At 41.0% G+C, this 57,671-nt stretch carries 48 protein-coding genes, 1 tRNA gene and 2 pseudogenes (1 of these 51 only partly in view); 45 read left to right on the top strand and 6 right to left on the bottom strand.

What is annotated here, in order from left to right; genetic code table 11:
* The first annotated feature begins 379 nt into the window (after positions 1–379).
* Positions 380–2,182 (top strand): threonine--tRNA ligase, encoded by a 1,803-nt coding sequence (gene thrS / locus WDC_RS00515; RefSeq protein WP_044009845.1) that lies wholly within the window; start codon positions 380–382, stop codon positions 2,180–2,182.
* A gap of 268 nt (positions 2,183–2,450) precedes the next feature.
* On the opposite strand, the gene WDC_RS00510 is transcribed toward thrS, so the two are convergent.
* The gene (locus WDC_RS00510) at positions 2,451–3,515 is read right to left on the bottom strand and encodes an NADH-dependent flavin oxidoreductase (protein ID WP_225349598.1); all 1,065 of its coding nucleotides are present in this window, start codon (positions 3,513–3,515) and stop codon (positions 2,451–2,453) included.
* Between the two features lie 666 nt (positions 3,516–4,181).
* On the opposite strand from WDC_RS00510, the gene WDC_RS09340 reads away from it, so the two are divergent.
* From WDC_RS09340 to WDC_RS00430, 18 genes and pseudogenes are all read left to right on the top strand, one after another.
* Complete coding sequence (locus tag WDC_RS09340) at positions 4,182–7,283, top strand: leucine-rich repeat protein (RefSeq protein ID WP_191978627.1); 3,102 nt, start codon at positions 4,182–4,184, stop codon at positions 7,281–7,283.
* Between the two features lie 972 nt (positions 7,284–8,255).
* The gene (locus tag WDC_RS00500) at positions 8,256–9,512 is read left to right on the top strand and encodes a NupC/NupG family nucleoside CNT transporter (protein WP_044009844.1); all 1,257 of its coding nucleotides are present in this window, start codon (positions 8,256–8,258) and stop codon (positions 9,510–9,512) included.
* Between the two features lie 111 nt (positions 9,513–9,623).
* A complete protein-coding gene (rihC, locus tag WDC_RS00495; protein ID WP_044009843.1) occupies positions 9,624–10,544 on the top strand; it encodes a ribonucleoside hydrolase RihC in 921 nt (306 codons plus the stop codon).
* Positions 10,545–10,912: 368 nt separating this feature from the next.
* The gene (gene rsmG / locus WDC_RS00490) at positions 10,913–11,635 is read left to right on the top strand and encodes a 16S rRNA (guanine(527)-N(7))-methyltransferase RsmG (protein WP_044009842.1); all 723 of its coding nucleotides are present in this window, start codon (positions 10,913–10,915) and stop codon (positions 11,633–11,635) included.
* 301 nt (positions 11,636–11,936) lie between these two features.
* Entirely contained in the window at positions 11,937–12,797 is an 861-nt protein-coding gene (gene noc, locus WDC_RS00485; RefSeq protein WP_044009841.1) for a nucleoid occlusion protein, read from the top strand.
* A 17-nt stretch (positions 12,798–12,814) separates the two neighbouring features.
* Positions 12,815–13,582 (top strand): ParA family protein, encoded by a 768-nt coding sequence (locus WDC_RS00480; protein WP_044009840.1) that lies wholly within the window; start codon positions 12,815–12,817, stop codon positions 13,580–13,582.
* Positions 13,572–14,453, top strand: a complete 882-nt coding sequence (locus WDC_RS00475; RefSeq protein WP_044009839.1) for a ParB/RepB/Spo0J family partition protein — start codon at positions 13,572–13,574, stop codon at positions 14,451–14,453. The genes WDC_RS00480 and WDC_RS00475 overlap by 11 nt, the downstream gene beginning before the upstream one ends.
* Positions 14,454–14,533: 80 nt before the next feature.
* Entirely contained in the window at positions 14,534–14,731 is a 198-nt protein-coding gene (locus tag WDC_RS00470) for a DUF951 domain-containing protein (RefSeq protein WP_044009838.1), read from the top strand.
* A 293-nt stretch (positions 14,732–15,024) separates the two neighbouring features.
* Positions 15,025–16,125 carry a redox-regulated ATPase YchF gene (gene ychF, locus WDC_RS00465; RefSeq protein WP_044009837.1) on the top strand — a complete coding sequence of 367 codons (1,101 nt, stop codon included), beginning with the start codon at positions 15,025–15,027 and terminating at the stop codon, positions 16,123–16,125.
* 32 nt (positions 16,126–16,157) lie between these two features.
* Positions 16,158–16,922: a DUF1129 domain-containing protein gene (locus tag WDC_RS00460; protein ID WP_044009836.1), complete on the top strand. Its 765-nt coding sequence runs from the start codon at positions 16,158–16,160 to the stop codon at positions 16,920–16,922.
* 205 nt (positions 16,923–17,127) lie between these two features.
* On the top strand, positions 17,128–18,480 hold the full coding sequence (locus WDC_RS00455) for an NCS2 family permease (RefSeq protein ID WP_044009835.1): 1,353 nt from the start codon (positions 17,128–17,130) through the stop codon (positions 18,478–18,480).
* Positions 18,481–18,490: 10 nt separating this feature from the next.
* Positions 18,491–18,844, top strand: coding sequence for an amidohydrolase family protein (locus WDC_RS09965; protein ID WP_263640383.1), 354 nt, complete (start codon positions 18,491–18,493; stop codon positions 18,842–18,844).
* Positions 18,841–20,229 (top strand): adenine deaminase C-terminal domain-containing protein, encoded by a 1,389-nt coding sequence (locus WDC_RS09960; protein ID WP_263640382.1) that lies wholly within the window; start codon positions 18,841–18,843, stop codon positions 20,227–20,229. Before WDC_RS09965 ends, WDC_RS09960 begins: the two co-directional genes overlap by 4 nt.
* Before the next feature lie 144 nt (positions 20,230–20,373).
* Complete coding sequence (gene guaB / locus WDC_RS00445) at positions 20,374–21,516, top strand: IMP dehydrogenase (RefSeq protein WP_044009834.1); 1,143 nt, start codon at positions 20,374–20,376, stop codon at positions 21,514–21,516.
* Between the two features lie 283 nt (positions 21,517–21,799).
* Positions 21,800–21,952 (top strand): annotated as a pseudogene (locus WDC_RS09775) (KxYKxGKxW signal peptide domain-containing protein); the annotation flags it as partial.
* 560 nt (positions 21,953–22,512) lie between these two features.
* Positions 22,513–22,764: a glycosyltransferase gene (locus tag WDC_RS09770; RefSeq protein ID WP_082040874.1), complete on the top strand. Its 252-nt coding sequence runs from the start codon at positions 22,513–22,515 to the stop codon at positions 22,762–22,764.
* 60 nt (positions 22,765–22,824) lie between these two features.
* Positions 22,825–25,194 (top strand): annotated as a pseudogene (gene secA / locus WDC_RS00435) (preprotein translocase subunit SecA).
* Between the two features lie 103 nt (positions 25,195–25,297).
* Positions 25,298–25,369 (top strand) — tRNA-Asn (locus WDC_RS00430).
* A gap of 141 nt (positions 25,370–25,510) precedes the next feature.
* On the opposite strand, the gene WDC_RS00425 is transcribed toward WDC_RS00430, so the two are convergent.
* On the bottom strand, positions 25,511–26,077 hold the full coding sequence (locus WDC_RS00425) for a sigma-70 family RNA polymerase sigma factor (RefSeq protein WP_044009832.1): 567 nt from the start codon (positions 26,075–26,077) through the stop codon (positions 25,511–25,513).
* A 252-nt stretch (positions 26,078–26,329) separates the two neighbouring features.
* Here WDC_RS00425 and WDC_RS00420 point away from each other — a divergent pair, with 252 nt between their 5' ends.
* Positions 26,330–27,076, top strand: coding sequence for a competence protein ComK (locus WDC_RS00420; protein WP_156126971.1), 747 nt, complete (start codon positions 26,330–26,332; stop codon positions 27,074–27,076).
* Between the two features lie 1,002 nt (positions 27,077–28,078).
* Here WDC_RS00420 and WDC_RS09615 read toward each other — a convergent pair.
* Complete coding sequence (locus tag WDC_RS09615; RefSeq protein WP_156126970.1) at positions 28,079–28,225, bottom strand: hypothetical protein; 147 nt, start codon at positions 28,223–28,225, stop codon at positions 28,079–28,081.
* Between the two features lie 602 nt (positions 28,226–28,827).
* Complete coding sequence (locus tag WDC_RS00415) at positions 28,828–29,355, bottom strand: type 1 glutamine amidotransferase domain-containing protein (RefSeq protein WP_044009830.1); 528 nt, start codon at positions 29,353–29,355, stop codon at positions 28,828–28,830.
* Between the two features lie 168 nt (positions 29,356–29,523).
* Between WDC_RS00415 and WDC_RS00410 the strand changes: the two genes are divergently transcribed.
* The 19 genes from WDC_RS00410 to WDC_RS00320 all read left to right on the top strand — a co-directional run bounded on the left by WDC_RS00410 (position 29,524) and on the right by WDC_RS00320 (position 48,779).
* Positions 29,524–30,744: a hypothetical protein gene (locus WDC_RS00410; RefSeq protein ID WP_044009829.1), complete on the top strand. Its 1,221-nt coding sequence runs from the start codon at positions 29,524–29,526 to the stop codon at positions 30,742–30,744.
* 517 nt (positions 30,745–31,261) lie between these two features.
* Positions 31,262–32,272 carry an LCP family glycopolymer transferase gene (locus WDC_RS00405; RefSeq protein WP_044009828.1) on the top strand — a complete coding sequence of 337 codons (1,011 nt, stop codon included), beginning with the start codon at positions 31,262–31,264 and terminating at the stop codon, positions 32,270–32,272.
* Between the two features lie 588 nt (positions 32,273–32,860).
* On the top strand, positions 32,861–33,718 hold the full coding sequence (locus WDC_RS00400; protein ID WP_044009827.1) for a YveK family protein: 858 nt from the start codon (positions 32,861–32,863) through the stop codon (positions 33,716–33,718).
* A gap of 9 nt (positions 33,719–33,727) precedes the next feature.
* Positions 33,728–34,450 (top strand): CpsD/CapB family tyrosine-protein kinase, encoded by a 723-nt coding sequence (locus WDC_RS00395; protein ID WP_044009826.1) that lies wholly within the window; start codon positions 33,728–33,730, stop codon positions 34,448–34,450.
* Positions 34,451–34,494: 44 nt separating this feature from the next.
* Positions 34,495–35,271: a tyrosine-protein phosphatase gene (locus WDC_RS00390; protein WP_044009825.1), complete on the top strand. Its 777-nt coding sequence runs from the start codon at positions 34,495–34,497 to the stop codon at positions 35,269–35,271.
* Positions 35,272–35,339: 68 nt separating this feature from the next.
* Complete coding sequence (locus WDC_RS00385; RefSeq protein ID WP_044009824.1) at positions 35,340–36,020, top strand: sugar transferase; 681 nt, start codon at positions 35,340–35,342, stop codon at positions 36,018–36,020.
* 24 nt (positions 36,021–36,044) lie between these two features.
* Positions 36,045–37,151 carry a glycosyltransferase family 4 protein gene (locus WDC_RS00380; protein WP_044009823.1) on the top strand — a complete coding sequence of 369 codons (1,107 nt, stop codon included), beginning with the start codon at positions 36,045–36,047 and terminating at the stop codon, positions 37,149–37,151.
* A gap of 21 nt (positions 37,152–37,172) precedes the next feature.
* On the top strand, positions 37,173–38,402 hold the full coding sequence (locus tag WDC_RS00375; protein WP_044009822.1) for a hypothetical protein: 1,230 nt from the start codon (positions 37,173–37,175) through the stop codon (positions 38,400–38,402).
* On the top strand, positions 38,392–39,123 hold the full coding sequence (locus WDC_RS00370) for a CDP-alcohol phosphatidyltransferase family protein (RefSeq protein WP_044009821.1): 732 nt from the start codon (positions 38,392–38,394) through the stop codon (positions 39,121–39,123). The genes WDC_RS00375 and WDC_RS00370 overlap by 11 nt, the downstream gene beginning before the upstream one ends.
* On the top strand, positions 39,123–40,508 hold the full coding sequence (locus WDC_RS00365; RefSeq protein WP_044009820.1) for an oligosaccharide flippase family protein: 1,386 nt from the start codon (positions 39,123–39,125) through the stop codon (positions 40,506–40,508). The genes WDC_RS00370 and WDC_RS00365 overlap by 1 nt, the downstream gene beginning before the upstream one ends.
* 102 nt (positions 40,509–40,610) lie before the next feature.
* Positions 40,611–41,000 (top strand): glycerol-3-phosphate cytidylyltransferase, encoded by a 390-nt coding sequence (gene tagD / locus WDC_RS00360; RefSeq protein WP_044009819.1) that lies wholly within the window; start codon positions 40,611–40,613, stop codon positions 40,998–41,000.
* Between the two features lie 35 nt (positions 41,001–41,035).
* Entirely contained in the window at positions 41,036–42,010 is a 975-nt protein-coding gene (rfbB, locus tag WDC_RS00355) for a dTDP-glucose 4,6-dehydratase (RefSeq protein WP_044009818.1), read from the top strand.
* 242 nt (positions 42,011–42,252) lie between these two features.
* Positions 42,253–42,858 (top strand): hypothetical protein, encoded by a 606-nt coding sequence (locus WDC_RS09700; protein ID WP_052497755.1) that lies wholly within the window; start codon positions 42,253–42,255, stop codon positions 42,856–42,858.
* A 181-nt stretch (positions 42,859–43,039) separates the two neighbouring features.
* Positions 43,040–43,729 carry a response regulator transcription factor gene (locus tag WDC_RS00345; RefSeq protein ID WP_044009817.1) on the top strand — a complete coding sequence of 230 codons (690 nt, stop codon included), beginning with the start codon at positions 43,040–43,042 and terminating at the stop codon, positions 43,727–43,729.
* A gap of 814 nt (positions 43,730–44,543) precedes the next feature.
* On the top strand, positions 44,544–45,689 hold the full coding sequence (locus WDC_RS00340) for a sensor histidine kinase (RefSeq protein ID WP_044009816.1): 1,146 nt from the start codon (positions 44,544–44,546) through the stop codon (positions 45,687–45,689).
* Positions 45,686–46,951 (top strand): D-alanyl-D-alanine carboxypeptidase family protein, encoded by a 1,266-nt coding sequence (locus WDC_RS00335; protein WP_044009815.1) that lies wholly within the window; start codon positions 45,686–45,688, stop codon positions 46,949–46,951. The genes WDC_RS00340 and WDC_RS00335 overlap by 4 nt, the downstream gene beginning before the upstream one ends.
* A 24-nt stretch (positions 46,952–46,975) precedes the next feature.
* A complete protein-coding gene (locus WDC_RS00330; protein ID WP_044009866.1) occupies positions 46,976–47,467 on the top strand; it encodes a GNAT family N-acetyltransferase in 492 nt (163 codons plus the stop codon).
* Between the two features lie 95 nt (positions 47,468–47,562).
* Entirely contained in the window at positions 47,563–48,384 is an 822-nt protein-coding gene (locus WDC_RS00325; RefSeq protein ID WP_044009814.1) for an AzlC family ABC transporter permease, read from the top strand.
* 65 nt (positions 48,385–48,449) lie between these two features.
* Complete coding sequence (locus WDC_RS00320; protein ID WP_225349599.1) at positions 48,450–48,779, top strand: AzlD domain-containing protein; 330 nt, start codon at positions 48,450–48,452, stop codon at positions 48,777–48,779.
* Positions 48,780–48,856: 77 nt separating this feature from the next.
* Here WDC_RS00320 and WDC_RS00315 read toward each other — a convergent pair whose 3' ends face one another.
* Entirely contained in the window at positions 48,857–50,038 is a 1,182-nt protein-coding gene (locus WDC_RS00315; protein WP_044009812.1) for an SAM-dependent methyltransferase, read from the bottom strand.
* A 142-nt stretch (positions 50,039–50,180) separates the two neighbouring features.
* On the opposite strand from WDC_RS00315, the gene WDC_RS00310 reads away from it, so the two are divergent.
* From WDC_RS00310 to WDC_RS00295, 4 genes are all read left to right on the top strand, one after another.
* On the top strand, positions 50,181–51,242 hold the full coding sequence (locus WDC_RS00310) for an AI-2E family transporter (RefSeq protein ID WP_044009811.1): 1,062 nt from the start codon (positions 50,181–50,183) through the stop codon (positions 51,240–51,242).
* 76 nt (positions 51,243–51,318) lie between these two features.
* The gene (locus tag WDC_RS00305) at positions 51,319–52,005 is read left to right on the top strand and encodes a 2,3-diphosphoglycerate-dependent phosphoglycerate mutase (RefSeq protein ID WP_044009810.1); all 687 of its coding nucleotides are present in this window, start codon (positions 51,319–51,321) and stop codon (positions 52,003–52,005) included.
* Positions 52,006–52,821: 816 nt separating this feature from the next.
* Positions 52,822–53,781, top strand: coding sequence for a DUF4767 domain-containing protein (locus WDC_RS09335; RefSeq protein ID WP_052497753.1), 960 nt, complete (start codon positions 52,822–52,824; stop codon positions 53,779–53,781).
* Between the two features lie 224 nt (positions 53,782–54,005).
* A complete protein-coding gene (locus WDC_RS00295) occupies positions 54,006–54,710 on the top strand; it encodes a dihydrofolate reductase family protein (RefSeq protein ID WP_044009809.1) in 705 nt (234 codons plus the stop codon).
* 91 nt (positions 54,711–54,801) lie between these two features.
* Here WDC_RS00295 and WDC_RS00290 read toward each other — a convergent pair whose 3' ends face one another.
* Positions 54,802–55,743, bottom strand: coding sequence for a LacI family DNA-binding transcriptional regulator (locus WDC_RS00290; protein ID WP_263640384.1), 942 nt, complete (start codon positions 55,741–55,743; stop codon positions 54,802–54,804).
* Positions 55,744–56,017: 274 nt separating this feature from the next.
* Here WDC_RS00290 and WDC_RS00285 point away from each other — a divergent pair, with 274 nt between their 5' ends.
* Both WDC_RS00285 and WDC_RS00280 read left to right on the top strand, forming a co-directional pair.
* Entirely contained in the window at positions 56,018–57,406 is a 1,389-nt protein-coding gene (locus tag WDC_RS00285; protein ID WP_044009808.1) for an SLC45 family MFS transporter, read from the top strand.
* 19 nt (positions 57,407–57,425) lie between these two features.
* Positions 57,426–57,671 carry the start of a glycoside hydrolase family 31 protein gene (locus WDC_RS00280; protein WP_044009807.1) on the top strand. 2,064 nt of this gene lie beyond the right edge of the window, so only the first 246 of its 2,310 coding nucleotides appear in the window; it begins with the start codon at positions 57,426–57,428; the stop codon falls past the right edge of the window.

Below are 57,671 nucleotides of genomic sequence, written 5' to 3'. Positions count from 1 at the left end.
AGTTTTTTATTGGATTATGATATAGCAATATAATTGTTAAATCTAAATAAATCACTATTGCTATTTAAAATATTGGTGCTATAATTATTCTCAGATTGAAGGACGAGCTACTTGGTTAACCGTCAGAGATGTTAAGACATAGGCTGAAATCTTAACAGTGAGGGGCGCTGATGTGGTACTACCTTTGAGCATCTATTTCCGAAATAAGGAAATCCGGGTTGGTTCCCGCTAGCAGCCAATGGAGGCAAGACTTCTGTGTTTATTGTGAAAACACACGTCTTGTGAACATGGGTGGAACCACGTTAATAATGTTAATAACGTCCCTAGTATCAGTTGATACTAGGGGCTTTTTTATTTATAAAAAGGAGAGTGGAGTTAGATGGCAGAAGTTCAAGTTTTAGCATCAGACGGTTCGGTCAAAAAAATTGACCGCGATTCCAAAGAAGGATTACAGGCACTGCGCCAAACAACAGCGCTCTTATTAGCTGCAGCATTGCACCAACAATTTGATGGTATTCGTTTAGGTGCCGATGTGGCCAGTGATGATGGCTTTTACGTTGACTCAGACAAAGACGACGTTCAGGTTTCAGCTGATGAATTAGGTCAATTAGAAGATGGCATCAAAAAATTTGCCAAGGACGACGCCAAAATTGAGCGCGTTGAAGTTCCATTGGCTGATGCATTAGCAGAAGTTAAAAATGACCCATATCAAAGTGAATTATTAAAGACAGCTGCTGACAATGATAAAGTTGCATTGTTCAAAGTTGGTGACTTTGCGACTGTCGCAACTGAAGATGTCCTTTGTTACGTGGATGTTGTTAAGAACTTTAAAGTATTGTCGGTTGCCGGTGCTTACTGGCAAGGCAAGTCATCCAACCCAATGCTCCAACGGATTTATGGTACGGTCTTTTATAAGAAAGATGCACTGGAAGATGATTTGAAGGCCCGTCAAGAAGCACGTGAACGTGACCACCGTGTTATCGGAAATGACTTAGATTTATTCTTCGTTGATCCTAAAGTTGGTGCTGGTTTACCATACTGGATGCCAAAGGGTGCCACAATTCGTCGGGTGATCGAACGCTACATCATCGACAAGGAAGTTGCTAATGGTTACAAGCATGTTTACACACCAATCTTGATGAACTTGGACGTGTACAAGACTTCTGGTCACTGGCAGCATTATCGTGAAGACATGTTTCCCCCAATGGACATGGGAGACGGCGAACAACTTGAATTACGACCAATGAACTGCCCTAGCCATATTCAAATTTACAAACATCACATTCGTTCATATCGTGAATTGCCATTGCGAATTGCTGAATTAGGAATGATGCACCGTTACGAAAAATCAGGCGCGTTGTCAGGATTACAACGAGTTCGTGAAATGACATTAAATGATGGCCACACGTTCGTTGCACCAAGTCAAATTTTGGATGAGTTTAAGAGCATCCTTCAATTGATGATTGAAGTTTATCATGACTTTGATATCAACGATTATAGCTTCCGATTAAGCTATCGTGATCCTAAGAATACAGACAAGTATTTTGACGATGACGAGATGTGGAACAATGCCCAAACAATGTTGAAGCAAGCGATGGACGATATGGGTCTCGATTATTACGAAGCAGAAGGCGAAGCTGCATTCTACGGTCCTAAGTTGGACGTTCAAACTAAGACCGCTTTAGGAAATGACGAAACACTTTCTACTATTCAATTAGACTTCATGTTGCCAAAACAATTCGACTTGCACTACATTGGCGAAGATGGCCAGGAACATCGTCCAATCATGATTCACCGTGGACTAGTTTCAACCATGGAACGATTCACAGCCTATCTAACAGAAATGTACAAGGGTGCTTTCCCAACATGGTTATCACCAGAACAAGTTAAAATTATTCCAGTCCGTGAAGATTTGCATGCCGACTATGCTGAGGATTTACGTAAGGAATTAGCAGCTGCCGGAATCCGAGTTTCAGTGGACCACAGAAATGAAAAAATGGGTTACAAGATTCGTGAAGCCCAAACCCAAAAAGTACCATATACTTTGGTTGTTGGAGACAATGAAGTTAAAGACAGCGGTGTAACGGTACGTAAGTATGGTGAAGAAAAACAAGTAAGCAAATCAAAACAAGATTTCTTAGATGAAATTTTGGGAGATTTGAGTAGCTATTCAAGAGAATAGTGTGCGAACAGCCACGGGTTGACGTCGTGGTATAACACAGAAGGGACAATTACTTCGGGGTGTGAAGTGGTTGTCCCTTCTGTGTTATACATCAGACGTCAGTGGCTGTGAGCACAATTCAGCAAGTGAGATAAAAAACTGCAGCGCACCACAAAAATAACCTAATCATGATTTGAAATTTCGAATCATAATTAGGTTATTTTTTGTGTTAAACGAAAGCCGTTACGGTAAGAGAGCACCACGCGGCAACATAGATTGAAGGTGAACTCTAGTCTCCGCCTTCAACTCCACCAAGCCGTTCTTCAAATTCATCTTTTCCTTGACTGGAATTAACAATATGCAAATCAGCGTTTAACAAGCCAAGAAAATCAGCGAATGCCGAATTAATTCCCAACTCCTCAAAGTCAGATTGTGCCATTGTGTAGCGAATTGCTTGTTCCTGATCGGCCATCACTTTTTGAACCCAGTGTGGTTCACGCAAACTTTCACGCCCGAGTGCCACAAAGTCAATTCCGGCATCCATTAATTTTTCAGCGTCAGCTGGAGTTTCGTTTGAGCCCACTGAAATCAGTGGCAAGCGGTTATTAACTTGCTGTTTGATTTTTAGAATAATTGGTTCAGTATCATTCTTGTCATTTAATGATGTACGCCAAGCATAGCCCATTGAAACGTGGAGGTAATCAATCGGTTGGTCAGCTAAAACATCAATAAATTTGAGTGTGTCATCGAGACGAATGCCAGGTTCTTCGATTTCCTCTGGCGAGATTCGGTAGCCAACGATAAATGGAGCTTTAGCGTACTGTGTCACAGCCGCATGGACGCTCTTGATAATCTCTAATGCAAAGTTCATGCGCTTTTCTAGCGAACCGCCCCATTTGTCCGTTCGTCGGTTAGAGTGTGGGGAGAAAAATTGTTGCATCAAATAGGTATTGGCGCCATGCAGCTCAACACCATCGAAACCAGCCTGGATGGCGCGGCGAGTGGCGTCACCAAACGCAGTGATAATTTCTTCAATCTCTGCGTCAGAAAGTTCACGTGGTGTTTCTGCGCCTGGTCGCAACGCTGCCACGGCACTAGCGCTTTCGGGTTGGGCTCCTCTTAAGATAGAAGAATTAGACATTCGGCCAGCATGAAAAATTTGTAAAATAGCCTTAGTACCATTATGTTTTATTGTTTCAGCTAACTTAGTCAAGCCTGGTAGAAAGCGGTCGTCAGTTACGGATAGCTCGCCCTCAAATCCTTTACCATGAGGAGTGACATTGGCGACGGGGGTAATGAACATGCCAGCCCCACCAGCGTGCAGGCTAAAATAGTTCAATTCGTCGCTCGACACAGCGCCATTTTAAAGCGCTGAAGCTTCGGTCATTGGTGGAATGACGATTTGATTCTTGATTTCAGCGCCATTTTTGAAGTGGTAAGGTGTTAAAAATTGATATGTTTTATTCATTACAGTGCGCTCCTTTAAGATGTTAATTTACCCGTAAATTGAGTTTAGTCTGCTTACTTACAAATTACAAGTAGGTACTTTTATGTTTGTTAGGTACATGAAAGTAACTATCGGATAATAGTGTGTTATGCCAGTGAAGAAAGCGGTACCAAAAAGTCAGTTTTTGGTTGTGGCTCGGGGTGGTACATGGTACGATAGAGCCAAAGGAAGAAGTTATATTAGCATTAATAGCTGGCTATAAAATTTATTAGGTCAATTAATGAATTTGGCGGGTAATCGGGTGCTTGTCTTGGTAGCTAGAGGGTGATTGCGGTTCTTCCTGTTTTGTTCGACGAAAAATGGCTAGGTTTGAGTTTGCAAGCAAAAATTAAATCACAGAAGGGGGAACTGATAATAGTGATTGAAGTTCTATTGGGGTATTTTGACTAAAAAGTTAACAGTATTAATAGTTAATCGATATTTACTTTTGTGGTAGGGATTATCAAATGGACACATTTATGAATGGGGGGAGTTTATTACAAATTATGTAGGATGATTTGTAATAAGAATAAAATGAAAAATGATCAGATGGAAGAAATCAAGACGCATTACAAGTTGCATAAAAAGGGCAAGCAATGGTTAGTGATTGGGGTCGCAAGTTTCGCTGCAATAATTGGTATGGTGGGGATGAGTTCCAGTGCGCAAGCAGATCAAGCAGTCGTTGAACCAGCGACAGCAGTTCAGACTGTTACTACTGACCCAGCAAATAAAGTCGATACGGATGAAACTGAAACTCGAGCAGACGTTCCAACTACACCAATCAACACGGTTGCAAAGCAGGCTGATGAAACTGCTCAAACTACGACTGTTGAAACAAATGCCACTGAAAATAATGACGATGAACTAGTCAATGCGTCGAGTCCAACTAAAGTAGCGGTGACACCAGCAAGTACAACCGCAGATACGCCTGTGGCTGCCGTCGAGGCTACCCCAGCTAGTGATTTTGAGTATGCTGAAGTTGCTAATCAGCCAGATCAAAGGGCCATTACTAAGTACACTGGGACTGCAACAGACGTCGTGATTCCGAGTGAAGTTACTATCGGTGGGATTACGAGCACGATTACAGGTATTGCCCAGGATGCATTTTTGGGTAACGAGAATATTACGAGTGTGGTCATACCCGATACCGTCATATGGATCGGGGCCGGGGCATTCGCACGAACTACTAATCTAACTTCTGTCACATTATCTAATAATTTGACCTTGATTAGAGAAAATGCGTTTCTGCAAAGTGGACTAACTAATATTGTTATTCCTAATAGTGTGACGCAGATTGGCGCCTACGCATTTGCAATGAATAAATTGACTAGCGCAACAATTTCCACTGGATTAACAACGCTTGCCGAAGGGGTCTTTTATAATAACTTACTAACTAGTGTTGTAATTCCGGATGGTATTACCACCATTGACATGGGAGCATTTTCAACCAATAAGTTAACTGATATAACAATTCCTAATAGTGTGACACAAATTGGCACCTATGCATTTTCAACCAACAAGCTAACCAATGTGACCATACCGACTGGATTGATAACACTTGCCGAAGGAGTTTTTTACGATAATCTGCTGACGAGCGTTGTAATTCCAGCTGGTGTCACTGATATTGGTAATGGAGCATTTTCAACTAATAAATTAACTAATATATCGATCCCTAATGGTGTTACTAACATTGGCGCAGAGGCCTTTGCTGGTAATTTATTAACCATGCTGACTAATCTGCCAACTTCGCTAACGACCATTGGCGATTTAGCTTTTGCCGGTAATAATATCGATGTGGCGGTTCTACCAAGTTCGTTGACCACCGCAGGAACTGGTATTTTAATGAGTAATCATTTAGTTAAGGTTGAGACGCCAATACAACTGAACGGTAACACAAATCAAACCGGTCAATTTTATGGGACACCGCAAACTGATCGGGTTGATTTACTTGGGCCAACACTGGGCGGACTATTCAGCTTGGCAGATTTAGATTTGTTCGGAACACCAACGGTTCAAATTGTGGCTAACTATAATACACAGGGAGCTAGTCAAGCTGTGACGTTTGATGAAACTAATAATCAATTTGTCATTCCATACACTGATGTTGCTCCAACTGCTGAATTAGGTTTTGCCTTTTCAGTGCTATTTAAAGATGCTGCGGGCAATATTACTTTCCAAGGCCTGTATCATTTAGCATTCAGCTTTTTAGGTGTTAACGATACAACGATTAGCACCGGCGATCAGTGGAATAGCAATGATAATTTTGACTATTTTTACATTATTAGTCCCCAACTTGACGCCAATGGTAATCCAGCTACTACAGTGATTAATGGGCAGACAGTTTTGGCTTCGCTGATACCGTTTGACTATACTCCATATGTTACAAGTGGTTTGCTTAAATTAAACAATACAAACGATGTTAATACTAGTAAAGCTGGTGTTTATCATGTTACCTACAGTTTGCAGATGCCGGGAACGCCATATACGTATACAAACACTGCTACAGTCACAGTAGTTGATACAGTATTAAGTGGAACGCAGCATTATGAAGTGACGACGACTGCAGCTAATTTGGCGGCAACGAAGGCTAAACTTGAGGCAATCAAAGCTGTCAATGAAGCCAAGGGAATTGCAACAACGATTAAGATAAATATTGTGCCAGATGACGCACCATATCAAGTAGAACATAAGGTAAGTAATGGAACACAGCATTATGAAGTGACCACTACCGAGGCCAACTTAGCGACAACACAAGCTAAGTTGCTTGCGATTAAGGCTGAAAATGAGGCCAATGGGATTGCGACAACGATCAAGATAAACATTGTGCCAAATGATGCACTATACCAGGTTCAACATGAGCTGAGTAATGGAACGCAGCATTATGAAGTGACGACGACTGCAGCTAATTTGGCGGCAACGAAGGCTAAACTTGAGGCAATCAAAGCTGCCAATGAGGCCAAGGGGATTGCAACAACGATCAAGATAAATATTGTGCCGGATGACGCACCGTACCAGGTAGAACATAAGTTGAGTAATGGAACACAGCATTATGAAGTGACCACTACCGAGGCCAACTTAGCGGCAACACAAGGTAAGTTGCTGACAATCAAAGCTGCCAATGAGGCCAAGGGAATTGCAACAACGATTAAAATAAATATCGTTCCAGATGAAGCACCGAGTGTAAAACACGAGTTGGGTGACGGTACTAAGCATTACGAAATTACAACCAATGAATCCAATGCGGAAGTTGCCAGACAGGAGTTACTAGCAATCAAAGCCGAGAATGAGGCTAATGGCATTGCAACATCCATTAAATTAAACATTGTGCCAGATGAAGCGCCAAATGTAGTTGAACAGCCAGATACGCCAACTACGCCAGGCAACCCAGGTACAACAACACAACCAGATGAGCAAAAGCCAACTAATATTGCCGATCAGACGGATGACCTGGTACCTGTAACGGTTGATCAAACAAAAGCTAATAGCGTCAGTGTGGCGACAACGACTAAGGGCAAAGCCAAAACGCTACCACGAACAGACGAACAATCTTCGGCAATCTTGGGATTACTGGGCAGCGTATTACTGAGCAGTGTCGGAGTTGCGGCATTGCGACGTAAAGAAAAAAATGATGCGTAATTTGAATAAATTAGGGCTAACAATCTTGTCAATTTAGCGGTGACAAGAGAGCTAAAAGCTACATCTTTAACACCGTTAACGAAGTGATGCTAGCTTTACTGCCACACGGCTGGAATCGCTGTCAAAAAAAGTTGAAAAATGTAAGCTTTTTGGTTGTACTTTTAGGGTGATCATGCTAATATACAGTTACAGGAAGGAAACGTCTTGTGATTACCGCCTTCTCAAACACAAGTTCCTTGCAACAAGTATTAAATGTATTAGATGTTAAGCTCCATGCATTACCAAAGTAATATCTAAAAGTAATACCATTAATTAAGTGAGAGTTAGCCACCGTATTTAAAAAGTTAGACTTGGTGGTGGTCAGGTTAGAGTTAGACCGATATAAGATTAAAAGCTACAACAGATGTTGTTTCAAAGCTCCAACGATTCACATTCAGTAGTTAAGTTTTGAGGCGAGATATATAAAAACAAAGTTGAAACAATTAGGTAGTTGCAAGTCACCTTCCTGATGTTCAAGCAAACCGGAGAAGAGAAGGCTCCGGTTTTTGTTTTCGCTAAATTCACTATATTTGGTTGAATAATCGATTGATGTATTAGATAATAAGGGTCCTTGGCAGGGGCAATACAGCTTGTGATCATCTCAGATCATGAGCTTTTTTATTTTAATAATTGAATTTAATCCTGAATTAATACATAAAATAAATTTCAAATTAGTAAAATCTAATTTTTGTGGATATTCAATGTCTGGTTTGAAAAGAGTTGAATACATAACTAAAGTAATCGTCTTATTTTTAGATAATAATTATCAAATAAACTTATATATCACCTCTAAAAATACAATTCACTTTTCCCTTTTAAGTTTACAGCCCCATATGAAAGCGGTATATTAGTATAGTGGCGTTAACCTATTTGCAATAATTCAATTCAGTTTTGGTATGACGACACAAATACAGATAGAGGGGTTTGTAGTCCATGTATGTTTTTATTAATATTCTTGGTTTGATCGTGTTCCTTGGAATTGCGTTCTTATTTTCCAAGAAAAAGAAAGAAGTTAACTGGCGCTCAATTATCATTATGGTGGTCATTAACCTTGTGTTAGCCTGGTTCTTCACTAGTTTCTCAGGTGGACGTGCAGCTGTTAAGGGTGCTGCCGACGGATTTAATTGGTTAGTTGAGATTTCGTATCAAGGGATTCTCTTTGCGTTGCCTAACTGGGTCGCAAAGGGTTATGGGGGAACCTTTACTGGAACTTCAATGAACTTTGTTACCAGTGCTTTACTACCAATTTTAATGATTGTCCCACTGTTCGATATTTTGACTTACATCGGCGTTTTGCCATGGATCATCAAATGGATCGGACGTGGATTGTCATTCATTACTGGCCAACCTAAGTTTGAGTCGTTCTTCGCTGTTGAAATGATGTTTTTAGGTAACACTGAAGTGCTTGCCATTTCTGGATTACAACTACGTCAAATGAAGGCAGAACGTAACTTAACCTTGGCCATGATGTCAATGAGTTGTGTGACGGCTTCTATTTTAGGAGCTTATACGCAAATGGTTCCAGGTCAATTTGTTTTGACTGCCGTGCCAATTAACATTATCAACTCGATTATCGTTACAAGTATGTTGAACCCTGTCAGAGTGCCAAAAGAAGAAGATACAGTTGCTAAAGTTGGCCAAGTTGGCGAAGAAGACGGTGGTGCTGAAGATGGTAACGGCAAACGTGAACCATTCTTCTCATTCTTAGGTGATTCGATCTTAGGCGCCGGCCGTCTAATCTTGATTATTACTGCTAACGTTATCGCCTTTGTTGCTTTAGCTGCATTGATTGACAAGATCTTGGGTCTCTTCTGGAAACCTTTATCACTTGAAAGTATTTTGGGTGTGATTATGTTCCCATTTGCCTGGTTATTGGGTCTACCTGTTGACCAAGCATGGACACTTTCACAAGATATGGGACTTAAGTTAGTGACAAATGAATTCGTCGTTATGGGACGTGTTGCTGGGGATGTAATCAATGGATACGCACCTCACTTGCGTGCTATCTTGACAGTATTCTTAACTTCATTTGCTAACTTTGGTACTGTCGGTATGATCATTGGGGCCTTCAAGGGCTTAGTTGACAAGAACAAGAACGATTTGATTGCTAAAAACGTGGGCTACATGCTTCTATCAGGTATTCTTGTATCGCTATTATCAGCAGGATTTGTTGGATTATTCGTTTGGTAATCAGTCCTACTGATCATTGATTATTAAGACAATTAAATGGGACAGCCATCGTGCTGTCCTTTCTAATCTAATTAATGTAAACCGCTTACTATTTAGGGAGGAAATTAAATTATGGCATTAAAAATTATTATGGATACAGATCCCGGTATTGACGACGCTGCTGCACTAACAATGGCGATTAATGATCCAGCAATTGATTTAAAATTAGTTACGGCAGTTGCCGGTAATGTGACGGTAGATAAAACTACTGCCAACGCACTTAAGATTGTCCATTTTTTTGGTAAGGAAAATGAAATTCCAGTGGCAGCTGGTGCCAAGCAGCCATTGATCAAGCCATTTGAAGATGCTGCACGGATCCATGGTGCTTCGGGGATGCCTGGTTATGATTTTGGTGATGACTATGGTCACGCAATCGAAAAATCAGCGGTTGAAGCACTGCATGATGAAATTATGGCCGCCGACGAACCAATCACTTTGGTACCAACTGGCTCATATACGAACATCGCGATCTTGTTCTCACAGTATCCAGAAGTTAAGAACAATATCAAAGAAATTGTTGCAATGGGTGGGACCTTACAAGAAGGTAACATGACTAGTGCTGCAGAATTCAACTGCTTCACAGACCCCCATGCGGCTAAGGTATTATATGATTCTGGTGTTCCCATCGTTATGGTGGGTTTGGATATCACGTTAAAAGCGCTACTAACTGCAGATACATTGGACAAACTAGCCGGATTAAACAAAACTGGCGAAATGCTCCATGCCTTAATTACACACTACGGTGACGGCGGGGCTGAAGGTATTCCAATGCATGATGTTAATACAATCTTTTATTTGTTACATCCAGAGGCAATCACCACTAAAGAGATGTGGGTGGATGTCCAAACTGAGGGACCTGCAATGGGTGAAACTGTTGGCGATATTCGTGGTGCCTATCACGATGGTAAAACCAATGCTAAAGTTTGTGTTGATATTGATGCAGCTGCCTTTAACAAATGGTTCTTAGAAGAAATTGGTAGTATTAAAGATTAATCTATAAAGTTATCAAGCCTTATCACGTGGATCAGCGAGTGGAAACCGCTGGTCTTTTTTTGTGCGGTGAGGGCTAATTTGCAACGTGCAATACGGCACAGATGTCCAGGGTCAAGTAAAAAAAACAGCTATCAATAAATCTAAGGATAATTAATTCCTGCATTGTCTTAGCCTACAGCATCCACTCGTGACCTAGTTCATTCAATTTTTACGTTGCATTCCGACATCAGAACGCGGGTTAGTGCACTCTGTATGTTATAATAGATCTTATTATATTTACTTTACGACGGTTGATTACTAAGCTAATTTACGGTAAAGTGAATGCGTGTGTGAAACATAAATTTGTTTCACGATTAAAGGAGTTAACAATGAACCCACAGCAATTCAAACAAGCGCTGGCTCAGCATCAAATTATGTTGTCCGAGCAACAGGTGCAGCAGTTTGCCTTGTACTATCAATTATTGATCAAGGGCAATGAGCAACTCAATTTAACAACCATTACTGACGAAGGCGATGTATATCTAAAGCACTTCTTCGATTCTCTGACGCCAGCTTTTAGTGTTGACGAGCTTCAAACACAATCGCTGACTCTTTGCGACGTTGGTGCTGGTGCCGGTTTTCCATCATTACCGCTAAAAATTGTTTTTCCTAACCTAAGAATTACGATTGTGGATTCACTTAATAAACGAATTAAGTTTTTGGAACAACTCGTTGAGCAACTTGGGTTGACAGATGTTACACTAATCCACGATCGGGCGGAAACATTTGGTGCCAAAAAGAGTCCTTACCGGAGTAGTTTTGATATTGTGACCGCTCGGGCCGTGGCCCGACTTTCTGTTCTGAGTGAACTGTGTTTGCCATTAGTTAATGTTGGTGGTACTTTTATTGCGTTAAAGGCAAGCCAGGCAGATGACGAATTGCAGCAGGCACAGACAGCAATTACCACGTTAGGTGCAAAGGTTATCGCTGTTGATCAGTTGGAATTACCTCAAAGTGATGAACCACGAACTATTATTGTGATTAAAAAGACTAAGCAGACGCCGGGAAAGTATCCTCGGCGGCCGGGGGTACCAGGAAAAAAGCCGCTGTAGGTTGGTTGGATTTTTGGGGCGTGTTTTAGGTAACTGAAACGTGTTAATTCGACCAAACTTCTAGGGCTAAGCCAATTAATCATCATCCGCCAAGACCAGGCGAACAATAATTAATTGGTTTAGCCTACGAAGTTTATGCGGTTGAGTTAATACTCTGCAATTTGAAACGTGTTAATTCAACCAAACACCTAGAGCTAAGCTCCTTATACATCATTTGCTAAGCCCTGCAAACAATGGATAAGAAACTTAGCTCACGGTATCTACCCGGTTGAATTAACACTCTACATAAGGAGGCAGCGACATGGCGTTTTCGTTTTTTGGAAATCAAAAAAATAAGAATCAAAAAGCAACTAATCAAGTTGTTGAAGTTGATGTTACCAAAATTACGCCTAATCGATTTCAGCCGCGAAAAGTATTTGAGCCAAACGCTATTAAAGAGTTAGCGGAAACAATTCAAGAACATGGGTTATTACAACCAATTATCATTCGTGAATTTGAACCTAATAAATATGAAATTATTGCTGGTGAGCGGCGTTTTCGGGCCGTTAGCGAATTACAATGGGACAAGATTCCTGCCATTATTGAAAAAATGAATGACAAGGAAACTGCTTCATTAGCATTAATTGAAAATCTGCAACGAGAACAACTCAGTTCAGTTGAAGAAGCCCAGGCTTATCGCAGTTTGATGGAGTTAAATCATTTAACTCAGACGGCGCTCGCCCAGGGGATGGGTAAAAGTCAGTCAGCGGTGGCCAATAAATTGCGACTACTCAAATTAATTACACCGGTGCAAAATGCCATTTTAGACCGGCGGATTAGTGAACGGCACGGCCGGGCGCTACTTGAGCTTAATGAAGACCAGCAACGAGATGCTTTAATGGAAATTGTGAACAGCAAATTTACCGTTAAGCAAACGGAAGATTTGGTCGCACAAATGACTGGTAAACCGCGACCACAAGATGAAGCACCTGTCACAGCGGTAAAACCGAAGAAAAAACGGGCTAAGAAGGCTAAGGGACTCACGGCTGATACCCGTGTGGCAGTGAATACAATCAAAAAATCTGTCAAATTAATTCGTGATAATGGAATGAAAATTAAGACACGGGAGTCAGACGAAGACGACCATTATGAAATTGTGATTGAAATTCCAAAGCAAAAGTAGAAAGGCGGCAAGACGATATGGGACATGTGATTGCACTGGCCAATCAAAAGGGCGGTGTCGGTAAAACGACAACGAGCGTCAATTTAGGTGCTTGTTTGGCTGAATTGGGTCAGCGTGTACTGCTAATTGATATTGATCCACAAGGTAACGCAACTAGTGGGACAGGAATTCAAAAATCAACCATCGAACAAGATGTGTATGATGTTTTGATTAATGAAGTGGCGTTACAAGATGTTATTTTGAAAACGAGCCACCCGGGACTAGATATCGTCCCAACGACGATCCAGTTATCTGGTGCCGAGATTGAGTTAACCTCAATGATGGCGCGTGAAACGCGGCTAAAAGATGCGATTGATGCTGTCGCCGATCAGTATGATTACATCTTAATCGATTGCCCACCATCGTTAGGCTTGTTGACGATTAACGCATTTACTGCCAGTCAATCAATCTTAATTCCTGTCCAAAGCGAGTACTATGCACTGGAAGGGCTCAGCCAACTATTAAACACCATTAAATTAGTTCAAAAACACTTTAACCCCAAATTGAAAATTGAGGGTGTGTTACTGACGATGTATGATGCGCGAACTAATTTAGGGCAACAGGTTAATGAAGAAGTTCAAAAATTCTTTGGCGACCAAGTTTATGAAACAATCATTCCGCGGAATGTACGCTTGTCAGAAGCACCGAGTCATGGGTTACCAATTATTGATTATGATCCAAAGTCAAAGGGTGCCCAGGTCTATCAGCAACTAGCAAAGGAAGTGTTAGCAGCTCATGGCAAATAATAAAAAAGGACTCGGCCGCGGCATTGAAGCTTTGTTTGAAGACAATGAAGTCGCCGCTGCAGAAGAAAATGTCCAAGAAATTAATTTAACTGAAATTCGTCCTAATCCGTATCAACCGCGTCGGACATTCGACACGAAGGCGTTGGAAGAACTAGCTTCCTCGATTGAAAAAGCAGGCGTTTTCCAACCGATTATTGTTAGACGACCGGATAAGCGAATGAAGCGTTACGAAATTATTGCTGGTGAACGCCGTTTTCGTGCTTCTAAGTTAGCTAATAAACCAACTATTCCTGCCATTGTTCGTGAAATGAACGATGAAGAAATGATGGAAATTGCCGTCGTTGAAAACTTACAACGAGAAGATTTAACTCCGCTGGAAGAAGCGCAGGCCTATGCAACGTTGATGGATAAGCTGTCATTAACGCAAGTGCAAGTGTCTCAGCGATTGGGCAAAAGTCGGCCGTATATTGCCAATTATCTCCGGTTACTTGGATTACCTAAAATGGTTAAAGAAATGCTGCAAAAAGAACAGCTATCAATGGGCCAGGCGCGGACGTTATTGGGTTTGAAGGATAAAGATAAATTGGTGGCACTAGCTCGCCGTACAGTGGATCAAAATTTGACGGTGCGCCAGTTGGAACAATTAGTGAGCCATATGAATGGTGCTACTAAAAATAAAAAAGCAGGCAAGAAATCAAATAAATCCGTCTTTGTGCGGGCCGCCGAGGATCAGTTACAATCTAAGTTTGGTACCAAAGTGGCGGTAGCCCAATCTAGTAGCAAAAAAGGTGCCGGGAAGATTGAAATTCCGTATTTGTCAGATGACGATTTGACACGGATTTTAGAATTATTGGAAATTGATTTAGGTTAGTTTGTTAGACAGTAGACGAATTCGCTGAGGCAGCTGGTTAGGGTTCTAGTTCACACTGTTTTAATAAAGGAGACATCAAAATGTATGATAAAGGCGACGTAGTAATGATGAAAAAGCCCCATCCATGCGGTGCTAACGAGTGGGAAATCATTAGGATGGGTGCAGATATCAAGATCAAATGTCTCGGCTGTGGGCACATTGTAATGCTGACAAGACGCGAATTTGAGAAAAGATTAAAAAAAGTGTTACAAAAAAAGAGTGCGGAACAAGACGATTAGTTTCCGTGGCATAAGAGCCAAATCCATGATTCGTGGGTTTAGCGAATAATGGATTTGGCTCTTATGCATTAGTAAGCTGTCTTGTGTAGCACATTAAAAAAAGGAGTGCGCAGTCCAACGGTTAAATGCCGTGGTATAAGTACTTTAAATATGATTCGCAGAATTTGCGCATTATATTTAAAGTACTTATACGTTAGGCATTTGTTGGACGGAGCACATTTCGACAAGTGAAATAAGCCGTCCAATGTAAAAATTAAAGCAATCAATCAAATAAAGAAAGAGTGACCAACAAAATGGCTTTAACAGCAGGTATCGTTGGTTTACCAAACGTTGGTAAATCAACATTGTTCAACGCAATTACTAAAGCAGGCGCAGAAATGGCAAACTATCCTTTTGCCACCATTGATCCCAACGTGGGCATGGTTGAAGTGCCTGATGCCCGATTAGACCGGATTCAAGAACTAATTCCAGCTAAAAAAGTGGTGCCAACCACCTTCGAATTTACTGATATTGCCGGAATTGTTAAGGGGGCAAGCCAAGGTGAAGGTCTCGGTAACAAATTCCTGGAAAATATTCGCCAAGTTGATGCGATTGTCCATGTTGTGCGCGCCTTTGATGATGACAATATCACGCACGTCACTGGCAAAGTTGACCCAGTTGATGACATTGAAACGATCAACTTGGAACTGGGCTTATCTGATTTGGAAGCTGTCGATAAGCGATTGACTAAGGTGGAACGGGCTGCCAAGGGAAGCGACAAAGAAGCCAAAGCTGAGTTGGCTGTGCTACAAAAAATCAAGCCAGTGCTTGAAGCTGGCAAAGGCGTGCGCACAATAGACTTCACTGAAGACGAGGAACCGATCGTTAAAGGTTTATTCCTACTTACGTCTAAGCCAGTGCTGTATGTGGCTAATATCAGTGAAGATGATATGGCTGACCCTGATGGCAACAAGTACATTCAAACAATCCGCGACTATGTCAAAGATGAGAATGCACAGGTTATCGGTGTCGCCGCTGCGAGCGAAGAAGAAATTGCTGAGATGGATGATGCTGATAAAGCTGAATTCTTGGAAATGGAGGGTGTGAAGGAGCCTGGGCTAAACCGGCTAATTCGTGCTTCCTACTCGTTGCTTGGACTAGAAACATTCTTTACAGCTGGTGGTAAGGAAACTAGAGCTTGGACGTATCAGACTGGTACTAAAGCACCACAAGCGGCCGGTATTATTCATTCAGATTTTGAACGCGGGTTCATTCGTGCTGAAATCATGAGTTTTACGGATTTGGATCAGTTAGGCACACAAGCAGCTGTTAAAGAGGCTGGTAAGTTGCGCCTTGAAGGCAAGGATTACGTCATGCAAGATGGCGATATTGTAGAATTTAGATTTAATGTCTAATAAATAATGGTGAACGAAGAGAGGGGTACATTGTGAGCGAACAAAATCAACCGCGAAATGCAGCGGCAGGAGCACGACAAAAAGCGTATGTCCGACAAGACAATGCCACTACACACCGGCAGTTCGGTGATTATGGTTTAACGAAACGGAACGAAGAATTCATGTTTCAATTGAATAAGCAACTCGATCAACAAGGGATGAAGGCGGAGAAAAAAACTGATGCCCTGAAAGAAACAATTGAGGCGTTACTTGAAGGCCAGAAAAAAGGCGCGACGGCTAAGCAATTATTTGATACGCCCACTAAAAAGGCCAACGATTTAATCCACGGTCCAGCTAAAGCTACTAATCAACAAAGTAGTTTCTGGTTGTTGGCCGCCGATAACGGTCTGATGTTTTTTAACATCTTCACGTTGCTGTTTGGTGCGATGGGCTTTTTCCAACCGAAGTCATTACAGACACAACAGTCTGGTACGACTGGAATTGTAGCCATCTTACTTGTTGGTATTATCGGTGGGATGTTGTTTGCCTGGGTAACTCAAATTTTGACGCCGCCAGCCAAAAAGAAGAAACAGCCAATTTGGTTCCGGATCATTGCGGTCGTAGTTGCACTGGCAGCCTGGATTGGGGTTTACTTTGTCGCCAGCATGTTGCCAAACGTGGTCAACCCACAATTACCAGCCTGGGCTTACTTGACACTGGGTGTACTTGGCTTTGTGGCCGACCTTTATCTTCGCCGTAAATATCACATTGTTGGGGGAGCTTTCGGCAGTCCACAACAAAATCGCCGTAGAAGATAATCTTTTTTACGATTCAACTATTTATTAAAAATGAAACTGGTATAATGACATCTAACTTAAGATGTCATTTTTTGTGCTCATTTTATATCCGAACGATTAAAACGTTTACATAAATAAAGTTCGTTTTTCAACCTGTACATTTTGTAAAGTAGTGTTAAAATCAAATTAAGCACTACAAATACGAACATGGAAGGCTGATAGGAGAATGGAAAACGAGAAACCAATGAACTACGAACCAGCACTGTTAGACCGCGTATTTAAATTATCGGAGAAGGGAACGACTGTCAAACGAGAAATTGTGGCAGGCATTACGACTTTTATTGCGATGTCATATATTTTGTTTGTTAATCCCACTGTGCTCGCCGCAGCTGGGATGAATAAAGGTGCCGTCTTTGTTGCAACAGCGCTTACTGCCATCGTCGGCTGTGTTGCAATGGCTTTTATTGCGAACTATCCATTAGCGGTTGCTCCCGGTCTCGGGAGTAACGCTTTTTTTAGTTATTCAGTTGTCATTGGCATGGGAATCCCATGGCAAACCGCGATTGCAGGCGTGTTTATCGCTTCGATTTTGTTTATGCTCACAACGGTATTTAAAGTTCGTGAAGCCGTGATTAATGCAATTCCAGCCTCGTTAAAATCTGCAATGGCAGCAGGAATTGGGTTATTTATTGCCTTTACCGGGTTAAAACAGGGTGGCTTGGTCATTGGCAGCAAGTCTTCGTTGGTTACTATCACTAATTGGTCGACCCCGACTGTTTGGTTAACGGTTTTTGGGTTAGTTGCCATCGGGTTGATGATGTCCAAAAAAATCCCCGGTGCTATGTTTATCGGCATGGCAGCCACCGCAATTGTCGGTGTGGTTGCCGGGTTAATTAAAATGCCGTCAAGCATTGTTTCCACAATTCCTAGTTTGGCACCAACGTTTGGTGCTTCAATTTTGAATCTCAATCATATTTTCAGTATTCAAATGTTAATTGTTGTTCTTATTTTCTTCTTGGTAGCATTCTTTGATACCACCGGAACGGTTATTGGCTTAGCTGAACAAGCCGGTTTCATTAAAGATAATCATATTCCAAAGGAAGTTGGCCGTGCGCTGTTCGCCGACTCCACTTCAATGATTGCTGGTTCCGTTTTCGGTTCCACCCCCACCGCTTGTTACGTTGAATCCTCAACGGGGATTGCTGCCGGTGGTCGAACTGGGCTAACAGCACTAACTGTGGCATTTATGTTTGGTCTGAGTTTATTCTTTTCACCATTATTGACGTTGGTAACGTCACAAGTAACGGCACCCGTTCTGATTATCGTTGGTTCGTTTATGGCCAAGTCACTCGCAAAAGTTAACTGGTCGAAGTTTGAAGAAGCATTACCATCATTTTTAATCGTCTTGAGTATGCCGCTGACTTACAACATTTCATATGGTCTGGCATTTGGCATTCTGGCATATCCGCTGACAATGTTTGCGGCTGGTCGACGTAAAGAGGTTCATCCAATCATGATCGCTGCCGCCATTATTTTCTTCTTTTTGTTGTTTGCAATGAACGCACTGCCAAGTAGCTAAGGAGCATACCATGCAAAAAAGTGAATTAAAACAGTTAATTGAACAAGCTAGTGGTCGTACTGAGGCCGACATTGTTTTCAAAAATGCACAGATTGTCGATGTTTATAATGCTCGGTTAATCAAGGGCAACTTAGCCATTGGCAATGGAAAAATTTTGGGCATCGGCGATGATTACCACGGCAAACAAGAAATTGATGTTGCTGGTAAATACATTACGCCCGGCTTAATCGATCCACATATTCATATTGAATCAGCTAGCGTATCGCCAGCAGTTTTTGGCCAGTTAGCCACACCACATGGCACGACTACAATCCTGGCCGATCCACACGAAATTGTGAACGTGGCTGGTGTCCAGATTATATGATTGATTCGGCTACCCGCACACCGCTAAAAATTGAGTACATGATGCCCTTATGCGTGCCCGCAGCTTCACCAAAATTTGAAACGTCCGGGGCAGTGATCAAAGCACCAGATATTGAAACAGTATTCCAGCAAAATAAATCTTACGGTTTGGCTGAATTTATGAACTACGTCGGTGTCGTTGGCGCAGACGATGATGTGCTTGATGAATTATTGGTGGCCATTAACGATGGTAAATTGATTGATGGGCACAGTCCATCGCTAGCTGGGCAAGCTCTGAATGCATATGCTTCAGCCGGAATTCACGATGACCATGAATGTGCCACTGTGGCTGAAATGTTAGACCGAATTTCACGTGGGATGTACGTTTACCTACGTTACGGTACTATTTCCAAGAATCTGCCGACGCTATTGCAGGGGATGACGATGCAAAACTCGCGTTTTTGTACATTGTGCGGTGATGATGTTCAAGCCGTTACGCTCAAAAACGTTGGTCACCTGGACGAAAGTATTCGGGTATGCATTGCTAATGGCGTTTCACCGATTACAGCGATTCAAATGGGTACGATTAATTCAGCTCAGTCCTGTGGCCTGAAGGACCGTGGGGGCATTGCGCCTGGTCTGAGTGCCGATTTACTGATTGTGAACGATTTAAATACTTTTACAATAGAAGAAACTTATATTAATGGGCAGTTAGTTGCACAAAATGGAGCAGTATTAGATGCACAACCAGAAACGATTCCAGCTGAATATCAAGACTTGTTGCAAACGGTCCATCTTGACCACTTTGATAGTAACGATTTGAAACTGCATTTAGCTGGGACTAAAGCTCATGTGATTGGCCTGCAGGAAACTAGTCGAACGTTAGATGTGGTTACGGATGTTAACACCGATGATAATGGCGACTTTGAATGGACACCACAGCAAGATGTGATCAAGGTGGCGGTAGTTGAACGCCATCATCACACCGGCAACGTGGGCCTGGGATTGATTTCTGACTTTAAGCTGCAACATGGGGCCATCGCCAGCACAATTGGACACGACTCGCATAATATCGTGGTGATTGGTGTTAATGATGATGAAATGGTGTTAGCTGTCAATGAACTGATTAAACAACAAGGAGGCGGCGTAGCGGTCAAGGACGGTCAGGTCATCGCTGCTGTACCACTTCAAATTGGTGGGTTGATGAGTAATATTGCCGTGACTGATTTAATCAAAATTCAATTAGACTTTAACAAAAAGGTTCATGATCAGTTAGACTTGAATGTTAACTTTAATCCGATGATGAAGATGGGCTCGATTCCGTTGGATGTGATTCCTAACTTACGACTGACTGATAAGGGATTAATGGATGTGACCCAGACAAAATTGGTTTCGATTGATGCGTAAGCTTTGGTGAAATCAATGGAAAATAAGAAATTGATGAAAAGTTGCGAAATTCATTTGACCATTTGCGGTTTGGCTGGTAACGTAATAGCAATACATTAGGGCGTGGCACACGTTCCAACCAAAAAACAAAAGGAGACCATTATCATGTCAAACTGGGAAACAAAATTTGTGAAACAAGGACTTACATTTGATGACGTTCTATTAATTCCGGCCAAGAGTGACGTCTTGCCTAACGAAGTTGATTTGAGCGTTCAATTAGCGAAGAATATCAAGCTTCAGGTACCTTTTCTCAGTGCTGGCATGGATACTGTGACAGAAAACTCAATGGCGATCGCGATGGCGCTTCAAGGCGGCATGGGAGTCATTCATAAAAACATGACAATTCAAGACCAAGCTGGCGAAGTTGCTACCGTTAAAGGTGTTGATTTGACTGGTAACTTTGACCGCGCCGCTGTAGATGACCAAAAACGGTTGTTAGTCGCTGCCGCAGTTGGTGTGACTAGCGACACATTTGACCGCGCCCAAGCATTACTTGACGCTGGTGCCGATGCAATCGTGATTGATACTGCCCACGGTCACTCAGCCGGGGTTCTCCGTAAAATTAAAGAAATTCGCGACCATTTTCTTGATGCGACCTTAATCGCGGGCAACGTGGCGACTGGCGAAGGGGCCCAGGCACTTTATGAAGCTGGTGTAGATGTCGTTAAGGTCGGCATTGGCCCTGGCTCGATTTGTACTACTCGAGTTGTTGCCGGTGTTGGTGTTCCACAAATTACCGCTATCTATGACGCTGCCGCCGTGGCTCGCAAGTATGGCAAGACCATCATCGCCGATGGTGGCATCAAGTATTCCGGTGACATCGTGAAAGCCCTAGCTGCTGGTGGCAATGCCGTCATGCTGGGCAGCATGTTCTCCGGCACTACTGAAGCGCCAGGCGAAATTTTTGAAGACAACGGCAAGAAATATAAATCATACCGTGGCATGGGCTCAATGGCCGCAATGTCACAGTCACATGGTTCATCAGACCGCTACTTCCAAGGCGGCGTCAACGAAGCTAATAAGTTAGTGCCAGAAGGAATTGAAGCCCGTGTGGAATATAAAGGCGATGTTTCTGACATTATCTTCCAGCTAGTTGGTGGATTACGTTCGGGGATGGGCTATACCGGCGCTGGAACCATTCAGGCGCTAATTGATAATGCTCAGTTCGTCCAAATTTCAAATGCTGGTCTGGTTGAATCTCACCCGCATGATGTCCAGATTACGAAGGCAGCACCTAACTATAAATAGAATGTAGAATATGAATAAAGCCTGGAAAGATAATCTTTCTAGGCTTTTTTTGTGCCCAATTCACGCTTATTTATTTTGTGTGTTTTTTTCTTATCACTTGATATGCATGAAAACGGAATCATATTAATTTAAATTCCACGAAATTGTGAAGAAAGTGTGAAAGAGGTGTAAAAAAATAAATTTTCGATAACTTTATTATTATATGAATATGGTAAATTGAACTTTGTAAACGTCATCATGTGTTTATGGTGTTACTTAGTTTGAAAAATTTGGAGGGGAAAAAATGGGAAAGAACAATAAGTTAAAGATTCGGCAAGAAAGTAGTGAAATGAAAGAACATTTCAAGATGTACAAGGCAGGCAAGCTTTGGCTTTATGCTGGAATTGCAACTTTTGCTTTAGCTGCGGGACTCAGCTTTGCCTCAACTGACGCACATGCTGCTACAGCAAACGACACAGCAGCTCCAACGACAGCTGTTACTAGTGCAGCAACTAGTACGGCAACCATTAGCAAAACTGAAGAAACACATCCAACAGTTATTGATGACAATAATGTTGGGGCACATCCAACAGATCCAGGGACAGAAACAGTTACCGCTACAGACCCAGCCTTAATTAAAGGCTCGATGTTCGGTAGTACTACTTCAGCTGCAGAAAACAGTGCTACAACAGGATTAGGTGCCCAATCTGCTGCTGATTCAAGCGTTGCAAAGGCAAATGAAGACACAAACCGTACAGCTGATGAGTATGGCCAGGTTTCTTTAGTAAGTGGTGGCGAGGTTTCAACTAATCCAGCTGCTAATGATCAACTTGATCAAACGATTGTTGCAACGACGACAACTACACAAGATAAAATCGGTGACCAAACAGTTACTAGTGATATCTATAACGATCAGGGTGCAATTAGCTCAGACGTTAACAATTCAACAGATCGAGCAACAACAATTTATACCACTGGTCAAAACACAGTCGTTACGAAGGAAATCCATTATTTATCATGGAATCAATTGCCCATGGATTGCCAGTGCTGGCATATGATGTTAACTACGGTCCTAAAGATACGATTACAGATGGCGTTGACGGCTATGTTCTGCCAGCTGGTGACGTTGCCACAATGGCAAAACGAGCAATCGAGGTATTAAGCGACCAAACTAAACTGCAACAGTTGAGCGATGGAGCATACGATCAACGCCAACATTTTGACGAAGACAACGCTTGGGCTTTGTGGCGTAAGTATGTTGTACGCTAGCTGAACAGTGCTTCAGAGTTATTAACCATCACTCGATTCATTTTGGAGGTTTCAGCCTAGATGGCAAATATTTTAAAACAAATAATTGAAAGTGATAAAAAAGAGCTGCAGCAGATCGATAAACAGGCAACCCAAGTTGAGAAATATGCTGACAAGTACGCCAAGTTTTCGGATGAAGAGTTACAAGGACAGACCCCAATTTTTAAACAGCGCCTTGCTGATGGTGAAACGCTTGACGATATACTGCCAGAAGCATTTGCTGTGTGTCGTGAAGGGGCCAAACGTGTGCTTGGGCTGTTTCCCTTTCATGTTCAAATTATGGGTGGCATCGTGTTACACGGTGGAAACATCGCCGAAATGCGAACTGGTGAAGGTAAAACGTTAACTGAAACCATGCCAGTCTACTTGAATGCCTTGAATGGCAAAGGCGTTCACGTAATTACCGTTAATGAATATTTGTCCGAACGAGATGCCACTGAGATGGGTGAATTGTATAAGTGGCTCGGTTTGACCGTTGGAGTTAACAAAAATGAAAAATCATCACCTGAGAAACGGGCTGCCTATGATGCTGATATTACATACTCAACGGAGTCTGAAATTGGGTTTGATTATTTAAGAGATAATATGGCCAGTCAACGATCTGACCAGGTACTGCAGCGCGGATTGAACTATGCGCTGATAGATGAAGTTGATTCCGTGCTAATTGACGCTGCTCGAACACCATTGATTATTTCGGGTGGTCCTGGTATTGACTCAAATGAAAAACTTTACCACGGAGCCGATAGTTTTGTTAAGACACTGGACGAAGACGTGGATTATGAACTTGATTTAGAATCCAATTCTGCCATTTTGACTGATGAAGGAATCCACAAGGGCGAAAAGTATTTCAAGTTACAAAATTTATATGATATTGAAAATGCGGCCTTAGTTCATCACATTGACCAAGCTTTGCGGGCTAACTATGTATTGCTACGCGATAAGGATTATGTGGTTAAAGATGGGGATGCGTTAATTGTTGATTCATTTACCGGCCGGGCAATGCCAGGCCGTCGATTTGGTGATGGACTGCATCAAGCCATTGAAGCCAAAGAACATGTTGATATTCAACAAGATAGTACAACGATGGCTAACATTACCTATCAGAATTTGTTTAGAATGTATAGCAAACTGGCAGGTATGACTGGTACTGCGCGAAGCGAAAGCGAAGAATTTAAGTCAATTTACAATATGGAAACAATCTCCATTCCGACTAACAAACCAGTTATTCGCGATGATAAGCCAGACATTTTATATGCCACCTTAAAGGGTAAATTTCATGCAGTTGTGGAGCAAATTAAAAAATTGTACCAAAAAGGACAACCAGTTTTAGTCGGTACAGTTGCAGTATCTTCATCCGAGCACTTGTCAGATTTATTAGATGAAGCTCAAATTCCACATGTTGTTTTGAATGCTAAAAAGCATGCGGAAGAAGCTGAAATTGTTAAACATGCTGGACAAAAGGGAATGGTAACTATTGCCACGAACATGGCTGGTCGTGGGACTGATATTAAATTGGGACAAGGAGTAGTCGAACTTGGCGGATTGGCCGTGATTGGTACAGAGCGTCACGAGTCACGACGAATTGATGATCAGTTACGTGGACGTTCTGGTCGGCAAGGAGATCCGGGCGTTTCACAGTTTTACCTTTCATTGGAAGACGATTTAATGGTTCGCTTTGGTGGCGACCGAATTCGACGATTCTTGCGTCGAATTAACTTAGCTGATGAGGACGCCGTGTTAAAGAACCGTGTTTTGACACACCAAGTTGAAAATGCCCAAAAACAAGTTGAAGGTAATAATGCAGATGCTCGTAAAAATGTGTTGTTGTACGACGATGTATTGCGTTAACAACGAGAAATCATTTATGAAGAACGGCAGCAGGTCTTGATTGAATCGGACACTTTGACACCGGTTTTTAGGCCAATTGTAGAGCGAACGATTACACGCAACGTTGATTCGCACGTTCTGGGAAAGCAGGGTGAATGGGATCTAAAGGCAATTGTGACGTTTGCGGAAGCAACAATAACGAAGCCAGGTGAAATTACAATCGAAAGCTTGCAAGGACTTCAGCCAGATGAAATGGTCGCTAAGATGATGGAATTTGTCGACAAAGAAATTGACAAAAAGAGATCGGAATTGCATGATGATGCGCAAATGTTGCAATTTGAAAAGTCAATTCTACTGCGGGTGATTGACTCACACTGGATGAATCATCTAGATGCAATGGATCAGTTCAGACAATCAGTTGGTCTGCGCGGATATGGCTCACTGGACCCACTAAACGAATATCAAACTAACGGTTTTGCAATGTTTGAAGAAATGATTGCTGGGATCGAGCACGATGCAACCAGGTTGCTAATGAAGTCGGAAATTAGACAAAATTTGAGTTAATTAATGAATGAATTTGGTGTGTTGATTATCTAATGAAAAGTTGCTAAAATAATAGATTTTTTTCAGCTACCAATGGTATAATATTATCATTGCGTAGCATCATTGCCCCGTAGTTCAGTGGTAGAATAGTTGACTGTTAATCAAAGGGTCGTAGGTTCGAATCCTACCGGGGCAGTATATATACAGAGTGATAAATAAGACGATTAAGCTATGAGCATCGCTTAGTTTACCGGAAGGGTTTGCCTTATTTATTACGTTTGAGCAATTAAAAGTGAAAAAAGCTTGGGAAGCCCCAAGCTTTTTTGTTATCCAAATATCATGTTTGGTCCTCAATCACCTCTTGCGCCTTTCTTTGCACCTGCCGCTTCCACTTAGAAACAGCCTGCTTACTAACCTGATAATGCCGTGCAATTTCAATATTAGTTTTCTGCTTCAATACCGCATCCAGCAAAAAGCGCCGCTCGTTGGTGGAACAGCTGGTGAATAGGCGAATGAAAAAGTCATCGTTTACTAACTGGTCAATTTGGTTCACCTTACTGGTCGGGTCCAAGGTAATGGCTTCCTTTATTTCAGTGGGAATTAACTCATTGTCGAGTGAGAATTCATGGTGACTGATTTGCTGACTTTGGCGGCGCAATAAATCCAATAGATGCCAATAAATTCGCTGATAGGCAAAAACCATAAATTTTTCTTCTTCAACTGTGACATTGCCTGGAAATTTTTCATAGGCGCTGATAAATATGAGACGGCCTTCTTGAACGAAATCATCATAGTAATGGTGTTGTTTGTTAACCCCCAGTCGTTTTATTACGCCAAAAATCACGCGTTCATGGTCATCAATTGCCAAAAAATCGAAGGCAATTTTTGGGTCAAAATGTTGCATTTGCTCATGCTCCTCTAATGTTATAAATTTCCAAGGCCTTGGTTGAAAACAGCATAAGGTAAGCGCTTACAGAACACGAACAATAAATTAAGGGTATTAATGACAAATTGCCATGAATGCGTAAATAAGTTTTAGATGAGCATTTTAATCAAATTATTATTTGTAATATAACCAATTTTTCGCTAATTTGTCATAGGAGGCTTATTACAAAATAAGTGTAGTATTAAAAATTTGAGGGGTTGTGTTATTTTAATGGATCAATTTGATAAGCCACTAATTGACCTAGAGAACTTAACGAGAGGAGACGCACAGCATTTTTGTGATAGTACCGAAATATCATGGGAGAAGACGCTACTATTTCGTCAAATTGAGCTAGATGGTGAAATTTATTCGTTCGTTTTAGCTACAGACTGCAGCGTGATTGTGCGGCGCTCGGCGAAGAAACTATTGGAGGAGTTCACTTCTGCTGTACCGGTGTACCAATTTAATATGTGTGCATACTCGAAGTTCCTAGGCTTGAAGGGTTCCTATCACTGCGTGTCAGGAAAGTATCAATTAATTGCCTCGCGGGGAGTTAAAAGTGCAGATGCAACGTGGATTATGGCCCATCACATTGCGAATTATAATTACTCTAAGGCTGAGCGAGTGATGTATATTACGTTTAAAAACCATCAAACGGTGACATTAGATATGTCGGAGGCATCGCTAAAAAAACGGCTTTACGAGGCAAACTTAATTGGCGCCACGCAGATTATGCATGACCGCCAATTTTCAATTCTCCATGGCTCCTATTCCGAGGTTGCCAAGCAGTGGGGTCACTTTAATTTGGATGAAAGTTCGCATTATGTTGCGGGACATGATATTGCGGCGTTCACAGTCTTTAAACTACGCCTATTATTCGAAATAATCTCTGAAAAGCTGTACGGCGTAAAGATGGACGACAGTTTCGATCAAGTAATGGAACGAATATTAACGCAGCCGTTTCAAGGATATAATTAAATGCTGCCCAGTTTATTCTTTAAAAATTAATTGCTATTATGTATTTTTTGAGTGTCAATTTGATGCTCAAATTTATCAGTAAATTGTTGACATCTATGTCGACATATACCATAATTAATGGTGAAGTAAGCTCAATATTCACCAACACCCAGACTCCGTTTAAGTCTGGGTGTTTTTTTCGGTAAATAACCATTATTGAAATTTAGCGGGTGAGGCTAACTAATACAGCAAACATTATTAATGTCTGTTGCGATGTATAAGCCAATCTAGAACAGTACTAAAGGCTGCAGCCGAGCAGTAGCTGAATTAAAAATTGAAGCAAGCTCAATTAATTCACCTCCCAATACTTAATGTGGGGTGAACAATGACTGTTCAATGGTACCACCTCCTGGACAGAATCGGATTGTAGCAATTTCACCACCCTTTCAAATTTTTCTACTGTCCTACTGACTAAGTATGTTTTAATCCATTGTTTTTCCTTGGTGAATTGCGATATTTTATTCTATATCAGCAAGCGGGAAACTGGTTGACTTTTATGTAGGTTTATTTCATAATTAATGGTGAAGTAAGCTCAATATTCACCAACACCCAGACTTTGTGAGAGTCTGGGTGTTTTTTCGGTAAATAACCATTATTGAAATTTAGCGGGTGAGGCTAACGAATACAGCAAACATTTATTAATGTCTGTTGCGGTGGTTAAACCAATCTAAAACAGCGCTGAAGGTCGCGATCAAGCAGCCGAGCAGTAGCTGAATTAAAAATTGAAGCAAGCTCAATTAATTCACCTCCCAATACTTAATGTGGGGTGAACAATGACTGTTCAATAGTACCACCTCCTGGACAGGCTCAATTTTCAGTAGTTTCACGACCGTTCCGAAGATATTTACTGTCCTGCTAACTAGGTACGCAATAAACCGTTATTTCTATGTAACAAAAAAGCCCTGACAAATTAGGTTTAAATCCAATTAGTGAGGGCAGTTATATTAAAGCAAACCGAGTGTGCTAGCCGTTTTCTTTCTTTAATTCATGCTTGTCTTTAATGGTAATCATCTGTTCTTTCAAACTAGCGAAGCGTTTTTTGAGTAAAAATAGTGAACCAATAATGCCGGCAATACTAAAGCCGATTTGAATAATTTGTTTAAGTTTCATGGAGTTCTCCTTCCAAAATCAGAGTGTAAATTGAGTCGGGTAAGCTTCGTAGGATAAGTGCGACGACACTGTGAGCGCGGTCTCGGCGGTCATGGTGCCGTCACATTTATCCCTAGAAGCTTGACTCAATTTGCACGTTTCAGCAATCAGAGTGTAAATTGAGTCGGTTAAGTCTCGTATGCTAAGGGTTCTTCACCGTGAGCGCGGTCTTAGCGGTCATGGTGAAGAGCACTTAGCACTAGAGACTTGACTCAATTTGCACGTTTCAAAATCAGAGTGTAAATAAAACCGGTTAGACTTCGTAGACTAAGCTCGCTTCACTGTGAGCGCGGTCTCAGCGGTCATAGTGAAGTGAGTTTAGTCCTAGAAGTCTGGTTTGATTTGCACGTTTCAAAAATCAGAGTGTAAATAAAACCGGTTAGGCATCGTAGACTAAGATAGTTCAACATTATGCGCGGCTTAAAGCGGATGAGGTTGAACTGGCTTAGTCCTAGAGGCCTGGTTTAATTTACACGTTTCAGCAATCCAAATACCAAAACACCAAACCAAACCCAATCCTCCCAAGCCATTTTCATATACACGTACCAATTTTCAGCGCATAATCACACCACCGGTACAACCTGCAAATACCCCACAATTGCGGCATTAAATGCGGGCAAGTCATCCGGATTGCGACTCGTAATCAGCGGACCATCATCGACTACAGCCTGATCCTTAACTTCGGCTCCGGCGTACTGCAAGTCGGGTTGCACCGTTTTATAGGCGGTCATCGTCTTACCATGTGCTAGGCCGCCAGTGATGAATAATTGGGGGCCGTGACAAATGGCAAATACTGGTTTTTGTTTATCAAAAAAAGTACTGGTAAAGTCAACAAACCGTGAATCAGCGCGTAGATGGTCGGGCGAATAACCACCGGGAATAAATAAAGCCTGATATTCAGATGGCCGGGTGTCGTCAATCCCGCGGTCTAATTTAAATGTCGTGCCTTTTTTTCCGTAAATTAATTCACCAGCTTGTGTACCAATTAAAATTGGTTCGTAGCCCGCATCGACCAACGCCTGTCGCGGTGAGGTTAATTCGATATCTTCAACCCCGTTAGTGACTAAAACGGCAATTTGTTTCGTTGTCATTAGAAAACTCCTCTCGTCGTGATCTGGTTAGTGCCTATTTTCACCATAACAAGAAAGCGCTACCGAAGTAAACCAAAACACTCAAAATTCTTATTTTTTGAATAATACATTAATTATTGTTTATACTGAAAATATGAGGTAGCTAGAATTTAAAGTGAGGTGTACGCGATGATTCGTGACTTAGTAGCGCAACTAACCAGTGAGCAGATTCTAAAACAACACGTCCAGCTTGGCGTCGAGGTGGAAAAACACCGAGTCGATGAGCAGGGCACGATTTGTGCGACTCCGTTTCCTAATTTAGACCAATGCAACGGTGCAGCCAGCATTAAGCGGGAATTTGTAGTGTCGCAGACCGAGTTTGTTTCACCTAAAATGAATAATCCCAGTGATTTATGTAAGTTTATGACGAAAACAATCGAAGAATTTAAGCAAACCATGTCTGCTAATGAAATATTATGGCCATTTAGTATGCCGCCAAATCTGCCACAGGACCGCGAACGGATTCCGTTGTCATTGGAGCCAGCTGAAAGCTACGAATACAGACTGGAAAGTCGTGCCCTCCATGAAATCGGGAAATCGATGAATACGGGTGTCCACGTTAATTTAAGTTTGACGCAGCCGGCAATGGACAAAATGATCCAGCAACAGCCCGATTTGCGGTCTGAGGATGACATTTACGTAAAGCTAGCGCAGCATTTTGTGTTGAATCGTTGGTTGCTGACGTACTTGTTCGGCGCAAGTCCGGTGGTGGAAGAAAATTACTTCACGGACGAGCGGGAAATGGTGCGCCCAATCCGTAGCTTGCGCAGCAGTCGCTTTGGCTTTGGCAATGACGTAATGGGCGACTACGCGTCAGTCAAAGCCTATGCGCAAACCATTGATAACGCGGTAGCCCAGGGGAAGCTAATCGCGCCGCGGGAATTTTATGATTCAGTGCGGTTAAAAAGTGGCGCCAGCAAGATACCAGCAGATCTGCTGGCTAATGGCGTAACGCATATTGAGTTGCGCACGTTTGACACTAATCCATTTACAGTTAGTGGCGTGTCAGAAGAACAGTTGCGATTGGTGCAATTATTGGCACTTTATTTTCTCGAGCAGCCACCATTGCCAACATGGAAGTTGCCATGGTTGACTAAGCAGGCCAGGAAAATGAACCGCCAGGTGGCATTAGAGCATCCGCTGGCGCTGACACAGTATTATCATGACGGTATTAAGTTATTCCAGGGCGTATCGCAGTTTGTTACAACGCATCAATTGGGGCAAAAATATCAGACTTTGGTGCAAGATTACTTAAACCAAATGACCAACCCAGAACAAACATTGGCAGGCAAATTAGTGCAGCTGATTGAGGGAAAGTCGCTATTGAAATTTGGATTAAACAGAGTGTGAGCGACCGCGCATAGAAGCTGGAGTATAACGATAAATTGAGCAGTACGGTTAAGAACCGTACTGCTCAATTTATTGTTATACGGAAGCTTCTGCGGACGCGAACACGTTTCGGCAATAAAAAGAAGCGGGTGGTAAAAAACCGTACTGCTCAATTTGTTGTTATACGGAAGCTTCTGCGGACGCGAACACGTTTCGACAATAAAAGAAGCGGGTGGTAAAGAACCGTACTGCTCAATTTGTTGTTATACGGAAGCTTCTGCGGACGCGAACACGTTTCGACAATAAAAAAGGCGGGTGGTAAAAAACCGTACTGCTCAATTTATCGTTATACGGAAGCTTCTGCGGACGCGAACACGTTTCGGCAATAAAAAAAGAGGACGTCCCGCACAATAAATAAGTTTTAACAATATAGCAAAAAGCGTACTTGACGCCCGCCCCATAAAATGGAATGATAATACCTGTAAATTCAAATTGGGGATGGTAGCAAAATTCTGCTGCCACGAAGGAGCAAGAATTAATGAGTACGGATAAAAGTGAAGAACTAAACCAGCACCATGAACATCATCGTCATCACCACCATCATCACGGACATCATCGGTTCAGAAATACGATTTTGGTGATTGTGGGATTGCTAGTAGTTGCTGGCGGTGTTTTCGCTGCAATTGCGTGGAAGAACTTATCCACAACGACCAATGATATGTACGAGTCTTCGGGTGCTGATAAGCAACGAAACTCTAACAGTATTTTGAATAATAAAAAGCCAGTGTCGATTTTACTACTAGGAACTGATACCGGTGATTTGGGTCGTGATGATAAGGGACGGACGGATACGATCATTATAATGACAATCAATCCGAAGACCAAAAAGACCACGATGACGAGTTTGCCTCGTGATATGCGGGTTAATTTACCTGATTTCCCGCAGTATTCACCAACCAAAATCAATGCAGCGTATGCGTTTGGTGATGTGAAGGAAACGATTAACACTGTCCAAAATTGCATCAAGGTGCCAATTGATTATTACGTCTTAGTCAATATGGGTGGCTTGAAAAAGGCCATCAATCAGGTTGGCGGGGTCACGGTAACCTCACCGCTGACGTTCTCATATGGTGGCTCGAGCTTTACTGCAGGTAAGGCAGAACACATGAATGGCGAAACGGCACTCAACTTCTCACGGATGCGCCATCAGGATCCGGAGAGTGACTACGGCCGCCAAACACGCCAACGGTTAGTGATCACAGCGTTATTGCGTAAGTCGATTTCATATAAAACAGTTTTGAATACAAAATTCTTGAAATCAATTTCGACACAATCAAAAACCGATTTGAAGAAGTCCCAAATGACGAAACTAGCACTAAATTATCGCAAAGCAGCCAAAACGGTGAAGTCAGATCACGCGCAAGGAACCAGCAAAATGATCGGCGGCCAATCGTTCGAGGTAGTTTCAACGACAGAACGCCAGCGAGTTTCGAATGTGATTAGAGATAATCTGGGATTGAAGAGAGTAAAAATAGGGAGTGCGCAGTAAGGCGAATAGGTTCTGAGCATTAACGTAATATGACCAATGATCCCGGGGCTTGGGATCATTGGTCATATTGGGTTAAGCGCAAGAACCTGCCTTACGGAGCACATTCAATCAATCATAAAAACAAAAACTACCCCCAAGCCCCCAAAACCAAAGGGATTTCGACAGCCTTCTAAAGTCGAGATCCCTTTTTGTATTACAAATTTTTACAATTTCCAAAGTATTTGCCCAAAACCCCTAGGCAAATTATGAGAAATCGGTTATAATAATCTTTATTAAAATAATTGCGTGCATCTTATTTAGATATAATAACTTTGGACAACTCTTATTTTTCGTATAACCGTCGCAATATTTGGTTTGATGCTAAATTTACGAACGCAACGAACAGCGACTTTTCAATGTCTCTGTTTTTTTATGACAATTTTAACGACAGATACATGGTTTTTGCCAAATATTCGTAATTTATTAGTCGTTCGAATATTTCAGTTTAATTAAAAAGATTAAATTAAACTTGTTTTTATTGAGGTTATGTTAAATAATTAAAAAGTTGTCAAAAAAACCGGTATAACAGTTAACTTTTGGAGGATTAGAATGGATAGCACGCTCGATATACAACGAATGTTTGGGATCTTACGCAAACATTGGGTATTAATTATTTTAAGCATGGTTGGTTTCGCAATTGTCGCATTTGGTGTGGCAGAGTTTGCGATGACCGCCCAGTATACTTCAACGACGCAAGTGCTGGTCAATCAAAAGAAGGATTCTTCCGATCAGGCGGCTGCATATCAGGACCAACAGGCAGATGTGCAGATGATTAGTACATACAAAGATATCATTACGAACCAAGTGATTTTGAACCAAGTGAAGCGTAATCTGGCTAATCCAACTGAGGTGGTTACACCAGCCAAAAAGGCTAAGTATACGACTAACGCGGATGGTACGAAGCGATTAGTTAGTGCCGCTAAGCCCGCAGTGATTAAGTCTACCGGAGAAAAGTATAATGTGTCGGTGGCTGAATTAAAATCAGATATTTCAATTTCCAACGAAGAAAATTCACAAGTGTTTGCAGTCAATGTCGTCAGCAACGATCCTGATAAGTCGGCCGCAATTGCGAATAACGTCGTCAAGGTGTTTAAGAACAAGATTAAGAACCTTATGAGTGTGAACAATGTCACGGTGGTGTCCAAAGCGGTTGCTAATGACAGCAAGACGGCGCCAAAGACGATGCTAATTGTGTTGGTTGGTCTGGTCATCGGATTGTTGTTGAGCGCCGGTTATGCATTTGCAGTTGAATTGACGGATACAACGGTTAAGGATGACGAATTCCTAACTGAGACGTTAGGACTAACTAATTTGGGTCAAGTTGCCCAGATTAAGATGGCGGGTTCACACCTAGCTACTAAGCGCGCCACTGATCATGAAGGCAGTCACCGTCGCGTACGGGTTTAGGAGGGTATCATGGGATTGTTTCGACGAAACAAAAAATTATCAACAGATACCAGCGCTAACGGCGTTAAACTCATTACGGCAATGAAACCAAAAGATGTCATTTCAGAACAGTTTCGAACGATTCGGACGAATATAGATTTTTCTTCCGTGGACCGGCAGTTAAAAACAATTTTATTTACTTCGTCTGATGTGAGTGAAGGAAAGTCAACAATCTCAGCTAACACAGCTGTGACATGGGCGCAACAAGGTAAAAAGGTGTTGTTCGTGGATGCGGATTTGCGACGACCGACGTTGCATACGACGTTTGGTTTGAACAATACACAAGGTTTATCCACGATTTTGACCCAGAATTTGGATTTTCATGACCATGTGTATGATAGTGGTGTCGAGAATTTATCGATCATCACTAGCGGGCCAGTACCGCCTAATCCGGCTGAGTTGCTCAATTCGAACCGAATGAAGGCGTTGGTAACACAGATGCAAGAGGAATACGATCTTGTGGTTCTCGATGTACCACCGCTGTTGTCTGTTACTGACACACAGGTGTTAGCTTCAAGTGCCGACGGGGTTATCCTGGTTGTGCGGCAAGGTGCCGCGCAACAGGCAGCCGTCAAACGGTCGGTAGAGCTGCTTGAGATGGTGCATGCAAACTTATTAGGTTACGTGTTGAATGATGTTGCACCTAAGAATGGTTACGGATACGGCTATGGATATGGTTACGGGTATGAGTAATTAATGGCTTGTTGCTGAAACACGCTGATTGAGGGGGACATCGGATGATTGATCTACATTGTCACTTATTACCAGGATTAGATGACGGCTCTGCCAATATGGAGATTTCCTTGAAGTTGGCACAGGAGGCCGTTGATAATGGCGTGGATTTTGCATTGTTGACACCGCATCATATGAACGGTGTGTACACCAATCATCGGCAGGATGTCATCGATCGGACGCAGGAGTTTCAAGCGGCCTTGAAAGAACGTGACATTAAGTTAACAGTGTTTCCTGGCCAAGAGGTGCGCATTAATGGTGATTTACTAGAAGCAATTGACCAACATGATATTTTATACGCAGATGAAAGCAATCAATATCTGATGCTAGAATTTCCAGACGATGACGTGCCTGCGTATACAAACGAAATGATTTACCAAGTGCAACAACGAGGAATCATTCCAGTCATCGTTCACCCGGAGCGCAATACCAGGGTGATGGAGCACCCTGAAATATTGCTAGAATTGCTCAAAAAGGGTTGCTTATCGCAAATCACGGCTAGTAGTTATGTGGGCACATTTGGAGAAAAAGTGGAAAAGTTTAGCCATCAGTTGATTGCAACTGGTCAAGGTTATGTATTTTCCTCCGACGCCCACAATTTACCTGGTCGGAAGTACGAAGTGCGAGAGGCGTTTGATAAGCTAAAAGTGGAATTCGGGAACGATTTGGCCCAACGCTTTGAAGATAATGCGAAAGCAATTATCAATGGGGAAGTTGTTGTTTCAAATCAGATTCGACCGATTGCTTTGAAGAAAAAGAAAAAGTTATTTGGATTATTTTAATGTCGTAGGTGAATAAAATGTCAGAATGTTCTATCGGAGTAGGACAGGTTCGAGAGGAGTAGATGGTTATGTATCAATCTTTTGTTAAACGATTTTTTGACATCGTAGTATCAACTGTTGCACTGATAGTGTTAGCAATTCCTTTTTTAGTAATTGCAGCTATTATACGGCTGGACTCGCATGGTCCTGTCTTTTTTAGGCAACAAAGAACCGGGTTAAATGGGGATGTATTTAGAATCTACAAATTTCGAACAATGAAGGAAAAAGCACCACATGAAATGGCCACGTCCGAGTTATGCAATGCGGAGGACCAGATTACCCATGTAGGCGCTTTTTTGCGTAAAACTAGCATCGATGAGTTACCACAACTAATTAACGTGTTTGTCGGTCAAATGAGTATTATTGGACCGAGACCAGTAATTTTAAGTGAAACTGAATTGATTGAAATGCGACATAAAAATGGCGCTGATAGGGTACTGCCTGGATTAACGGGGTTGGCACAAGTGCATGGTCGCGATGAGGTATCTAACTTTAAGAAGGCCAGTTATGACGGTGTGTATGCTTTGAAGGTTTCGGCGCGGACGGATACTAAGATTACGCTGAGGACTGTTTGGTATGTATTGTTGCATATTGGAATTCGTGAAGGTAAAAAAGAATCAAATGGGTATATTGAAAACTCGGGTACTGAGTTAAAAACTGCTAATAAAATGCACGAAATTGTTAAAACTAGCATTAGTAGTAAAGGCTAACAATATGATTGGACGAATAATTAAATGAAAATAATGTATTGTATAACAAGTGCTTCATGGGGAGGGGCACAGTTGCATGTACTCGAACTTTGCCAACATCAGATAGATCTGGGGAATGAAGTGGTATTTGTAGTTGGTAATGATGGTTTATTGCTAGATAAAGTGAAAAAAATAGGAAAAGTAAAGATTATTTCTTTGCCTACTTTACATAGAGAATTAAGTTTAGTTAATGATTGTAAAGTAATATTTGATTTACGAAAAATAATAAAAAAAGAAGAGCCCGATATATTACATTTACATTCGTCAAAAGCTGGCACAGTTGGTAGATTAGCATCTATTGGGCTTTCAGTTAAAACTATTTTCACTGTTCATGGTTGGGCTTTTACCAATGGAATAAGCTCGAACATAAAAAAGAAAATATACCAATTAATAGAAAAAATAGTTTCACCACTTACCGATTATTTTATTTGTGTTTCTAAATATGATTATGACATTGGAGAACAACATGGGATATTGAAAATTACTAAACACAACTATGCAGTAGTTCATAACGGAGTTCCAGAGCCAACAGAAAAAAACATAACTCATAATTTAGAAAATGAAGCCATAAAAATAGTTATGATAGCAAGATTTTCAGCTCAAAAGGATCAAACAACCTTAATTAAGGCAATTTCACAAATTTCAAATAGGAATTTTTTAGTAACTTTTGTAGGCGATGGTTCAACTTTAGAAGAAAATCAAAAGTTGGTAAAAGATATGAAATTGGATAAAAGAGTTAAATTTGTTGGGTTTAAACAGAATGTTATACCTTACCTAATTAATAATGACTTGTATATTTTATCAACTCATTACGAGGGTTTACCAATTAGTCTAATTGAGGCGATGAGTTATGGACTACCGTTGATTGCATCAGATGTCGGCGGAAATTCTGAACTAGTATCTGAAGGTGTAAATGGTTTTTTGGTAAAGCCAGAGGATGAGCAGCAGCTTGCTGAACGTATTACTTGCCTTCTCAATGATAGCAGCCTGTTAGACAAATTTGGAGTAAATTCTTTTAACAAATATAAAAAAGAATTTGAAATAAGCAGAATGTTAAGCAAAATTGATCAGATTTATTGTAATTTAAAGTAAATAGCAATAGAGGTATGTTTAATGCACGAAGATGTATATTTAAAAAGAAATACCCCCACGTATACTTATTTGTATATGTTTATTATTTTTGAATATTTTTTAATAAGCCTTTTTATATACCTTTACTCTGTAAAGGTTGGAGAATTAGGAGCTTCTGTTTCTGGCCTGCCCGGTGGAAACGATAGCCAGCTATATTGGACGCAAATAGTAAATAATTTTAAAATATTTAAAACCAGCAATATGCAAAATGTTACCAGTACTTCGTACACACCTATTATGTCCATAATTGTGTCCGTAATTGGAATCTTGGATCCATTGGTTGTAAGAATTGTTAATTTATTTGTCTTTTATGCGCTTCTTTTTCAAGTTTCAAGTTTGCTTAGCTTCCTATCTGATAAAATGGGCCTATCTTACCAAAGCAACAGAAGTGCAAGAAACTATTTAGGGGCAGTGTTCATACTTTATCCGGCATTAATTTTTTCAGTTTGTTTCGGTATTGGTAGAGACATCTGGATCTACCTTGCCTTTATTTCGGTAATGAAATATAGTTGCAAATGGTTATCATATAAACATTTAATTGATGCAATTTTTATTTTGGCATGGTGGATTTTTTTATTTTCTTTAAGAAAATATCAGGCAATTTCGGTATTACTTGCAGGAATAATTTTTTTAATATTTAGAAGGATTTCATTTAAGAGCTTTTTGTGGTTAATGTTAAGTAGTATTTTTATTCTATTTTTTTGGTTTACTTTTTTTAAGTCAGTTGAGCTTCCAGTTGTTAATATGTCGTTAATGGACGCACTTCAATTTCAGTCCGGATATAGGACTGAATTTGGGACCGTAGTACTGGTTAATTATGGTAGTTCAGATTTTATGGGGGCGTATTCGACGACAAACTTTCCTCTTTTCATCATTCAATATATTTATAGTTTTGTATGCAATATGCTAAGTCCACTGATTTGGCAATTTAAATCCCTACAGCTGATAGTCGTTGGCATAACGGAAGGCTTTTTGATTCAATTTTGTATTTTTATGTTAATGAAAAAGAGAGAATTGCTAAAAAAAATAATTAAAAGTAATCCGTGCTTTTTTTTCTTACTAATTCAGGCAATCTTTTGGAATGTTGTTATTGCCTTTTCAAATAAAAATATAGGAACTGGAATAAGACTTAGAATCCCAGAATTTATAATATTTATTGTTGTGTATATAATTGTAAAATTTAAAGAGAAGGAAGATAAAAATGAAGGCTAATTATTCTCTACATGAGATTTCAAGTTGTCGTTCTAAAGAAAAAGTACATATAGATAATATCGATATTTGGGTGAGACTCGTGATTAGACCATTGTCATATATTTTTACGTGGCTTTTTTTGAAATTAAAGGTTTCCGCAAATCAGGCGACCGCATTTTCAGCTGTAGTCTCTGTCGTTGGAAGTCTTTTCTTGTTGTTTGGAGACAGGTCGGGTATTACCGTTGGATTAATTATTATGAATTTTTGGATAGTGTTTGATTGTATAGACGGCAATATTTCAAGAGTCACTAAAACAGCCAGTAAAAAAGGAATGTTTTTTGATGGTATTAGCGGATACCTGTATATCACGTTACTGTACCTTTCTCTCGGCGTAAGCGCTTATCATCTCACTGAGTATGATGCAAATTATTTATTTCTTATTTTTGGATTTTCAACTTCAATATTAGTTATTTTACCAAGATTAATTAATAATAAAATGTCAGTTATTTTTAATTCTAATGGCAGTGAAATTAGTGAAAAGAATTCTTATGGGGTTATAATGATTATTGGATTGAATGTTGCTGGAGCTGCAGGATTGGCTAATCCTCTAATGATTGTATTCTTTTTTTTGAATCATCTTGATTGGTATGTTTTTATATATTTTATTATTCATTTGTGTATTGGATTGTATAGTTTTTTTACTACAATGAAAACAGTGAGAAAAATTCGGGAGAATGATTAATGCGAACATTATTCAAAAATTTTTCTTTTGTTTTTTTTGCTAATTTAATCTCAATGATTGAGTCGGCGGTAGTAGCTTTAATCGTGCCCAAATTTATTGATCAAGCAGGGTTTGGCTACTGGCAACTTTATATTTTTTACATGTTCTATGTGAGTGTGCTGCAATTTGGATGGTTGGAAGGAATATACCTCAATTATGCGGGAAAGTATTACGATGAGATCGATAAAAGGGCTCTCCGGTCTCAATTTCAGGGTATCATTTATTTTCAGCTACTTATGGCAATTATTGTTTTTTTTATCGGTTTATTGATTTCTAACGAGAACTATTCCTTTGTAATACAGCTGATTGCGTTTGGCATTTTTATAAATAATGTGAGGCTCTTTTTTTATTACATTCTCCAAGATACGAATCAGATGGGTAAATTTGCTTTCATAAGTACTATAGGTAATATTTTTAATATCTTGGTAATTGTAGGATTAATTTTAATGAATGTATCAAACTACAGATTACTTGCAATTGGTGATATGGTTGGGCGCTTAGCTTCTTTGCTCTATGCTATGTCAACGTGCAGAGAGTTATTATGGGGAAGATGTGAATCAATAAACAAAATTTTTGGTAAAGCAAGGATCTATATCAGATCGGGAATGATGCTTTTAGTTTCAAACTTTTCAGCTAACCTAATCTTAGGTATTGCAAGAATAGGAATTCAAATTGAGTTTGGTATAGTCATGTTTGGTGAAGTGTCGTTGGCCATTAACATTTCAAATATCTTAATGAATTTTATTTTTGCCATGAGTCAAGTTATTTTTCCAGTATTGAAACGATCCCAACTTAAGCAGACTGATTTATATAGGAACTTATCAAATATTGTTTCTTTTGCAATGATAGCCGGATTACTTTTGTATTATCCAATCATTTTCGTTTTTAAATTATGGTTACCAAGTTATGTTGGAAGCATTAGTGCGCTAGCTATTCTATTTCCAATCTGTGTGTATCAGGGGTACTTTGAGATGATCACAAATACCTTTATGAAGACCATGCGTATGGAAAAAAAGTTATTATTTATCAATGCAATATCAGTAATAATTTGTCTCATTGTCACACTTGTAGGTGTTGCATTTCACAGTGTGAATAGCATACTTTTTGGGGTAATAATTGTTTTTGCGATTCGTTCTATTTTATCTGAAGTATTCATGAAAACTAAGATTGGCTCCATTTATTATGGAAACATTGTCAATGAAGCCATAGTTATTACTATTTTTATTATGATTAATATGATCTTTGGATGGCTATTATCAATGTTGTTAGTTTCTGCATTGGTTACGCTTGATATTTTTATAAACTTTAAAATCATAAGAAGAAGTATTCAATTCCTTAGATTTTAAATCTACCGATTAGGTAATTGATGTATGTTACTTTCATATTATTTTTTATGACAGTAAAAAAAGTATTTTAATATAATTAATATGAATGGAGAAAAACTAAAAATGAAAAAAGTAATAACTTACGGAACTTTCGATTTATTACATAAGGGTCATATAAGATTGTTAGAACGTGCTGCAAGCTTTGGCGATAATCTGATCGTGGCTTTATCCACGGATGAATTTAATGCAGTAAAAGGGAAGAAAGCATATACCTCTTATGAAGATAGAAAATATATTCTTAAATCGATTAAATATGTTGATGAAGTAATTCCAGAGTGTGATTGGGAACAAAAAATTGATGATGTCAAAAAATATGGAATAGATGTTTTTGTTATGGGTGACGATTGGAAAGGCAAGTTTGATTTTTTGAAAGATTACTGTCAGGTTGTTTATTTACCAAGAACTGGTGGGATATCTACAAGCCAAATAAAGAGTGATTTAAAAGATAGGTAATTTTAAACAGAATATTCTCATAGATTGGAGGATGTATGGTAACTTTAGTCACAGGTGGTGCCGGGTTCATTGGCAGCAACTTCATCCATTACATGCTAAATAATCATCCAGATATACAAATTGTGAATCTGGATGTTTTAACCTATGCTGGGAATATTCATAGCCTTGATGATATTAAAAATGATGCTCGTCACCATTTTGTACATGGTAATATCAATGATCGTGACCTAGTGATTCGTTTAGTGCGTGAATTCAATGTGGATTGCATCGTGAACTTTGCTGCTGAATCACATGTTGATCGATCTATTTTAGATCCTGCGACTTTTGTTGAGACTAACGTGCAAGGAACGTTGGCGTTATTAGATGTTGCTAAAAACGAAAAGATTACTAAATTTGTGCAAGTGTCGACCGATGAAGTGTATGGTACTTTGGGGGCAGAAGGATACTTTACTGAAACGTCGCCACTACAACCTAACTCACCTTATTCTGCTAGCAAGGCCTCAGCTGACTTACTGGTGAGATCTTATCATCAAACTTATGGTCTAAATGTTAATATCACCCGTTGTTCTAATAACTATGGTCCTTATCAATTTCCTGAAAAGTTGATTCCCTTAATGGTTTCTAATGGGATCGAAGGAAAGCGGTTGCCAATTTACGGTGATGGCAAAAATATTCGTGACTGGTTATATGTATCAGATCACTGCCGAGCAATTGACCTGGTTTTACATCAAGGTAAACCAGGTGAAATTTATAACATTGGTGGACGTAATGAACGAACAAATAATGAAATTGCACATTTAATTGTTGATAAACTTGGGTTATCACCAGATTTGATTCAATATGTGCAAGATCGTCCTGGACATGACCGGCGTTATGCTATTAATCCGGCCAAAATTGAAAGTGAACTTGGTTGGGGGCCTGAAGTTAGTTTTGCTGATGGTATTGCCAAAACCATTAAATGGTATCAGGAAAATGTTGAGTGGTGGCAACCATTAAAGGCTAGAATGTAACAAATAGTTATCAACTAATTAATTAAAACTATTATTATAATGATAATCCCGTTCATTTGTTGTAAACTATTCTTATAATTAAATTACTTCGAGGTGCCTTATGGTTTTATACTTAATACTACTCGCAATTTTATCATTCATCTTTTTATTAATGATTTTCATGCATTATCGTAAAAACATCCGGTCTGGTCGTCCCGAAAAGTTAGCATTTGTCCGGGTGATTGTTAGTTGGCTGCTGCTCTTTGTTTTTGTCGGGAGCACTGGCACTGCTATTTATTGCTGCTACCCATAAGCAAAGTGCTGAACCGACAACAACTACTAAAAAAGTGGTCACCAAGACGAGCACACCGAAGCCATTGGCTGCAGTGGGCGTTAAGTTCAGCCCCAAGAATCCAGTTTTGGAGGATGGTGAGGCTGATGTAACCTTCAAAGTGTCACCACAAACTAAGCTGAAAGTTGTCGGTCATTATACAAAAACGGTCTACAAGACTTTCGCTGCCAAGTCGGGTACAAAGACTGAAACGTTCAAACATCAGTTTACCGGTGAAGGCGAGTATGACCTGATTGCCACGCGTAACGGTAAAAAAGTGGTGAAACATTTGGTGATTACTGATAACTCTTCATCGAGTAGCAGTAGTTCGTCATCAAGTTCCAGTTCATCGTCGTCTTCCAGCAGCAGCGTTGCGTCATCGTCGAGTAGCCGGCGAAGCTACAGTGCACCAACATACTCTAGCAACCGAAGTGGCAGCAGTACTGGTACGACCAATTCAAGTAACACTGGTGTTGCCAACGAAAGCAGTGTCAATAATGGCTCGACAGCAACATCTGAGTCAGCTAACGCACAGTAGGATCCAGCACAAAATGAAGGCACATCATACGCTACGTTCATAAATATTTTATTAAGCCCAGTATAATTAGGGCTTTTTTGTTTTCTTTGGTAATATAATGTTAATCAATAACGTTGAATTAATTCAACGGACAAAATTAACGGCGCCGCATTCGTTAGACGTCTTGAATAGGAGATCTACTATGAAAATTCTGATTGTCGATGATGATAAAGAAATTGTCCAACTGCTAGAAATCTACGTCAAAAATGAAGGCTACGAGCCAGTAACCGCGTTTGATGGCAAGGAAGCACTGACCAAGTTAAACACGAACCCAGACGTTTCATTGATCATCCTGGACATTATGATGCCTGAAATGGATGGTATTGAAGTGGTTAAACAAGTTCGCAAGGATTCACAAATTCCAATTTTGATTTTGTCGGCCAAAACAGCTGACATGGACAAGATTCAAGGTTTAATCACGGGTGCCGATGACTATGTTACTAAGCCATTCAACCCACTAGAAGTAATGGCACGGGTAAAGTCATTGCTACGGCGCAGCCAAAACGACGTTACTAACAATACGCCTGATGTATTAGACATCGGACCATTGACGATTAACAAGGATTCCCACGAAGTAAAAACGATTAACGGCGACACGATTTCATTAACGGCGCTAGAATTTGGGATCCTATACTTACTAGCAAGCCATCCCAACCGAGTATTTTCAGCCGACGATATTTTCGAACGAGTATGGCAACAAGAAAGCATCGTCTCAGCCAAAACGGTAATGGTCCACGTGAGCCATTTAAGAGACAAAATTGAAGAAGCAACCAACGGCGAAGAGGTGATCGAAACTGTGTGGGGTGTCGGGTATAAGATTGAATCGCATTAAAAGTAAGAGTGCGTAGTAACCCGTTTGGCTTCCGTGGCATAAGGCATCAACCACTTATCCTTCGATTTTTGAAGGATGAGTGGTTGATGCCTTATGCGTTAGGAAGCTGGGTTGCGGAGCACATTTAATCTATAAAAATAGAAAGTAAACTCACTTATCCTTCGATTTTTGAAGGATGAGTGGTTGATGCCTTATGCGTTAGGAAGCTGGGTTGCGGAGCACGTTTAATCTATAAAAATAGAAAGTAAACTCACTTATCCTTCGATTTTTGAAGGATGAGTGGTTGATGCCTTATGCGTTAGGAAGCTGGGTTGCGGAGCACATTTAATCTATAAAAATAGAAAGTAAACTCACTTATCCTTCGATTTTTGAAGGATGAGTGGTTGATGCCTTATGCGTTAGGAAGCTGGGTTGCGGAGCACGTTTAAAAAGAGTGCGCAGCAAAGCGTATAGTCACCGTGGTATAAGCATGAAAATACAAGGTGCGTGGTTTTGACGCACCTTGTATTTACATGCTTATACGCTAGGTGACTGCTATGCGGAGCACGTCTAGTCAACAAAGATAGAAAGTAAACTCACTCATCCTTCGATTTTTGAAGGATGAGTGGTTGATGCCTTATGTGTCATGAAGCTGTCAACATCTATGTTCAAATGAGCGCCCCTAAAAAGTAGCTGCATTCGTTTAAGAATCTACAAATGGTCTAGAATTTATCTCCAGTAAGAGATATAGTTTATTTTGAATTATTTGTTTAAGTGATTAACGGATTAATGTTATTATTGATGTCTAGACAGATTAATAAACAGGGAGCTCCACATGAAATTAAAAGCACGCGAAAAAAGTTCATTATTCTTTGAGGGGGTCATCACGGTGATCCTCTTATTGCTGTTGAACTTATCAATTGTGGTTTTGGCTGAGGAAGCCATTCGTAATAACCCAGGGCTTGAAAATGGAATTTTCATTATCAAAAAGTCTCTGATCATCGGTCCGTTTCATAAACAAATTTGGAGCTACCAACGCTGGCTGGTTGGTTTCATGATTTTAATTGATGTTTGGGTTGTGTATTGGCGGTTGATTCGCCGTTACCGTCAGTACCAAATGCATCATATTATCGACGAGCTACACTACATTGCGCAGGGGCATTTCGACCACCGCATTCCGTTTCAACTAAAGGGCGACCAGCAACACGTTGTGACCAGTGTTAATTCGTTGGTGGATAGTGCAATTCAGTCGATGGACGATGAACGTAAAATTGAACAATCCAAAGATGAACTGATTACCAACGTCAGTCATGACCTGAGAACGCCGTTAACGTCGATTATTGGCTATTTAGGGTTGATTGAGGATAAACAGTACCATAGTAGTGAAGATTTGCTTAAATACACGCATACGGCCTATGAAAAGGCCAAGCAGATGAAGGCATTGGTTGAAGACTTGTTCGAATATACCAAAGTGCGGCAAACCGAGGCGCCAGTTAACATCATTAACGTTAACTTAGACCAAATGCTAGAGCAACTGGCAGCCAGCTTTGAGCTGGAAGCTAGTAAAAAGGATATCAAGATGTTATCCAACACTAAGCCGGTAGACCTGATGATTGAGGCGGACGCTGAGAAACTCGGACGTGTGTTCAGCAATCTGATTGCTAATGGGTTGAAGTACGGGCAGGGAGCCACTTACATAAAATTGGAGGCCCGCCAAAAAGATGACAAAGTAATTGTCCGTGTGTCTAACGATGGCGCACCAATTCCGCAAAAAGCACTAGAACACTTATTTGAACGGTTCTATCGCGTGGAAGAATCACGGTCGAAGGCCACCGGTGGTACCGGCTTAGGGCTTGCCATTGTTCAAAGTATTGTCGACTTGCACTATGGCAGCGTGCACGCCGAATCAAACGACAAAGAGACCAGTTTCGTGGTTGAATTACCAATGCAACGCGAACCTGTCACAAAGGAGAAGAAATGAAATTAATCAAAAAATGGGTGGTTAGCGTATTAGCCGCACTCTTAGTATTTAACGTCGGTGGCATGGCGATAACTGCGCACGCCGCCACCAAAATCGATGCCAGTGCTGCACTGGTGATGGATGCCAACACTGGCCAAATTATTTACGAGAAGAATGCTGACAAGGTGTTACCAGTTGCGTCAATTACTAAATTACTGACAATTGAAGTGATCAAAAACGAAATCGACCACAACAAGCTAAACTGGAACAGTAAAGTTAAAATCAGTAAAAAGTTGGCCAAGATTTCGACTAACACTGAGCTGTCGAACGTCGAACTTAAAGCCGGCAGTTCGTACACCGTCAAACAACTAGTTCACGCTTCGTTGATTAGTTCGGCTGACGCCGCTACGTTGGCACTGACCACGATTAATGGCAATACGACTGCCAGCTTCAATACTAAGATGGAAAAGATGGCGCGTAAAATGGGCGTGACTGATGCCAAAATTTACAACGCTGTTGGCTTAAAGAACAGTGATTTAGGTGCCTTGAAGCTCAAAAATGTGGCGGCTAACTCCGAAAATGAAATGTCGGCTAGCGATATTGCTAAGATTGCCCAATACATTGTTAAAAACGACCCTGATATTTTGAAAATTACTAAAATTAAAAAGGAAACATTCCATACTACCAGCACCGCTTCAACGGTGATGGACAGCCTTAACCAAATGCTACCCGGAAGTAGTTTTGCTCCTAAAACTGTCACGATGGACGGCTTGAAGACCGGAACCTCTGATGCCGCTGGAAATTCCTTTGTCGGCACGGGTAATTATAAGGGCGGTCACCGGTTAATTACGGTTGTTTTACACGCCAACGGTGCCACTGAACAACGATTTGTTCAAACCTTCAATTTACTACGACTAGTCGTAAATAATTACAAGCCGGTAACGCTGAAAGCTAATTCAACTTTGAAGACAAAGACTGTGGCAGTACCAAATGGAAAACAAACTAAGCTTGCCGTGCGTGTTGCTAAAGATACGACTGTCTGGGTTGCGAAAGGTTCTCAACTGAGCGCTTGGAAACAGGCGACGACGATTAAGAAGAGTCTGCAGGATAAGAAACACAAACTAGCCGCACCGGTTAAGGCTGGTCAAACGGTTGGAACCGTGCAGTTGACTAAAAACGGTGTGACGACATTGACTGGCAAATCGGTTAACGTTCCAGTTAAGGCCCACACTGCGATGAACAAAGCGAATATCTTCGTACGGATGTACCGCGCTATATTTTAATTTGAGAGATGGGAATTGATGGGGATGTTAAAGTTATTACCAGCGCAGGCCAAGGATCTGCCATTTATTGTGGCGACCTATAATGAAACCATTCCTAGTCACATGGTGACGGCGGATTTAACTCCGGTGACTGTCGCTCAGCGCAAGGCGTGGTTTGCACAGCATAACGAACAGTATCCACTTTGGTTATTAATGCAAGATGAGCAACCAGCTGGCTGGGTGAGTTTATCCCAGTACAGCGACCGGGCGGCTTACGCTGATACCGTGGAGATTAGTATCTACATTGACGAGCATTTTCGGCAGCAAGGACTCGGTTCGCAAACAATCAAATTAGTGGAGCCACTCGCTAAACAGCGGGGGCTCAAGGTGATTATTTCGCGGATTTTCGGTCACAATCCTGGCAGTCTGCATTTATTTACCAAAATGGGGTACGAGCACTGGGGTCACATGCCAAAAATTGCGCTTTTAGCCGGTCGCGAGGCTGATTTAGAAGTCTATGGTAAGCACCTCGATTGATTATGACCAGCGAATGTCGGGGTGGGTATTCATTCACCTGAAAACATGGTAGAATAATATCGCACTGTTTAAATATAAATTTGAATTAATTGTAAATGACGCTAATCGCAGATAGTTTCATTGGGGGAACGTTCTTGAAACGAGACGAACCAAACTGGCTGATGGTATTGAAAATTGCAATGCCACTGTGCCTCAGTTATATTCCAATCGGTCTAGCGTGTGGAATTTTACTCCACGCGGCAGGCTTCAATTTCTTTATGACGTTATTAGTTTCCATTGTCGTTTTTTCTGGTGGTGCGCAATTTTTGATCGCATCAATGTTAACAATTAATGCTCCGATTATTTCCGTAGTAGTCACGCTGTTTTTCTTGGAATTACGGTATGCACTACTAGGCTCAAGTTTATCGCGCTACTTGAAGGGGCAATCGCAACATTTTATCTGGCTATTTTCGGTGTCATTGAATGATGAAAACTACGCCGTCAACTATTTGAAATTTGCCACTGATAAAACGTGGACGCCAAAGCAAGCACTATTGGTGGAACATTATTCACTGATTTCCTGGTCGGTTGCCAACCTAATTGGTAGTTTGATCGGGAGTGCGTTGACCATTGATTTAGAAATCGTGGACTTTGCGCTCACAGCACTGTTCTTATACATGATCGTGATGCAGATTCGTAACCGGCTGACACTGCTCATTAGTATATTATCCGGCGTGCTGGCGGTTGCCTTCATGGTCTGGACAAAGAGTACGCTCGGGTTAGTGCTATCAACTTTAGCTGCCTCGTTTATTGGTTTTATGATTGAGGCCCAAGTCCGCAAGAGTAAGGTCAAGCTCAGTGACCACTGGCTATTTCGTAAGGTGCGTGGTCCTGCCTTGACTCGTAAAACGATTGAAGATAAGAACACCGATAGTTAGCGGAGGATGAGATGGAAATTATTTTGTCGAACATGCCGGTTCTAGCTGGAACAGTGGTTAACAAGATGGACAGTTGGGATCATTTTATCTTAATAATTTTAGCAGCGATCGCCGCTTTTATTCCGCGTTATCTGCCAATGTTATTTTTTTCTAAGCGTCAAATTCCGGAATGGTTTAACGAATGGATGAAGTATGTGCCGGTTAGTTTATTCACGGCACTGGTCGTGAAGGGGATTTTCATTACCACGGCTGGTTATCACTTTGTGCCATTTGGCCATGTGAACCAGATTATTGCGGCCGTGATCGTTATTATCATCACGTACCTAACGCGCTCGATGGCGTTGTCGGTAATTTCGGGGTTGGTAGCGGTGTTTGTGATTACGATTTTTTTGTAGGAAGCAAAATATAATATACAAGAAAAACCACCAATTGCTGAAATTAGCAATTGATGGTTTTAATTTACGTTTAAATACTACTTATTTTCGTACATATAATCACGTGTAATTGGTAATACACGACCAGAAGGACCCTTTGTCATTAAGAATTGAATGACATCAATGTTACCTGATTGGAACGATGCCGCGCAGGCTTGGAGATATAAATCCCACATCCGTGCGAACCGAGTACCCATCATCTGTTCAACTTCGGCACGTTTAGCGTTGAAGTTGTCATCCCAGATTTCAAGGGTACGTTGGTAGTGACGACGCAGTGGTTCCATGTCAAAAATCTGCATGCCAGACTCCACGATGTGACCAATATTTTCCGTCAAGCCAGGCACATAACCACCTGGGAAAATATATTTGTTGATCCAACCGTTATAGGCGCCACCTTGTTGCCGGGTGATACCATGAATCAGAGCCACACCATCGGCCTTCAGATAGCGGTTAACGTCTTGGAAGTAAATCCCAAGATTTTCCTTACCAACATGTTCGAACATGCCGACGGAAGTAATATAGTCCCATTGTTCCTTGCCAAGTTCACGGTAGTCTTCCAGGCGTACTTCTGCGACATCTTCGAGGCCTAATTCGTGAATTCGTTTTTGGACGAGGTCAAATTGTTCCTGGCTCAACGTGACACCAGTGACCTTCAAACCGTATTTTTGGGCGGCTGTCAGCATCAATGTTCCCCAACCACAACCAATATCTAGCAATGTCTTACCAGGCTCTGGATTGAGTTTTTCCAGGATATGGTCAACTTTATCCAATTGTGCCTGCTTTAAGTCATCGTGATTGCCGTTAGTGAAGTAGGCACATGAATATGTGAGCGTGTCATCCAGCCACAATTTGTAAAAGTCATTACCGATGTCATAATGGTCCTGAACGTCGGATTCACTACTTTTTTCAGAGTGGTTTTGCTTTGGCAAAAATTTGATGAACTTAGAGTTATGGAAGAAGCTATCGGCATTCTCATAAGCAGATTCAATTAATTCTTGAATGTTGCCGTCAATGTCGATCTTACCATCCATATATGCTTCCCCGAGGGCGATTGAAGCGTTTTTGGTGACTTCTTTAATCGGAATAGCTTCGTGGAAAGTTATCGTCGTTTTCGGTTGGCCATCCCCATACACATCAGTGGTGCCGTCCCAGTAATTAACTTGGACAGGAATGTTGAAGGTTTTGCTTAAAAATGTTTTGTAAAATGTTTTTTCCAGCATACGATAAAAATCCTTTCTAATAATAAATTAACGAAGATTATTATACGCTTGCGCCGGTCGACAAAGCAATTGTTTTACGCTGACGATTAGAATATCGATTCATGTTATAATGCCAGTGATAGTACTTGAGGAGGAGTTTGATTTGGTAAATGCGTGGAACAAATTCTTGGCAAACGTCAAGCTACGGCGCTTTTGTGTGCTGATTTTAATTATTTTTATTTTATGGTTGGCTCGGGCGATGATGAGTATGGTATTGCTGACGTTCATCTTCACTTTTTTGATTGTCCACCTGGTTCGATTCGTTCACCGCTTTGTCCGGATCCCAAATGGCTTGGTGGTACTGGTGGCGTATGCCCTGGTGATTGCGGCATTGTACTTTGGCATCACAAACTACCTGCCTAAATTAGTGGAGCAGTTAGTTAAAATGACAACGTCACTGGTTAATTTTTACCAAAATCCGGATAGTAATACTAATGAATTGTTCAAATGGATTAATAGTTACGTCAGCACGTCCAGTATTATGGAACAGTTGCGTAAGGGCGTCACCCTGGCGGTTACTTACATCACCAGCGTGGGAACAATGGGCATTACCTTTGTTTTATCACTTGTGTTGAGTTTCTTTTACACAATTGAACTAAAGCAGATGACTTCATTTTCACGCCTGTTTTTAGACAGTGAAGTGGGCTGGTTATTTCAAGACATTGCCTTTTTTGGTCGTAAATTTGTGAATACGTTTGGGGTTGTGCTGGAGGCACAGTTCTTCATTGCGATTTGCAATACCGCCATTACCACCGTAATTCTAATTTTCATGGGACTGCCACAAATTATGGCGCTGGCAATTATGATTTTTATTTTGAGTTTAATTCCGGTTGCTGGGGTGATTATTTCTTGTATTCCATTGAGTATGGTCGGCTACTCGGTTGGTGGCATTCGTGATGTGATTTATATTCTAATCATGATCGCCGTTGTGCACATGTTGGAAACGTATATTTTGAACCCGAAGTTCATGTCGAGTCGGACGGAATTGCCGATTTTTTACACGTTTGTCGTATTACTCGTGAGCGATCGCTTATTTAGCACGTGGGGCTTGATTGTCGGGGTGCCGGTGTTCACGTTCTTCCTGGATGTGCTGGGGGTGAAATCGATCCCTAAGCCACGACCACATTTGCGTAAACGACAAATTAAGACAAAAACAGGAAATTAGGAGAAACTACTTTAGATTTTGCTGGTTTCAGAGTAAAATGAAAAAGATAATAAGAAAGAAAGAGGTCATCAAAAAAATGGCAAAACTTGTATTAATTCGTCACGGACAAAGTGAATGGAACTTATCTAACCAATTTACTGGTTGGGTTGACGTTGATTTGAGCGAAGAAGGCGTTAAGCAGGCTAAGGGCGCTGGTGAATCAATCAAAAAAGCAGGAATCGAATTTGACTATGCTTATACTTCAGTATTAACTCGTGCTATCAAGACACTGCACTACGCATTGGAAGAATCCGACCAACTTTGGGTTCCAGAAACTAAAACATGGCGTTTAAACGAACGTCACTACGGTGCATTGCAAGGCCAAAACAAAAAAGAAGCTGCTGACAAGTTCGGTGCTGACCAAGTTCATACATGGCGTCGTTCATACGATGTCTTGCCTCCATTGTTGGATGCAAATGATGAAGGATCAGCTGAACAAGATCGTCGTTACGCAAACTTGGATCCTCGTTTGATCCCTGGTGGCGAAAACTTGAAGGTTACTTTGGAACGTGTTATGCCCCTTTGGGAAGATGAAATTGCTCCTAAGTTATTAGACGGCAAGAACATCATCATTGCAGCCCATGGTAATTCATTGCGCGCATTGAGTAAGTACATCGAACAAATCTCAGACGAAGACATCATCAACCTAGAAATGGCCACGGGCCAACCAGTTGTGTATGACTTTGACGATAAGTTGAATGTGCTGGGTAAGGAAAAATATTAAAATAGAGTGCAAATAATCGCGCTAAGAAGTCGTAGCGTAAGGTAAATAACCACATTGATCCCGAATTTTGGGATTGATGTGGTTATTTATTTTACGCCTAGACTTTTGCGATTATTTGCACGTTTAGTCCAGAAGAATAGGAAGGAAACCACATTGATCCCGAATTTTGGGATTGATGTGGTTATTTATTTTACGCCTAGACTTTTGCGATTATTTGCACGTTTAAGGAATGAAATAGAGTGTAAACAAACTCGTTTAGCTTGCGTGGTGTAAGACAATAGCCAGCATTATGTTTCGCATTTTGAAACATGATGCTGGCTATTGTCTTACACTCAGTAAGCTGAGTTGGTTTACACGTTTACTCTATAAAAATAGAAAGGGCACTGCACTAACTAGAACCAGGTGATAGCTGCTGGCTATTGTTTTACACTCAGTAAGCTGAGTTGGTTTACACGTTTACTCTATAAAAATAGAAAGAGCACTGCACTAACTAGAACCAGGTGATAGCTGCTGGCTATTGTTTTACACTCAGTAAGCTGAGTTGGTTTACACGTTTACTCTATAAAAATAGAAAGAGCACTGCACTAACTAGAACCAGGTGATAGATGCTGGCTATTGTCTTACACTCAGTAAGCTGAATTGGTTTACACGTTTACTCCATAAAAATAGAAAGAGCACCACGTCAACCCGAACTTTGGTGATTGATGTGGTATTTATTTCAAGCCAAAAAACTTTTTTGAAAATATTACTAATACATGTATTATATATTAGAATAGATTTAAATAATATTGCAGCAAAAATATTGGAGGAGTATTGATGAAACATCGATTAATTTTGGGAGTAGCATTGTTGTCCGTGGGGTTATTAGCAGGTTGTGGCCAATCAAGTACTAGTCAATCAATGAGTAAATCTTCATCTACCAGTAGTCAAAAAGTGGAACAGGTCAACTGGAATAGTAACAAAGCTAAAAAATTGCATCGGTTTATGACTGCCTGGGGTAAAACGATGGATCAGCAATATGATAATTACACAGCAAAGCATAACGTTAAATTTTATGGGCTGGCTTATCCAAATGAGTTGAGCAACAACACAACGGCGGTCAATGACAAAGCGGTTACCACAGAATTGTCGACCACTGGCCAGGGTAGTAAAGATTATGAAGTCGTGGCGGTTTATTCAGATGCTGCCAATAGCGATTATAATAATAAACATTTGTATCTGTTTGCGTTTCACAAGAATAAACCAATCGTGCTGGTAACGATGCAAAATCAGGGCCAAACTGATAATAAGATTCACTTCGCCGCAACGGAAAATACAACGTTGACCAGTGGCTTTAACAAAATTGTAGCTGGCCAAACACCGACAGTAAAAGCGAGCGCCAGTGCGACATCACAGAGTAGTAGCGCCAGTTCTAGCAGTACAACGACGAGCGCGACATACAGTTATGAAGAAGTTGGGGCCATGCTATTTAGCAAAACGTTTTGTACCGGCACTGATGTTAATCAATATCCAAAGAGCAATGTCATCTATGAAAAATCAAAGAATGCCAATGAGGCTGTGGTTTCTACAAATACGGGTCAAAGTGCCTTGCGATACAAAATTAGCGGTGATGAAGTTCAATTGATTTCACTGGGTTCAGAAACTAAAACTGATCAATATTCACTCAGTTCGTTGGCACAAGAAACCAATTCAACTCCTGCTGAAAAGAAATTCATTAAAACGATTATGACGTACTTTGATGCTAATAAGGCGCAAGTTGCGAGTTATGAAAATTAGTACATTTCGCTGGTAATTAAACCGATAATAATATTGTTAAGAAACGAACGGAGATAGTTTTGTTGATACCAAAAACTTGACCAACGACCAAGCGATTACCTGGATTTAAGGCCCAGATGACGGGACTAGCTACACTTGGCAAACAGTCAGCACTAAGTATGATGCTAACTAACAGTATCAAGTAGCATCGATCATTCATAAAATATCTAAGGAGGAATTAGATAATGGACCGGGCAAAAGTAATTGTGCATATGTATATTTCGATTGATGGCAAAATTGACGGTGAATATTATGGTCAAGATGGCGACAAAGTGTCGAGCGATTTTTACGATGACCAAATGTATCGCTTGAGTAATGCGGGAGCTAATGGAGCAACCACCGTCAAAATGTATGCCGCCAAGGGGCACCCAGATTTAACCAAGTATAGCGTGGCTGACATCGATTATAATGATTGGGTGCCTGCCATCAAATCAAACCTATGGGATATCAGTTTTGACCGGCATGGAACTGCCGGCTGGGAAACTAATTATTTTGAATATGATGGCAAAAAGAGCCGGGTGATTGAAGTGGTGACCAAACAGGCAGCGAAAGAATATCTCGCCTTTTTGCGGTCCATGGAGATTCCTTACTTAATCTGTGGTGATGCGGATTTAGATATTGAAATGGCACTAACCAAACTGAAACAGCGTTTTGGCATTGACACCATTTCACTTGCTGGTGGAGCTGTAATTAACGGTGCGTTTTTGAAAGCGCACATGGTCGATGAGATTTCAATGGTCGTTGCGCCATATGTGAGTGGGGATGCCACTGCTAAGGCGGCGTTTGACACCAACAAAACGTTTGTTAACGATCGTTTTAAAATCAAGAACGTGCCCCAGCTAGATGATGGTGGTTTGCACCTGATTTTTGCCAAAGATAGGACGAATTAAAATACAAGAGGCTGCAGCAAAAACTATATTTTTGCTGCAGCCTCTTGTATTTTCCGAACATTATTTTCGTACTAACTTTAGAGTAAACAATTTAATCAACAGATTTCGTCGAATCACGTTCCACAATTTTAAACGGCAAATACTTTGATTTAAATCGTTGTTCGCCCAATAAAAAGTTGATGCCTTCCTGACCCATTTCGTAAAATTGCTGCGTGACACTAGTGAGCCGCGGTCGCACCATATCGACCAGGCTGGTTCCGTCAATGCTGATGATACTCAAATCTGCTGGGACTTGGATCCCAGCTTTAATCGCGGTGTTCATCAAGCCAACACCCACCAAATCACTGGCGCACACGACCGCATCAATGGTTGATTGGTGCATGTAATTGGTCATCGCAACAATACCGTCATCATAGGTGAAATCACCGTACTGAATCCAATCTGGTTGCACGATTAGTCCGTGATCTTGCATACATTTTACGTAGCCTTTTGTCCGCTTAGTGACTGCCCCTTTCGCCGGGATACCAGCGAAACCGATTTTTTGGTGCCCCTGGGCGATTAAAAAGTTGGTGGCGTCATAACCCATTTTAAAATTATCGGAAGTCACAAACGGAAATAGGGTGTTTTTCACGTCGGTCGACAAGCAAACACAAGGGATGTTGGCCTCCGTCAGTAGTTGTAACACGCTATCGTCTAATTCCAATGAGACTAGAATAATTCCCTTAACGGCGCGCTCACTGACGGTTTTAATTGCCCGCACCTGTGAGTCGGTGTCCTCGTGATCTGCGTGCAGCACAAAAACATCCAGGTTACTTTTCACCGCTTTATCTTCAATGGCGGAAATAATGCTATCACTGAAGTTAGACTTAGTGTTTGACACGATCACCGCAATGATGTGACTCGTTTGTTGAACTAACTCTGCGGCCGCCGTATTTTTAATATAGCCCATCTGAGCAGCAGCTTCGCGCACTTTTTTTTCAGTGGCACTATTGTGTTCACCGGTATTTGACAGCACACGAGACACGGTTGCAATTGATAGGTTAGTTTTTTGGCAATGTCTTTAATTGTTATGCGAACTTCGTGTTCCATTATTTTTCTCTTCTATCTTGAAAGTATGTGGGCCCTGCAAAAAACGGTGTGAATCTCTTGCATGTTATTTATTTTACTACAGAAAGTGAGATTCGTGTGCAGCTGATGATCAGGTCAATAAACTGAAACTTTTAATCATTATCTATTGTAAACGTTTACAGAATGATCTACAATGTCTTCTGTAAACGTTTACAGAAGAATTTAAGGAGATGTTCCTGATGGAAGATACACATGATACGGTGGCGGCACCAACAGAGAAGAAGCGTCATTCATTACCAAATATTAGTATGAAAACAATGTTCGCCATTACATTCGGGTTCTGCGGGGTTAATATTGCATTTTCTTTGCAAACCTCACAAATGAGTCGGATTTTTCAAACTTTAGGAGCTGATCCAAACAAATTAGGCTTCTTCTTCATTTTCCCACCATTGATTGGCATGATTATTCAACCTTTGCTTGGTAAGTTCTCTGATGGATTTTGGTCACCTAGATTCGGTCGCCGGATGCCATTACTGATGGTTGCAGCACCGTTAGCTGCAATCATCATGGTTTTACTACCGAATGCTGGCTCACTGGGATTTGGCTATGCTTCACTAGGTGCACTTATTTTTGGCTCAATTGCAATTATTTTAATGGATCTATCAAACAACGCTTGTATGCAACCATTCCGTATGATTATTGGCGATATGGTTAATGAAGGTCAAAAGGATAAAGCGTGGTCGTGGCAACAATCATTTAGTAACTTGGGTGGTGTTCTCGCTAGTGTCTGCCCATTCTTACTAACATGGATTGGTGTTTCTAACGTCGATAAGCGTGGCGTGGTGCCATTTTCAGTGCGGCTGTCATTTTACATTGCTGCTGTTATTTTGTTACTAATCTCAATCTATACGATTGTGTCAGTTAAAGAATACGACCCAGAAACTTATGCGTTGTATCATAACTTTGATTACAAAGAGAAAAAAGTGAAAAAGTCTTACTGGACATTGATTAAAGAAGCGCCCAGCACGTTCTGGGAAGTCGCTGTGATTCAGTTCTTCGCTTACTTTGGCATTCAATATCTGTGGACATACACCACTGGTGCGATTGCACAAAACGTTTGGAATACTGCAAACTCAACTTCTAGTGGTTTTCAAGCTGCCGGTAACTGGTACGGAATCTTAACCTTCGTGCAGTCAATTGTCGGAATTGTTTACGGTTTCTTGGTCTTATCACGGACAAGTCAGTTCAAGCGTAAATTCTGGTATCGTATTGGTTTAGCTAGTGGTGGTTTAGGGATGATTTGGGTGGCATTCACTCATAATCAGTATGTCCTGATTTTAGCCTTTATCTTAATCGGAATTTGTTTCTTAACCATGCACACGGAACCATTTGCGATTTTCACTACATCAACTGATGGTGAAAATGATGGTGCCTACATTGGTTTGTTCAACGTCTTCATTTGTTTACCACAAATCGTGGCTTCGGTCAGCAGTTTCGCCATTTTCCCATTAGTTGGGAACTCAATGCCAGCTATGATCGCCATTGGTGGTGTTTCGTGGTTAACTGGGGCTGCATTAATGGGTATCATTAAGTCGGATTCCAAGACAAAAAGTGAAACAGTTAAATAAACAAAGGAGAAATTAGATTATGGCTAAACAGTCAATTAAATTTGAAAATCAAGACCAGCAAGTCACTTTTCATGACGGCACTAAGAATCTAAGATTAACCGTTGTGACACCTGCGATTGTGCAAGTGTTCCAGGACCATGGCAACAGTCAAAATTCGTACGCCATTGAAGGCAACAAACAAGTCAAAGTTGATTATCAGGTAACGCCCACTGACGACTATGTCGAAGTGACAACCAGTGAACTAACCTTAGATGTTTATGCGGAC

It is taken from the genome of Paucilactobacillus wasatchensis, from assembly GCF_000876205.1.
In the GTDB taxonomy this organism is placed as follows: Bacteria; Bacillota; Bacilli; order Lactobacillales; family Lactobacillaceae; genus Paucilactobacillus; species Paucilactobacillus wasatchensis.
This window is presented reverse-complemented; position numbering and strand designations above follow the sequence as displayed.

Excerpts from the sequence above, each read along its gene's own strand:
- thrS (WP_044009845.1), top strand. The coding sequence starts at position 380 with ATGGCAGAAGTTCAAGTTTTAGCATCAGACGGTTCGGTCAAAAAAATT.
- WDC_RS09340 (WP_191978627.1), top strand. The coding sequence starts at position 4,182 with ATGAAAAATGATCAGATGGAAGAAATCAAGACGCATTACAAGTTGCAT.
- WDC_RS00500 (WP_044009844.1), top strand. The coding sequence starts at position 8,256 with ATGTATGTTTTTATTAATATTCTTGGTTTGATCGTGTTCCTTGGAATT.
- rihC (WP_044009843.1), top strand. The coding sequence starts at position 9,624 with ATGGCATTAAAAATTATTATGGATACAGATCCCGGTATTGACGACGCT.
- rsmG (WP_044009842.1), top strand. The coding sequence starts at position 10,913 with ATGAACCCACAGCAATTCAAACAAGCGCTGGCTCAGCATCAAATTATG.
- noc (WP_044009841.1), top strand. The coding sequence starts at position 11,937 with ATGGCGTTTTCGTTTTTTGGAAATCAAAAAAATAAGAATCAAAAAGCA.
- WDC_RS00480 (WP_044009840.1), top strand. The coding sequence starts at position 12,815 with ATGGGACATGTGATTGCACTGGCCAATCAAAAGGGCGGTGTCGGTAAA.
- WDC_RS00475 (WP_044009839.1), top strand. The coding sequence starts at position 13,572 with ATGGCAAATAATAAAAAAGGACTCGGCCGCGGCATTGAAGCTTTGTTT.
- WDC_RS00470 (WP_044009838.1), top strand. The coding sequence starts at position 14,534 with ATGTATGATAAAGGCGACGTAGTAATGATGAAAAAGCCCCATCCATGC.
- ychF (WP_044009837.1), top strand. The coding sequence starts at position 15,025 with ATGGCTTTAACAGCAGGTATCGTTGGTTTACCAAACGTTGGTAAATCA.
- WDC_RS00455 (WP_044009835.1), top strand. The coding sequence starts at position 17,128 with ATGGAAAACGAGAAACCAATGAACTACGAACCAGCACTGTTAGACCGC.
- WDC_RS09965 (WP_263640383.1), top strand. The coding sequence starts at position 18,491 with ATGCAAAAAAGTGAATTAAAACAGTTAATTGAACAAGCTAGTGGTCGT.
- WDC_RS09960 (WP_263640382.1), top strand. The coding sequence starts at position 18,841 with ATGATTGATTCGGCTACCCGCACACCGCTAAAAATTGAGTACATGATG.
- guaB (WP_044009834.1), top strand. The coding sequence starts at position 20,374 with ATGTCAAACTGGGAAACAAAATTTGTGAAACAAGGACTTACATTTGAT.
- WDC_RS09770 (WP_082040874.1), top strand. The coding sequence starts at position 22,513 with ATGGAATCAATTGCCCATGGATTGCCAGTGCTGGCATATGATGTTAAC.
- WDC_RS00425 (WP_044009832.1), bottom strand. The coding sequence starts at position 26,077 with ATGCAACATTTTGACCCAAAAATTGCCTTCGATTTTTTGGCAATTGAT.
- WDC_RS00420 (WP_156126971.1), top strand. The coding sequence starts at position 26,330 with ATGGATCAATTTGATAAGCCACTAATTGACCTAGAGAACTTAACGAGA.
- WDC_RS09615 (WP_156126970.1), bottom strand. The coding sequence starts at position 28,225 with ATGAAACTTAAACAAATTATTCAAATCGGCTTTAGTATTGCCGGCATT.
- WDC_RS00415 (WP_044009830.1), bottom strand. The coding sequence starts at position 29,355 with ATGACAACGAAACAAATTGCCGTTTTAGTCACTAACGGGGTTGAAGAT.
- WDC_RS00410 (WP_044009829.1), top strand. The coding sequence starts at position 29,524 with ATGATTCGTGACTTAGTAGCGCAACTAACCAGTGAGCAGATTCTAAAA.
- WDC_RS00405 (WP_044009828.1), top strand. The coding sequence starts at position 31,262 with ATGAGTACGGATAAAAGTGAAGAACTAAACCAGCACCATGAACATCAT.
- WDC_RS00400 (WP_044009827.1), top strand. The coding sequence starts at position 32,861 with ATGGATAGCACGCTCGATATACAACGAATGTTTGGGATCTTACGCAAA.
- WDC_RS00395 (WP_044009826.1), top strand. The coding sequence starts at position 33,728 with ATGGGATTGTTTCGACGAAACAAAAAATTATCAACAGATACCAGCGCT.
- WDC_RS00390 (WP_044009825.1), top strand. The coding sequence starts at position 34,495 with ATGATTGATCTACATTGTCACTTATTACCAGGATTAGATGACGGCTCT.
- WDC_RS00385 (WP_044009824.1), top strand. The coding sequence starts at position 35,340 with ATGTATCAATCTTTTGTTAAACGATTTTTTGACATCGTAGTATCAACT.
- WDC_RS00380 (WP_044009823.1), top strand. The coding sequence starts at position 36,045 with ATGAAAATAATGTATTGTATAACAAGTGCTTCATGGGGAGGGGCACAG.
- WDC_RS00375 (WP_044009822.1), top strand. The coding sequence starts at position 37,173 with ATGCACGAAGATGTATATTTAAAAAGAAATACCCCCACGTATACTTAT.
- WDC_RS00370 (WP_044009821.1), top strand. The coding sequence starts at position 38,392 with ATGAAGGCTAATTATTCTCTACATGAGATTTCAAGTTGTCGTTCTAAA.
- WDC_RS00365 (WP_044009820.1), top strand. The coding sequence starts at position 39,123 with ATGCGAACATTATTCAAAAATTTTTCTTTTGTTTTTTTTGCTAATTTA.
- tagD (WP_044009819.1), top strand. The coding sequence starts at position 40,611 with ATGAAAAAAGTAATAACTTACGGAACTTTCGATTTATTACATAAGGGT.
- rfbB (WP_044009818.1), top strand. The coding sequence starts at position 41,036 with ATGGTAACTTTAGTCACAGGTGGTGCCGGGTTCATTGGCAGCAACTTC.
- WDC_RS00345 (WP_044009817.1), top strand. The coding sequence starts at position 43,040 with ATGAAAATTCTGATTGTCGATGATGATAAAGAAATTGTCCAACTGCTA.
- WDC_RS00340 (WP_044009816.1), top strand. The coding sequence starts at position 44,544 with ATGAAATTAAAAGCACGCGAAAAAAGTTCATTATTCTTTGAGGGGGTC.
- WDC_RS00335 (WP_044009815.1), top strand. The coding sequence starts at position 45,686 with ATGAAATTAATCAAAAAATGGGTGGTTAGCGTATTAGCCGCACTCTTA.
- WDC_RS00330 (WP_044009866.1), top strand. The coding sequence starts at position 46,976 with ATGTTAAAGTTATTACCAGCGCAGGCCAAGGATCTGCCATTTATTGTG.
- WDC_RS00325 (WP_044009814.1), top strand. The coding sequence starts at position 47,563 with ATGACGCTAATCGCAGATAGTTTCATTGGGGGAACGTTCTTGAAACGA.
- WDC_RS00320 (WP_225349599.1), top strand. The coding sequence starts at position 48,450 with ATGGACAGTTGGGATCATTTTATCTTAATAATTTTAGCAGCGATCGCC.
- WDC_RS00315 (WP_044009812.1), bottom strand. The coding sequence starts at position 50,038 with ATGCTGGAAAAAACATTTTACAAAACATTTTTAAGCAAAACCTTCAAC.
- WDC_RS00305 (WP_044009810.1), top strand. The coding sequence starts at position 51,319 with ATGGCAAAACTTGTATTAATTCGTCACGGACAAAGTGAATGGAACTTA.
- WDC_RS09335 (WP_052497753.1), top strand. The coding sequence starts at position 52,822 with ATGAAACATCGATTAATTTTGGGAGTAGCATTGTTGTCCGTGGGGTTA.
- WDC_RS00295 (WP_044009809.1), top strand. The coding sequence starts at position 54,006 with ATGGACCGGGCAAAAGTAATTGTGCATATGTATATTTCGATTGATGGC.
- WDC_RS00285 (WP_044009808.1), top strand. The coding sequence starts at position 56,018 with ATGGAAGATACACATGATACGGTGGCGGCACCAACAGAGAAGAAGCGT.